Origin of the sequence: Rhodococcoides fascians NBRC 12155 = LMG 3623, from assembly GCF_001894785.1 — a bacterium.
Lineage (GTDB): Bacteria > Actinomycetota > Actinomycetes > Mycobacteriales > Mycobacteriaceae > Rhodococcoides > Rhodococcoides fascians.
In genome coordinates, this window is the sequence record NZ_BCWW01000006.1 from 114,590 (window position 1) to 172,260 (window position 57,671).

At 65.5% G+C, this 57,671-nt stretch carries 55 protein-coding genes and 1 riboswitch (2 of these 56 running past the window's edge); of the genes, 20 read left to right on the forward strand and 35 right to left on the reverse strand.

Annotated features, from left to right (window positions below):
* The 3 genes in view from modA to RFA01S_RS13830 are tightly spaced (each overlapping or abutting the next) and all read left to right on the forward strand, a layout consistent with a single transcriptional unit that may run on beyond the window.
* Positions 1–549 carry the 3' portion of a molybdate ABC transporter substrate-binding protein gene (modA, locus tag RFA01S_RS13820; RefSeq protein ID WP_032366439.1) on the forward strand. It extends 237 nt beyond the left edge of the window, so 549 of the gene's 786 nt are visible here — the last part of the coding sequence; its start codon lies off the left edge, out of view; it ends in the stop codon at positions 547–549.
* Positions 546–1,355 carry an ABC transporter permease gene (locus tag RFA01S_RS13825; protein ID WP_032407066.1) on the forward strand — a complete coding sequence of 270 codons (810 nt, stop codon included), beginning with the start codon at positions 546–548 and terminating at the stop codon, positions 1,353–1,355. The genes modA and RFA01S_RS13825 overlap by 4 nt, the downstream gene beginning before the upstream one ends.
* Positions 1,352–2,446: a sulfate/molybdate ABC transporter ATP-binding protein gene (locus RFA01S_RS13830; RefSeq protein WP_032366437.1), complete on the forward strand. Its 1,095-nt coding sequence runs from the start codon at positions 1,352–1,354 to the stop codon at positions 2,444–2,446. Before RFA01S_RS13825 ends, RFA01S_RS13830 begins: the two co-directional genes overlap by 4 nt.
* A gap of 15 nt (positions 2,447–2,461) precedes the next feature.
* Here RFA01S_RS13830 and RFA01S_RS13835 read toward each other — a convergent pair whose 3' ends face one another.
* The 8 genes from RFA01S_RS13835 to rimP form a co-directional block, all read right to left on the reverse strand.
* Complete coding sequence (locus RFA01S_RS13835) at positions 2,462–3,790, reverse strand: MATE family efflux transporter (protein ID WP_032366436.1); 1,329 nt, start codon at positions 3,788–3,790, stop codon at positions 2,462–2,464.
* Positions 3,787–4,785, reverse strand: a complete 999-nt coding sequence (locus tag RFA01S_RS13840) for a DHH family phosphoesterase (protein ID WP_032366435.1) — start codon at positions 4,783–4,785, stop codon at positions 3,787–3,789. Before RFA01S_RS13840 ends, RFA01S_RS13835 begins: the two co-directional genes overlap by 4 nt.
* A 1-nt stretch (position 4,786) precedes the next feature.
* Entirely contained in the window at positions 4,787–5,275 is a 489-nt protein-coding gene (rbfA, locus tag RFA01S_RS13845; protein WP_027496749.1) for a 30S ribosome-binding factor RbfA, read from the reverse strand.
* Positions 5,276–5,375: 100 nt separating this feature from the next.
* The gene (locus RFA01S_RS13850) at positions 5,376–5,666 is read right to left on the reverse strand and encodes a DUF503 domain-containing protein (protein WP_027496748.1); all 291 of its coding nucleotides are present in this window, start codon (positions 5,664–5,666) and stop codon (positions 5,376–5,378) included.
* A 157-nt stretch (positions 5,667–5,823) separates the two neighbouring features.
* Positions 5,824–8,757: a translation initiation factor IF-2 gene (infB, locus tag RFA01S_RS13855; protein ID WP_032366434.1), complete on the reverse strand. Its 2,934-nt coding sequence runs from the start codon at positions 8,755–8,757 to the stop codon at positions 5,824–5,826.
* A gap of 97 nt (positions 8,758–8,854) precedes the next feature.
* A complete protein-coding gene (locus tag RFA01S_RS13860; protein WP_052053323.1) occupies positions 8,855–9,187 on the reverse strand; it encodes a YlxR family protein in 333 nt (110 codons plus the stop codon).
* Between the two features lie 96 nt (positions 9,188–9,283).
* Entirely contained in the window at positions 9,284–10,291 is a 1,008-nt protein-coding gene (gene nusA, locus RFA01S_RS13865) for a transcription termination factor NusA (RefSeq protein WP_027496745.1), read from the reverse strand.
* Positions 10,288–10,863 (reverse strand): ribosome maturation factor RimP, encoded by a 576-nt coding sequence (gene rimP, locus RFA01S_RS13870; protein ID WP_032370966.1) that lies wholly within the window; start codon positions 10,861–10,863, stop codon positions 10,288–10,290. Before rimP ends, nusA begins: the two co-directional genes overlap by 4 nt.
* A gap of 185 nt (positions 10,864–11,048) precedes the next feature.
* On the opposite strand from rimP, the gene RFA01S_RS13875 reads away from it, so the two are divergent.
* Positions 11,049–11,558 (forward strand): hypothetical protein, encoded by a 510-nt coding sequence (locus RFA01S_RS13875; RefSeq protein WP_032407065.1) that lies wholly within the window; start codon positions 11,049–11,051, stop codon positions 11,556–11,558.
* On the forward strand, positions 11,555–11,995 hold the full coding sequence (locus RFA01S_RS13880) for a ferritin-like domain-containing protein (protein WP_027496742.1): 441 nt from the start codon (positions 11,555–11,557) through the stop codon (positions 11,993–11,995). Before RFA01S_RS13875 ends, RFA01S_RS13880 begins: the two co-directional genes overlap by 4 nt.
* Here the strand turns inward: RFA01S_RS13880 and RFA01S_RS13885 are convergent.
* Entirely contained in the window at positions 11,958–13,415 is a 1,458-nt protein-coding gene (locus tag RFA01S_RS13885; RefSeq protein WP_052060645.1) for an MFS transporter, read from the reverse strand. The two genes, RFA01S_RS13880 and RFA01S_RS13885, sit on opposite strands and share 38 nt — an antisense overlap.
* Before the next feature lie 83 nt (positions 13,416–13,498).
* Between RFA01S_RS13885 and RFA01S_RS13890 the strand changes: the two genes are divergently transcribed.
* On the forward strand, positions 13,499–14,113 hold the full coding sequence (locus RFA01S_RS13890; protein WP_032366433.1) for a TetR/AcrR family transcriptional regulator: 615 nt from the start codon (positions 13,499–13,501) through the stop codon (positions 14,111–14,113).
* A gap of 3 nt (positions 14,114–14,116) precedes the next feature.
* Here the strand turns inward: RFA01S_RS13890 and RFA01S_RS13895 are convergent, their stop codons facing one another.
* Both RFA01S_RS13895 and RFA01S_RS13900 read right to left on the reverse strand, forming a co-directional pair.
* The gene (locus RFA01S_RS13895; protein ID WP_032407064.1) at positions 14,117–15,838 is read right to left on the reverse strand and encodes an acyl-CoA dehydrogenase family protein; all 1,722 of its coding nucleotides are present in this window, start codon (positions 15,836–15,838) and stop codon (positions 14,117–14,119) included.
* Positions 15,839–15,929: 91 nt separating this feature from the next.
* The gene (locus RFA01S_RS13900; protein ID WP_032407063.1) at positions 15,930–17,681 is read right to left on the reverse strand and encodes a proline--tRNA ligase; all 1,752 of its coding nucleotides are present in this window, start codon (positions 17,679–17,681) and stop codon (positions 15,930–15,932) included.
* Positions 17,682–17,751: 70 nt separating this feature from the next.
* Here RFA01S_RS13900 and yaaA point away from each other — a divergent pair, with 70 nt between their 5' ends.
* The 4 genes from yaaA (at position 17,752) to mgtE (ending at position 22,058) form a co-directional block, all read left to right on the forward strand.
* Positions 17,752–18,495 (forward strand): peroxide stress protein YaaA, encoded by a 744-nt coding sequence (gene yaaA / locus RFA01S_RS13905; RefSeq protein WP_027496738.1) that lies wholly within the window; start codon positions 17,752–17,754, stop codon positions 18,493–18,495.
* Positions 18,492–19,703 carry a DUF2786 domain-containing protein gene (locus RFA01S_RS13910; RefSeq protein ID WP_032407062.1) on the forward strand — a complete coding sequence of 404 codons (1,212 nt, stop codon included), beginning with the start codon at positions 18,492–18,494 and terminating at the stop codon, positions 19,701–19,703. Before yaaA ends, RFA01S_RS13910 begins: the two co-directional genes overlap by 4 nt.
* A 64-nt stretch (positions 19,704–19,767) precedes the next feature.
* A complete protein-coding gene (locus RFA01S_RS13915; protein WP_032407061.1) occupies positions 19,768–20,667 on the forward strand; it encodes a nuclear transport factor 2 family protein in 900 nt (299 codons plus the stop codon).
* 44 nt (positions 20,668–20,711) lie between these two features.
* Positions 20,712–22,058, forward strand: coding sequence for a magnesium transporter (gene mgtE, locus RFA01S_RS13920; protein ID WP_052060644.1), 1,347 nt, complete (start codon positions 20,712–20,714; stop codon positions 22,056–22,058).
* Between the two features lie 13 nt (positions 22,059–22,071).
* Here mgtE and RFA01S_RS13925 read toward each other — a convergent pair whose 3' ends face one another.
* The 10 genes from RFA01S_RS13925 to mqo form a co-directional block, all read right to left on the reverse strand.
* The gene (locus RFA01S_RS13925; protein ID WP_032366427.1) at positions 22,072–23,559 is read right to left on the reverse strand and encodes an MFS transporter; all 1,488 of its coding nucleotides are present in this window, start codon (positions 23,557–23,559) and stop codon (positions 22,072–22,074) included.
* A gap of 7 nt (positions 23,560–23,566) precedes the next feature.
* Positions 23,567–24,802 carry a uroporphyrinogen-III C-methyltransferase gene (gene cobA / locus RFA01S_RS13930; protein WP_027496733.1) on the reverse strand — a complete coding sequence of 412 codons (1,236 nt, stop codon included), beginning with the start codon at positions 24,800–24,802 and terminating at the stop codon, positions 23,567–23,569.
* Between the two features lie 11 nt (positions 24,803–24,813).
* Positions 24,814–26,496 carry an ATP-binding cassette domain-containing protein gene (locus tag RFA01S_RS13935; RefSeq protein ID WP_032366426.1) on the reverse strand — a complete coding sequence of 561 codons (1,683 nt, stop codon included), beginning with the start codon at positions 26,494–26,496 and terminating at the stop codon, positions 24,814–24,816.
* 72 nt (positions 26,497–26,568) lie between these two features.
* Positions 26,569–28,236, reverse strand: a complete 1,668-nt coding sequence (locus tag RFA01S_RS13940) for a DUF7800 domain-containing protein (RefSeq protein WP_032407060.1) — start codon at positions 28,234–28,236, stop codon at positions 26,569–26,571.
* Between the two features lie 37 nt (positions 28,237–28,273).
* On the reverse strand, positions 28,274–28,663 hold the full coding sequence (locus RFA01S_RS13945) for a cobalamin biosynthesis protein (protein ID WP_051365125.1): 390 nt from the start codon (positions 28,661–28,663) through the stop codon (positions 28,274–28,276).
* Positions 28,654–30,048, reverse strand: coding sequence for a cobyrinic acid a,c-diamide synthase CobB (locus RFA01S_RS13950; protein WP_027496730.1), 1,395 nt, complete (start codon positions 30,046–30,048; stop codon positions 28,654–28,656). Before RFA01S_RS13950 ends, RFA01S_RS13945 begins: the two co-directional genes overlap by 10 nt.
* On the reverse strand, positions 30,042–30,662 hold the full coding sequence (cobO, locus tag RFA01S_RS13955) for a cob(I)yrinic acid a,c-diamide adenosyltransferase (protein WP_027496729.1): 621 nt from the start codon (positions 30,660–30,662) through the stop codon (positions 30,042–30,044). Before cobO ends, RFA01S_RS13950 begins: the two co-directional genes overlap by 7 nt.
* Before the next feature lie 11 nt (positions 30,663–30,673).
* The gene (locus RFA01S_RS13960; protein ID WP_027496728.1) at positions 30,674–32,611 is read right to left on the reverse strand and encodes a magnesium chelatase subunit D family protein; all 1,938 of its coding nucleotides are present in this window, start codon (positions 32,609–32,611) and stop codon (positions 30,674–30,676) included.
* A 54-nt stretch (positions 32,612–32,665) separates the two neighbouring features.
* Positions 32,666–32,758: riboswitch (adenosylcobalamin-variant (AdoCbl-variant) riboswitch) on the reverse strand.
* An 85-nt stretch (positions 32,759–32,843) separates the two neighbouring features.
* A complete protein-coding gene (locus RFA01S_RS13965; RefSeq protein WP_027496727.1) occupies positions 32,844–33,320 on the reverse strand; it encodes a GNAT family N-acetyltransferase in 477 nt (158 codons plus the stop codon).
* An 11-nt stretch (positions 33,321–33,331) separates the two neighbouring features.
* A complete protein-coding gene (gene mqo / locus RFA01S_RS13970) occupies positions 33,332–34,852 on the reverse strand; it encodes a malate dehydrogenase (quinone) (RefSeq protein WP_027496726.1) in 1,521 nt (506 codons plus the stop codon).
* 191 nt (positions 34,853–35,043) lie between these two features.
* On the opposite strand from mqo, the gene RFA01S_RS13975 reads away from it, so the two are divergent.
* A complete protein-coding gene (locus RFA01S_RS13975) occupies positions 35,044–36,084 on the forward strand; it encodes an alpha/beta hydrolase (protein ID WP_032383400.1) in 1,041 nt (346 codons plus the stop codon).
* Entirely contained in the window at positions 36,081–37,466 is a 1,386-nt protein-coding gene (gene mtr, locus RFA01S_RS13980; RefSeq protein WP_032407059.1) for a mycothione reductase, read from the forward strand. The genes RFA01S_RS13975 and mtr overlap by 4 nt, the downstream gene beginning before the upstream one ends.
* A 7-nt stretch (positions 37,467–37,473) precedes the next feature.
* Here the strand turns inward: mtr and RFA01S_RS13985 are convergent, their stop codons facing one another.
* On the reverse strand, positions 37,474–38,040 hold the full coding sequence (locus RFA01S_RS13985) for an alpha/beta fold hydrolase (protein WP_032407058.1): 567 nt from the start codon (positions 38,038–38,040) through the stop codon (positions 37,474–37,476).
* Between the two features lie 106 nt (positions 38,041–38,146).
* On the opposite strand from RFA01S_RS13985, the gene RFA01S_RS13990 reads away from it, so the two are divergent.
* From RFA01S_RS13990 to RFA01S_RS14000, 3 genes are read left to right on the forward strand one after another with little or no spacing between them, the layout of a single operon-like run.
* On the forward strand, positions 38,147–38,509 hold the full coding sequence (locus RFA01S_RS13990) for a GntR family transcriptional regulator (RefSeq protein ID WP_032407113.1): 363 nt from the start codon (positions 38,147–38,149) through the stop codon (positions 38,507–38,509).
* Positions 38,506–39,456, forward strand: a complete 951-nt coding sequence (locus tag RFA01S_RS13995; protein ID WP_032407057.1) for an ABC transporter ATP-binding protein — start codon at positions 38,506–38,508, stop codon at positions 39,454–39,456. The genes RFA01S_RS13990 and RFA01S_RS13995 overlap by 4 nt, the downstream gene beginning before the upstream one ends.
* Positions 39,453–40,148, forward strand: coding sequence for a hypothetical protein (locus RFA01S_RS14000; protein ID WP_027496720.1), 696 nt, complete (start codon positions 39,453–39,455; stop codon positions 40,146–40,148). The genes RFA01S_RS13995 and RFA01S_RS14000 overlap by 4 nt, the downstream gene beginning before the upstream one ends.
* Here RFA01S_RS14000 and RFA01S_RS14005 read toward each other — a convergent pair.
* Entirely contained in the window at positions 40,132–41,661 is a 1,530-nt protein-coding gene (locus RFA01S_RS14005) for a cobyric acid synthase (protein ID WP_032407056.1), read from the reverse strand. The two genes, RFA01S_RS14000 and RFA01S_RS14005, sit on opposite strands and share 17 nt — an antisense overlap.
* A 37-nt stretch (positions 41,662–41,698) precedes the next feature.
* Complete coding sequence (gene map, locus RFA01S_RS14010; RefSeq protein WP_052060642.1) at positions 41,699–42,574, reverse strand: type I methionyl aminopeptidase; 876 nt, start codon at positions 42,572–42,574, stop codon at positions 41,699–41,701.
* Positions 42,575–42,713: 139 nt separating this feature from the next.
* On the opposite strand from map, the gene RFA01S_RS14015 reads away from it, so the two are divergent.
* Entirely contained in the window at positions 42,714–43,583 is an 870-nt protein-coding gene (locus tag RFA01S_RS14015) for a helix-turn-helix transcriptional regulator (RefSeq protein WP_032407055.1), read from the forward strand.
* A 22-nt stretch (positions 43,584–43,605) separates the two neighbouring features.
* Here RFA01S_RS14015 and RFA01S_RS14020 read toward each other — a convergent pair whose 3' ends face one another.
* The 5 genes from RFA01S_RS14020 to dxr form a co-directional block, all read right to left on the reverse strand.
* Entirely contained in the window at positions 43,606–45,396 is a 1,791-nt protein-coding gene (locus tag RFA01S_RS14020; RefSeq protein WP_094643009.1) for a penicillin-binding transpeptidase domain-containing protein, read from the reverse strand.
* Positions 45,397–45,500: 104 nt separating this feature from the next.
* A complete protein-coding gene (locus RFA01S_RS14025) occupies positions 45,501–46,337 on the reverse strand; it encodes a GNAT family N-acetyltransferase (RefSeq protein WP_032366413.1) in 837 nt (278 codons plus the stop codon).
* A 116-nt stretch (positions 46,338–46,453) separates the two neighbouring features.
* Entirely contained in the window at positions 46,454–47,593 is a 1,140-nt protein-coding gene (gene ispG / locus RFA01S_RS14030; RefSeq protein ID WP_032370959.1) for a flavodoxin-dependent (E)-4-hydroxy-3-methylbut-2-enyl-diphosphate synthase, read from the reverse strand.
* Between the two features lie 61 nt (positions 47,594–47,654).
* Positions 47,655–48,866, reverse strand: coding sequence for a M50 family metallopeptidase (locus RFA01S_RS14035; RefSeq protein ID WP_032407054.1), 1,212 nt, complete (start codon positions 48,864–48,866; stop codon positions 47,655–47,657).
* A 3-nt stretch (positions 48,867–48,869) separates the two neighbouring features.
* Entirely contained in the window at positions 48,870–50,009 is a 1,140-nt protein-coding gene (gene dxr, locus RFA01S_RS14040) for a 1-deoxy-D-xylulose-5-phosphate reductoisomerase (protein WP_032407111.1), read from the reverse strand.
* Positions 50,010–50,131: 122 nt separating this feature from the next.
* On the opposite strand from dxr, the gene RFA01S_RS14045 reads away from it, so the two are divergent.
* Positions 50,132–50,653 carry a DUF1990 domain-containing protein gene (locus tag RFA01S_RS14045; protein WP_032407053.1) on the forward strand — a complete coding sequence of 174 codons (522 nt, stop codon included), beginning with the start codon at positions 50,132–50,134 and terminating at the stop codon, positions 50,651–50,653.
* A 1-nt stretch (position 50,654) separates the two neighbouring features.
* Here the strand turns inward: RFA01S_RS14045 and puuE are convergent, their stop codons facing one another.
* Entirely contained in the window at positions 50,655–51,554 is a 900-nt protein-coding gene (gene puuE, locus RFA01S_RS14050; RefSeq protein ID WP_032366410.1) for an allantoinase PuuE, read from the reverse strand.
* A gap of 217 nt (positions 51,555–51,771) precedes the next feature.
* On the opposite strand from puuE, the gene RFA01S_RS14055 reads away from it, so the two are divergent.
* A complete protein-coding gene (locus RFA01S_RS14055) occupies positions 51,772–52,041 on the forward strand; it encodes a DUF2631 domain-containing protein (protein ID WP_027496710.1) in 270 nt (89 codons plus the stop codon).
* 4 nt (positions 52,042–52,045) lie between these two features.
* Here the strand turns inward: RFA01S_RS14055 and rlmN are convergent, their stop codons facing one another.
* The gene (gene rlmN / locus RFA01S_RS14060) at positions 52,046–53,197 is read right to left on the reverse strand and encodes a dual-specificity RNA methyltransferase RlmN (RefSeq protein WP_045841851.1); all 1,152 of its coding nucleotides are present in this window, start codon (positions 53,195–53,197) and stop codon (positions 52,046–52,048) included.
* Positions 53,198–53,363: 166 nt separating this feature from the next.
* Here rlmN and RFA01S_RS14065 point away from each other — a divergent pair, with 166 nt between their 5' ends.
* Both RFA01S_RS14065 and RFA01S_RS14070 read left to right on the forward strand, forming a co-directional pair.
* Positions 53,364–53,804 carry a LapA family protein gene (locus tag RFA01S_RS14065; protein WP_032366595.1) on the forward strand — a complete coding sequence of 147 codons (441 nt, stop codon included), beginning with the start codon at positions 53,364–53,366 and terminating at the stop codon, positions 53,802–53,804.
* 90 nt (positions 53,805–53,894) lie between these two features.
* Positions 53,895–54,737, forward strand: a complete 843-nt coding sequence (locus RFA01S_RS14070; RefSeq protein ID WP_032366409.1) for an HpcH/HpaI aldolase/citrate lyase family protein — start codon at positions 53,895–53,897, stop codon at positions 54,735–54,737.
* A gap of 21 nt (positions 54,738–54,758) precedes the next feature.
* Here RFA01S_RS14070 and RFA01S_RS14075 read toward each other — a convergent pair whose 3' ends face one another.
* The 4 genes in view from RFA01S_RS14075 to pyrH are tightly spaced (at most 55 nt apart) and all read right to left on the reverse strand, a layout consistent with a single transcriptional unit that may run on beyond the window.
* Entirely contained in the window at positions 54,759–55,478 is a 720-nt protein-coding gene (locus RFA01S_RS14075; protein WP_174557256.1) for a class I SAM-dependent methyltransferase, read from the reverse strand.
* Positions 55,479–55,494: 16 nt separating this feature from the next.
* Positions 55,495–56,409: a phosphatidate cytidylyltransferase gene (locus RFA01S_RS14080; protein WP_027496706.1), complete on the reverse strand. Its 915-nt coding sequence runs from the start codon at positions 56,407–56,409 to the stop codon at positions 55,495–55,497.
* 36 nt (positions 56,410–56,445) lie between these two features.
* The gene (gene frr / locus RFA01S_RS14085; RefSeq protein ID WP_027496705.1) at positions 56,446–57,003 is read right to left on the reverse strand and encodes a ribosome recycling factor; all 558 of its coding nucleotides are present in this window, start codon (positions 57,001–57,003) and stop codon (positions 56,446–56,448) included.
* A 55-nt stretch (positions 57,004–57,058) separates the two neighbouring features.
* On the reverse strand, positions 57,059–57,671 hold the 3' portion of the coding sequence (gene pyrH / locus RFA01S_RS14090) for a UMP kinase (RefSeq protein WP_027496704.1). Its footprint extends 116 nt past the window's final position; 613 of the gene's 729 nt are visible here — the last part of the coding sequence; its start codon lies off the right edge, out of view; it ends in the stop codon at positions 57,059–57,061.

Genomic DNA, 57,671 nt, shown 5'->3' on the forward strand with positions numbered 1-57,671 from the left:
GCCGCGCAACTGGTCAACGGTGCACCTGCCGACGTGTTCGCCTCTGCCGATACCAAGAACATGAGCACGATCGTCGATGCCGGCCTCGTCGCCGGCGACCCGGTCGATTTCGCCTCCAACACCCTCACCATCGTCACTGCCCCGGGTAACCCCAAGGCCGTCCGGTCGTTCGCCGATCTGGCGAAACCCGATGTGCTGACGGTGATCTGCGCGCCGCAGGTGCCGTGCGGCGCGGCCACGGCAGCCGTCGAGAACGCCACCGGAACCGACATCCCGGCCGTCAGCGAGGAGTCGTCCGTCACCGACGTTCTGGGCAAGGTCACCTCCGGTCAGGCCGACGCCGGACTGGTGTACGTCACCGATGCAACGGGGGCCGCAGACGCCGTCACCGCCGTGCCTTTCCCGGAATCGAGCGGGGCGGTCAACACCTATCCGATCGCAGCATTGAGCGGATCCGACAACGTGGACACGGCCCGCGCCTTCACCGACTTCGTCGCCGGACCGGTCGGCCGTGAAGTGCTGACGCAGGCCGGTTTCGCGGCACCGTGACCGGGCACGCCGCGGGCACAGGTCCGACCGTCGGTGTACCCGGATGGATATTCGTCCCTGCCGCTGCCGGAGCGCTTCTCGTCGTCGCGCCGTTGGCCGCGATGTTCACCCGAATCGACTGGACGAACTTCTTCGGGCTCATCACGTCCGAGTCCGCAGTAGCCGCACTGCTGTTGAGTCTGAAGACGGCCTCGGCGAGCACGGTGTTGTGTGTGCTCCTGGGTGTGCCGATGGCAACGGTCCTCGCCCGCAGTTCGTTTCGCGGTCTGTCGACGATGCGTTCCCTCGTCGTCCTCCCACTGGTGCTCCCCCCGGTGGTCGGCGGTATCGCCTTGCTCTACACGTTCGGTCGCCAGGGGCTACTGGGCGAACATCTCGATGCCTTCGGAATCCGGATCGCGTTCACCTCGACGGCCGTGGTGCTCGCCCAGGCCTTCGTGTCGTTGCCCTTCCTGGTGGTCAGCGTCGAGGGCGCGCTGCGCACTGCCGGTGACCGATACGAAGTGGTGGCCGCAACCTTGGGCGCTCCCCCTACGACGGTCCTGCGCCGCGTCACCCTCCCCTTGATCCTGCCCGGGTTGACGTCCGGAATCGTTCTCGCGTTCGCGCGCGCACTGGGAGAGTTCGGCGCGACCCTGACGTTCGCCGGTTCTCTCGAGGGAGTGACCAGAACCCTGCCCCTCGAAATCTATCTGCAACGCGAGTCCGACCCCGACGCAGCGATAGCCCTGTCGCTCGTCCTCGTCGTCGTCGCGGCAGTGGTGGTCCTGGCCGCTCGCGGTACTCGAACGACGGGAACACCATGAGTTCGCTACACCTGCGCGCCACCGTCGCGGCCCGGGGCGTCGATCTCGAGCTGGATGTCGCCGAGGGTGAAACAACGGCGATCCTGGGACCGAACGGCGCAGGTAAATCCACACTGCTGCAGCTCGTCGCGGGCCTGGTGCCACCCGACGACGGCATCGTCCGCCTGGGCGAGGACGTTCTGACCGACACGACCGCAAGGACGGCCGTTCCGGTGCACGCCCGCGGCATCGCGACTCTGGCACAGGAGACACTGCTGTTTCCCCACATGACCGCACGGACGAACGTCGCATTCGCACCACGTAGTTCCGGCGCCGACCGGAGGACGGCCGGGGCAGTGGCCGATCGATGGCTCGACGCAGTCGGAGCCTCTCACCTGGCCGAGCGCCGCCCGGCACAGCTGTCCGGGGGCCAAGCTCAGCGGGTTGCCATCGCCCGCGCACTCGCCGCCGATCCCCGACTCCTCCTGCTCGACGAACCGCTCGCCGCGCTCGACGTCGACACGGCCCCGGCCATCCGAAGACTGCTGCGCACCGTACTCCGAGAGAACGGTCGTACGGCACTGATCGTCACCCACGATCTGCTCGACGTCGTCGCACTCGCAGACACCGTTGCCGTCGTCGACGGTGGACGCGTCGTCGAACGCGGTTCGGTCGCCGACGTTCTCACCGCCCCGCGAAGCGAGTTCGGTGCTCGCATGGCCGGGGTCAATCTGATCTCGGGCCACGCACTCACCGTCGGCGACACCACCGCGCTGCGCACGCCGTGGGACACCGTCGTGCACGGCTCGGGGCAACACGGTTCCGGGACGCCGGTGGTCGCAGTCTTCTCCCCCGCTGCGGTTTCGGTACACCTCACCGCGCCGCACGCCAGCCCGCGCAACGTCTTCGAAGTAGTCATAGAGGAGATGGAAGTGCAGGGCTCGGGCATCCGCGTCCGAGCTCGTCCGCACCCCGACGGCACACCGGGTATCGCGGCTGACATCACCGCCGCCGCAGTATCGGAGCTGGGCCTCGAACCCGGCCGACGGGTGTTCTTCGTCGTCAAGAGCCGCGAGGTGGTGCTGCATCCGGCCCTGGTGTCACGGCGGTGATGCATGCGAACGCGATCAGTCTCGCAGTTGCCGATCGCTACCGGTCACGAGCCATTTACCCGATAGCACTCGACCGGCGACCGCGACCATGCGCAGGCAGACGAAAACACCCAGACCCAGCCAGATGCCCACGACACCCCAGTCGAACACCAGGGCAGACCAAATGAACGGCAGGAACCCGACGACCGCACACGCCATCGTGGCGTTACGCAAGAACGCGGCATCGCCGCTGCCCAACAGCACCCCGTCCAACGCGAACACCACACCGGCGACCGGAATGATCGCCACGAAGATCCACCAGATCGCCTGCATCTGATCGATCACCGAGACGTCGGTGGTGAACAATCCCGGGACGACCGGCTGCCCGGCGGCGAACACCGCCGCCAGGACCACCGCGAAGACCGTCGACCATGCCGTCAACCGGCGAGCGAGCGCACGCGCGTCCTCGGTCCTGCCCGCGCCCAGAGCCGCTCCCACGAGTGTCTGCGCGGCGATGGCCAACGAGTCGAGCATCAACGACACCAGGTTCCACAGATGCAGCACCACCTGATTTGCCGCCACCGACGCGGCACCGAATCGCGACGCGACCGCTGCGGCAGACAGGAAGCACGCCTGGAACGCGAGACTGCGCACGATCAGATCGCGGCCGAGTACCAGCTGCGCCCGCATGACCGACCAGCGCGGGCGCAACGGCACACCCGACCGCCCGAGGGCACCGACGAACAGAGCGCCTGCGACGCCTTGGCCGATGACGTTCGCAACGGCCGAGCCCACCAATTCGAGCCGGGGAAATCCGAGCAGGCCGTGGACGAGGAGTGGACACAGCACCGCCGACACGCCGAAACCGAGCACGACGAACCGCAATGGTGTCGTCGTGTTCTGCACGCCGCGCATCCAGCCGTTCCCGGCCAGCGATATCAGAATGAACGGCACCCCCACCAGCGCCACGCGCAGCCACAGCAGTGCCTCCGCGGCAATGTCACCGCCACCGGCCAGTAGCGACACGACGGGGGCGGCGAACAACTGGACCACGAGGACGATCGCGAGACCGATCGCCACCGCCAGCCACGTCGCCTGCACCCCTTCCCCGACGGCGTCGCGCTCACGACCGGCACCGTGCATGCGCGCCGCACGCGCAGTGGTTCCGTAGGACAGGAAGGTCAGCTGCGTGCTGACCTGAGCGAGGACGAGCCCCCCGATCGCCAGGCCGGCCAGAGCCAACGCGCCGAGCCGGCCGACGACCGCCGCGTCGAAGAGGAGGTAGAGGGGTTCGGCGGCCAGAACTCCGAGCGATGGAAGCGACAGCCCGAGAATTCTGCGAGCCGTGACAGGGGTGGAACTCACGACGCCGACAAGGCCTCACGGAGCGCATCGATCACGTCGGGGAGCTCACCGGTCGCGGTGTAGCCCGCGGCGTTGTGATGCCCACCGCCGCCGAGCCCGGTCGCCACTGCAGATACGTCCACCTGCGTCTTGGATCTGAGCGACACCACCCAGACCGACCCGAAATCCTGCTGCTTCAACACCGCGGCCACCTCCGCCTCGGAGGTGGTCCGCACGATGTCGATGACACTCTCGATCTCCTCCGACCTCAGACCGGCCGAATCCTCGCTCCGGATGACGGCGTACACGAGCCCCCGTCCGCCCGCCGCGTCGGGCAGCAACTCGGCCGAACCCAGTACCGCCCCGAGCATCGGCAGCCAGTCGAAGGGGTGCGTATCGAGGAGGCGACGGGCGATACGTGCACCGTCGATGCCGGTCGCGAGCAACCTCTCCGCGAGCAGATGCGAACCCGGCCGCACCCACCGGAACGACCCGGTATCGGTGACCAGACCCGCGAACAGCAGATGCGCCAGGTCCGCATCGATGTCGACACCCCACCGATCCAGCAGGCGGACGATCACGGCCGTGGTGGACTCGGCGGACGCGTGGACGACGTTCAGTGTTCCGAACCGCGTATTACTCCGGTGATGGTCGATGACCAGGGACTCCGATGCGGAGTCGAGTCGCTCGCCGAGCGAACCGAGTCGACCTCGGCTTCCGGCGTCCACGGTGACCACCAGATCGACCGATTCGGCCACCTTCTCCGGCTCCACCAGCAGATGCCGGTTCGGTAGCTCTTCCATCGATTGCGGCAGAAACGCGGGCGCGGCGAACGCCACCTGCACCTGCGCGCCGCGACGTTCGAGTACCGAACCGATTGCCAATCCGCTGCCGATCGTGTCGGCATCCGGCTGGACATGGCAGAGCACGGTCACCGAGGAAGCGCGCTCGAGCATCTCGATCGCACGCGCCAGATCCTCGTCCAGCTCGAACTCCGAACCAGAGCCATCGGACATCTCAGTCGGCTTCGGCTGGCTCGACGGCTTCTGCATCGCCGCGATCCGCGGGGGACTCCTCGCGGGGAGCCTTGTACGGGTCCGGGTCTCCGGCAGGCTTCGCGTTCGCCCGGGCGCGAGCCAGCTCCTCGTCGGCTGCGCGAGCGCGTTCGAGCAGCTCTTCCATGTGCCGGGCGGTGTCGGGGACGGTATCCGTCACGAACGTCAGCGTCGGAGTGAACCGCACACCGGTACCGGCTCCGACCTTCGAGCGGAGAACGCCCTTGGCCTTCTCCAGACCCGCCGCAGCTCCCTGCAGATCGGGCGGGGTATCGAGATCCTCGCCCATCACGGTGTAGTACACCGTGGCGTCGTGCAGGTCGGCCGTCACCTTCGTGTCGGTGATGGTCACGAACGCCAACCGTGGATCTTTGATCTCGTGGTCGATCGCCGTCGCAACGATAGCGGCGATTCGCTTGGACAACTTACGAGCCCTGGCCTGATCCACCACGACAATCACACTCCTCTTTCATGGCCGGACGTCACTGCAGTGCGACGTCTCGGCGATTACGCTCCAACATTCGCCGAACACGTTCGACGAACTCCCCGATCTAATCCTCGGGGCCGAAAATTCTTCGGCGTACTGCCAACAGTTCCAGATCCTGACGCTCGGCGACGTGCCGCTCGCACTCGTCGAGCTTGTCGTGCAACAGGTCGACGTTCGTGCCCGCCGCTGCCACGCCCAACATCGAACGCCGAATACGTTCTCGCTCACCGGTTTCGGCGGCAGACACTCCCAGCCTCTGCAGATCGCCGAGAACCGGTTCCACCATCGACCGTTTCTCGGCGAGCGAACGCACGTCCCCCAACAACACGTCCAACTCCAAAGCACCCAGATACACGCTGACGACGCCCCTTCGATCAGCTCCGACGACAAAGCCGGTGGCGGTACATATGTCGTACCACCACCGGCTCGTCCCCGGAGTGCAGTGTCACTCCCCTGGCTTCACCACCGAGCCGACGCGACCGGGAACGGAGCTGTTCAGCTCCGGACCTGTTCTAGTCGCGCGGCTTTTCACGGAGCTCGTACGCCTCGATGACATCGCCCACCTTGATGTCGGAGTACGTCACCGTCAAACCACACTCGTATCCCTCACGAACCTCGACTGCGTCGTCCTTCTCCCGGCGAAGCGAGGAGATCGTCACGGTCTCGGCCACGACCGCATTGTCACGGAGCAGGCGCGCCTTGGCGTTGCGACGGATCGTACCGGAGGTGACGAGGCAACCGGCGATGTTTCCGACCTTCGAGGAACGGAACAGCGCGCGGATCTCGGCCTGGCCCAGAGCGACCTCTTCGTAGATCGGCTTGAGCATGCCCTTGAGGGCCTTCTCGATCTCGTCGATGGCCTGGTAGATCACCGAGTAGTACCGAATGTCGACGCCCTCGCGGTTGGCGAGTTCGGTTGCCTTGCCCTCGGCCCGCACGTTGAAGCCGATGATGATCGCGTTGGATGCCGACGCCAGGTTGACGTTGGTTTCCGTGACGCCACCGACACCGCGGTCGATGACGCGCAACTCGACTTCGTCGTCGATCTGGATACCGAGCAAGGCCTCTTCGAGCGCCTCGACGGTTCCCGAGTTGTCACCCTTGAGGATCAGGTTGAGCTGCGAAGTCTCCTTCAGAGCTGCATCGAGATCGTCGAGGCTGATGCGCTTGCGACTCTTGGCCGCCAGAGCATTGCGCTTCCGGGCATTACGGCGATCGGCGATCTGACGGGCGATCCGGTCCTCGTCGACGACCAGAAGGTTGTCGCCTGCACCGGGCACCGACGTGAAGCCGATGACCTGAACGGGCCGGGACGGCATCGCTTCGGTGACGTCCTCGCCGTGCTCGTCGACCATGCGACGCACGCGTCCGTAGGCATCGCCGGCGACGATCGAGTCACCGACGCGCAGCGTTCCGCGGGCGATGAGCACGGTGGCCACCGGACCGCGACCGCGGTCGAGGTGTGCCTCGATGGCGACACCCTGGGCATCCATGTCCGGGTTGGCACGCAGATCGAGTGACGCATCGGCCGTCAGCAGCACCGCTTCGAGGAGGGCATCGATGTTGGTGCCCTGCTTGGCGGAGATGTCGACGAACATCGTCTCGCCGCCGTATTCCTCGGCGACCAGACCGTATTCGGTCAGCTGCTGCCGGATCTTGTCCGGGTTCGCGCCTTCCTTGTCGATCTTGTTGACCGCGACCACGATCGGCACGTCGGCCGCCTGGGCGTGGTTGATGGCTTCGACCGTCTGCGGCATGACACCGTCGTCGGCCGCGACCACGAGGATCGCAAGGTCGGTGGCCTTGGCACCACGAGCACGCATGGCCGTGAAGGCCTCGTGACCGGGGGTGTCGATGAAGGTCACGAGACGCTCGTTGCCTTCGAGCTCGGTCAACACCTGGTACGCACCGATATGCTGCGTGATTCCGCCTGCCTCGCCTTCGCGCACCGTGGTGTTACGAATCGAGTCGAGCAGTCGAGTCTTACCATGATCGACGTGGCCCATGACGGTGACCACCGGGGGACGCTGCTCGAGATCTTCCTCGCCGCCGGCATCTTCGCCGTAGGTGAGGTCGAACGAATCGAGCAGTTCGCGATCCTCGTCCTCGGGACTGACGACCTGCACGACGTAGTTCATCTCGCCGCCGAGAAGCTCCAGCGTCTCGTCGTTGACCGACTGCGTCGCGGTGACCATCTCACCGAGGTTGAACAGTGCCTGCACGAGTGCAGCGGGGTTGGCGTCGATCTTGTCTGCGAAGTCCGACAGCGATGCTCCGCGGGCGAGACGAATGGTCTCGCCGTTGCCGCGGGGCAGCCTGACGCCGCCGACTGCGGGAGCCTGCATGCTCTCGTACTCGGCGCGTTTCGCCCGCTTCGACTTGCGACCGCGGCGGACTGCTCCGCCGGGCCGACCGAACGCACCTGCGGCTGCGCCACGCTGACCGGGACGGCCACCGCCGCCGGGACGGCCACGGAAGCCACCTGCGGGAGCGCCGCCTGCCGGTGCACCACCGGGCGCGCCGGGAGCGCCACCGCCGCGGTAGCCACCGCCACCGCCGCCGCCCGGACGTCCACCCGGTGCGCCGCCGGGGCGACCGGGACGTCCTGCTGCGGGGCCGGGACGTGCCGAACGAGTCGGCATCGCACCCGGATTGGGGCGAGGAGGCATGGAGCCCGGGCTGGGCCGAGGTCCGGCCTGACCCGGTGCGGGACGGGGGCCGCCCTGTCCGGGAGCCGGACGAGCGCCGCCTGCCGGTGCGGCCGGACGGGGTCCACCCTGTCCGGGAGCCGGTCGTCCGCCGCCGGGGCGGGGAGCACCGGCACCGGGAGCGGGTCGCGGAGCCGGTCGTTCCACCGGAGCCGACGAGTACGGATTGTTTCCGACGCGCGGAGCCTTCGGGCCGGGCTTGGGGCCAGGACCAGCGGGCTTGGGGGCGGCCGGAGCCGACGCTGTTGCCTCGGCCGACGCGGCAGGTGCCTGCTCGACCGGAGCAGCGGGTGCTGCCGGACGAGGGGTGGGCGCAGCCGGTGCCGGCGTGGGCGCAGCGGCCGGTGCCGACGGGGCAGCGGGAGCTACCTCAGCGGGCGACTGTGCTGCCGGAGCTTGCGCTGCGGGTGCCTGTGCAGCGGGGGCCTCGGGCTCGGCCGGGCGGGATGCCGGCTTGGGTCCGGGACGAGGTCCACTCGGCTTTGCTGCGCCGGGCTTCGCGGCGGAATCCGACGCACGATCTGCTGCTGCGCGACCGTTGGGTGCTGCTGCACCGGACGCCGGCGCGTCCGCGTTTGCGGACGGGAAGGATTCACGAAGTCGACGAGCCACGGGGGCTTCGACTGTGGATGATGCGGACTTGACGAACTCGCCTTGCTCTTTGAGCCGTGCGAGTAGTTCCTTACTGGTGACACCGAGTTCTTTTGCCAACTCGTGCACGCGGGCCTTGCCTGCCACTGCTCTCCTCACTGAGAGGCCGAGCGAGGCTTGGTGCCCGCACGACCTCGGGTTATCTCCGATGGACGTTCATCGTTGGTGCTTCACGGTGTGCTCATCAGTGCTGTTGCCTGTTCTTGTCGACGGGTGTTGCTCTTGTCGTGTTCTCGCCGTGCAGCCGTTCGTGCTCGTCGAGCACGTCCGATACTGCGGACGATTCCACATTTCCCGATATCCGAAACGCGCGGCCGAAGACTCGGCGACGTTCCGCATTGTGCAGGCATTCTCGGTTGTAGTGCAACCAAGCACCACGACCGGACATCGAATGCCGGATGTCGGGGACGAGAGCGAATTCGTACGAACCAGCTTCTCGAACCACGATCCTCAACAGATCGGCGGCCGGCACCCGCTCCCTGCACCCGACACATGTACGAATCGGCCGGCTTGTCACAACCGGATTCTCGCGTTCACGTCTCCGAGCGGAGAGGTCGTTACCGAACCATCGACCACTCTACCGCTGTATTGCCTCGATCTCCGCATTCCGGCCCTAGGCGCTGGTCGTCTCGGGTGCCGCCGCGTCACTGCGGATGTCGATACGCCAACCGGTCAATCGAGCGGCAAGTCGAGCGTTCTGCCCTTCCTTGCCGATCGCCAGCGACAACTGGTACTCCGGGACCACCACGCGCGCCGCGCGAGCGGCTGCGTCCACCACGGTCACAGACACAACCTTCGACGGCGACAGTGCATTCCCGACGAACGTCGCCGGGTCCTCGTCGAAGTCGATGATGTCGATCTTCTCGCCGGCCAGTTCGCTCATCACATTCCGCACGCGCTGCCCCATCGGCCCGATACATGCACCCTTGGCGTTCAGGCCCGAGACCGTCGACGCGACCGCGATCTTCGAGCGGTGCCCCGATTCACGCGCTACCGCCACGATGTCGACCGAACCGTCGGCGATCTCGGGCACCTCGAGCGCGAACAACTTGCGCACCAGATTGGGGTGTGTGCGCGAGAGCGTGATCTGCGGGCCGCGGTTGCCCCGCGCGACTCCGACGACGTAGCACTTGATGCGCTCACCGTGCTCGTACGTCTCCCCCGGAACCTGCTCGGCGGGCGGAAGCAGGCCGTCGGCCCCGTTCGCCTCGCTGCCGATCCGGACGATGACGGTGCCCTTGGCGTTGGCGCGCGTATCGCGCTGAATGACGCCGTTGACGATTTCACCCTCGTGGGTCGAGTACTCCCCGAAGGAGCGCTCGTGCTCCGCATCGCGCAAACGCTGCAGAATCACCTGACGAGCGGTGGTGGCAGCGATCCGGCCGAAGCCTTCCGGCGTGTCGTCCCACTCGGAGATCAGATTGCCCTCGGCGTCGAACTCTTTGGCCATCACCCGGACGGAACCGGTCTTGCGATCGACGTCGATTCGCGCGTTGGACTGGTGCCCCTCGGTGTGCCGGTAGGCGGTCAACAGCGCGGTCTGGATCGTCGAGATCACCATCTCGATCGGAACGCCCTTGTCCGCCTCGATGGCGCGCAGAGCTGCAATATCGATATTCACTTGTCCGACCCTTCTTCCGGTGCTTCCACATTCACGATTTCGTCGGTGTTCGCGGGTGACGGCCTACCGCCCACCACGCCGCCCGCAAGATCCATCTCTTCTGCGGTCGGCCGCGAAAATTCTACCTGCACAACAGCTTTCACAACATCGGCCAGCGCGATCGATCGTGTCGAGAGAACTCCCTTGTCCTTGATCACGAGGGCAACCGAGTCACCGTCGAGAAGTCCGACGCGGCCCTCGACCTTGCCGTCGGCGAGTTCGATCCGCACCTTGCGACCACGCGCGCGACGCCAATGCCGTGGTTGTGTCAACGGGCGATCGATTCCGGGAGTGGTGACCTCGAGGGTGTACGGCGCTTCGCCGAAATCGGTCACGCCGTCGAACACATCGGAGATCACCCGGCTCAACTCCGGCAGCGCGTCGAGGTCGACGCCGTCTTCACGGTCGACCATGATGCGCACGGCACTGTGCTTACCGGCAGCGACCACGTTCACGTCCTCGAGGTCGTAGCCCCGATCTCGAACCAGGTCGCCGAGCAGTTCGACAACCCTTTCCTGGGACGGAACAGGCATGTCGCGAACTCCTCGTGTGTAGTTGTCGGCAATGCGGCACAGGTGCGCCGGACCGCGTTTGGTGAACCAACAGACTACCGCCCCGCAGGTGGTGCTCGCGACCACGCACGGCCGAGGCGACACACGGGCACGGCGCGTGTCGCCTCGAGGGTCCGACACGGTCGAGGGTCTGGCACGATATCGGGGTGCCCACGCCGACCGCCCCTCTCTCGTTGAACAGACGTGGGTTGTTCCGGCTCGCCGGTGCCGCCGTACTCACAGCGGCCACGGCGTCGACCGTCACGGCTTGCGGCGCGGAGGAAATCTCCGGTCCCGCACTCGATTCTCTGACGGCACAGTTGCGCTCCGCTCGCTCCGACGCCGCGGCTGCGTCTTCGGCGGCAACGGTCGCTCCCGATTACGCAGGAGCTCTCGGCGTGGTCGCGGCCCAGCGGACCGAACAGGCGGATGCACTCGAGACCGAGATCGCCCGGGCTACCGGAGCGACCACCGACACCTCGTCGGCGACTGCCACGACGACCACGAGCGCGGCCCAGTCCGCGCCGCCACCCGATCTCGGCGCGGTGCGCGATGCGCTGACCGCCTCGGCACGCAGTGCGGCGACCGCCGCCCGCGACGAAAGCGGTTATCGCGCCGGCCTTCTCGGGTCGATCAGTGCCTCGTGCACGGTGTTCGCTCAGGTGGTACTCGCATGAGCGATCTCGGACCCGAACAACAGGGGCTCGTCGATGCACTCGTCGCCGAGTACGCAGCCGTCTTCGCGTACGGGATCGTCGCGGCGTTCTCCAACCCGACCCGAGCAGACATGGTGGCCGCGTGCACCGCGGCACACCGAGCGCGTCGAGACTCGACCATCGACGCACTCCGCGCGGCCAGCGTCACAGCGCCCCTGCCCGATCCGGCATACGCGTCTCCGTTTCCGGTGACCGATGCGATCTCGGCTGTGCAGCTCGCTGTTCAGGCAGAGATCGACACGAGCGTGGCGTGGCGCTCGGCCGTCGAGCGCAGTCGATCCGGCGGCACTCGCGAGATGGGCGTCCAGGCACTGACCGAGGCCGCGATCAGACTGGCCACATGGCAGCAGATCCTCGGCGTCACACCGTCGTCGACGGCTTTTCCCGGTCAGCCGTGACCACGTCGTCCGCCGGACCGGCGGAACGACCCGGCATGAACAGTGCCGCAACCAATCCGATCGCCACCGCCCCTGCGCCTACGAGTAGAGCGGGTGCCAGCGCGTCGGTGTATCCAGCGGGGGTGAGTGATCCTCCGTTTCCGATGAACACCGCCGTCAGGACGGCGATTCCGAGCGCAATTCCCACCTCCCGCACAGTGGAGTTCGCACTGCTCGCCGTGGCGTGATCGTCGTCGTCCATGTCTCGCAACACTGCGGTCGCCGAGGGCGCGAAGGTCAACCCCATGCCGACTCCGGCCATCAACAGCGCGGGCACCATCGACAGGTAGGCGGTGTCGGGTCCGAGGATCAGTGCCATCCACACCAGTGACAGCGACTGCAACGCCAGTCCGGACACCAACAAGCCGCGCAGGCCGACTCGATCGGCCACGAGACCCGCAATGGGTGCGACCACCATAGGCGCGGCGGTCCAGGGCAATGTGCGAAGGCCCGCCTCGAACGGGCTGTAGTGCATCACTATCTGCAGGTACTGAGCAAGCAGGAACACGGCCCCGAACATGCCGAGCGAGAACGTGATTCCGATGATGTTCGCCAGCGTGAAACTGCGTGATCGGAAGAGCGTCAACGGCAGTACCGAGAACGGGGTTCGCCATGCTCGGGAGACGAACGCGAGGAGAAGCACCGCAGAGCCGACGAAGCTCGCGAGCACGGTGGACGATGCCCATCCGTCGTCGTTGCCGTGGACCACCGCCCACACGAGCAAGAACACCCCGCCGCCCGCGAGCACCACACCCAGTAGATCGAGCGGTTGCCTGCGTCCGGTCGACTCGGTCAGGGCGATGTACGCCAGCGGTACCGCGACGAGCGCCACCGGGACGTTGATCCAGAAGATCGCCTGCCAGGAAATACCGTCGACGACCGCACCACCGACGACAGGCCCGAGTGCGACACCGAGGCCCGAGACACCGCCCCAGATTCCGATTGCCATGGCGCGCTTGGCAATCGGGACGACAGCTGCGAGCAGAGTCAGTGACAGCGGCATGATCGCCGCGGCACCGAGGCCCTGTATCGCCCGCGCGGCGATGAGCATTGCCGGACTCGTGGCGAGCGCGCTGGCCACGGAGGCCGCGGTGAACAGCGCTATCCCGCCGAGGAACACCGCGCGCCTGCCCCAGCGATCGCCCAAGGTTGCTGCAGTGAGCATGAATGTCGCGAAGCTCAGTGTGTAGGCGTTGAGGAACCACTGCAGCTGTCCGACCGACGCATTCAGATCCTGCTGAACCACCGGCAGCGCGCTGGTCATCACCAGATTGTCGAGGGTCGCCATGAACATGGGCAGGGATGCGGCGACGATTCCCAGCCACACCGGAATAGACCGAGCGGCGGGGTGCACTGCAGGCGGAGAGGCTGTAGCGGTCATGGCGAACGTCCCGTCTCGAGTTTGTAAGCATCGAATGATTACTTATGATGCGACCGTAAGTTATCGACTGATAACCTGTCAACATGTCCGACACTCCCACGCCCAAGCCCCGAGCAACCCGAATGGACGCGGCCGACCGTCGAGAACTCGTCCTCGACGCCGCGACACGAGCGTTCGCACGCGGGGGCTTTGCCGGAACGAGCACCGATGCGGTGGCGAAGGAAGCGGGCGTCTCGCAGCCGTATGTGGTTCGGATGTTCGGAACCAAAGTCGAATTGTTTCGGCTGGTCTTCCAACGCTCCATCGACGGGATCATGACGGCGTTCGACGCAGTGCTCGCTTCGGGGCCTCTGGACCCAGCGGACGACGAGACCTGGGCCGACCTGGGCGGTGCCTACGCCGATCTGGTGGCCGATCGCGACCTCTTGATGGTCATGATGCACGGGTTCGGTGCAGGGTCGGTACCCGAGATCGGCCGCCAGGCACGAGAAGGAATGGGCGCGATCTACAACCAGATCCGCAGCGGTACCGGGTGTTCGGAAGATCAGGCTCGGCAGTTCATCGCGCACGGAATGCTGCTCAACGTCTTGTTGTCGATGCAGGCACCGGAGCATCCGGAGGACAGCGACGGACTGCACGAGATGACGATGTGCGCGTTCGGAACCAAGCTCGTCCCAGCCGATTCCGGACAGCTGTGACGCCTAGGGGCGCATCTCGTACCGACCGTCGTACGTGACGACGTCGTTCCAGACCGTCTCGAATCGTGCTGCGTCCACCACCGGCTTGCGTACGGCGTCCAGCGCCCATTTCTGCTGCGCATCGGTCGACGACGGCTTTCCGTACAGCGCGACGGCGTAGCCGGAGAAGTCCCTGATCTGGAAGTCGAAGATCTGGTCCAGCATGTCGGTGGAGATCTCGTCGGCCTGTTCGAGGATCAGGTGGCCGTAGACGACGAGTGAGAACAGATGCCCCACCACGAGCAGGAAGTCGAGGTCCTGTTGCTGCGACTCGTCGGGGGCGCACTCGGCGAGGAACGACGCGAACGCCTGGGCCTGCTCGTAGAAACGACCCACGTTGGGAACACCGGAATGCTTGCGATACACCGGGTTCCAATCGTGGAACCGAACCGAACTCGCGCCGCGAGCGGGGCCTTGGGCGAAGAAGAATCCGTCGTCGACGGCGTCGGTGAACCTGGTGACCTCCGCCTGATCGGTGGGCAAGAACATGTATGCCGGCATGAACTTGAGCATCAGGGCGACGTTGACATGCACCGTTCCCTCGAGTTTCGGCAGTGTTCCGATCAGTTGCGCGGCTTCACGGAAGTAGGTGTTCTTCTCGTACCCCTTGGCGGCGATCACGTCGTGCAGCAAGCGGACCACCGTCTCGCCCTCGGACGTCACCTTGGCCTTGGTCATAGGGTTGAACAACAGGTAGCGCCGGTCGCCGGGACCCGCAGCGCGGAAGTAGTCCAGCGCACGCGCACTGAACAGCTTCATGGCGGTCAGCCGCGAGTAGGCATCGACGAATGCACTGCGCACATGGGGGAATTCGGTGACACGGTTGCCGTACAGAATCCGATTGTTGGCGTGTGTGATCGCCTCGTAGAACGCGTGCTCGCAGATGCCGATCGAGCCGGTGCAGAGGTTGAACTTGCCGACGTTGACGGTGTTCAGTGCAGCCGAGAACGCGTCGGGTCCGGTATGCAGAATGTCCTCGCGGCGAACGGGATAATTCTCGAGCGAGAAGGTGCTGACGTACATCTGGCCGTGAACGACGCTCTCACGCAACCGATACGCGGGATGCGAGCTGTCGGCGACGAAGAAGACGTACGACTCCGGCCCGTCGATGTCGGTGCGTCTACCGAACACCGACACCATGCCCGCCACGTTGCCGTTACCGATGTAGTACTTCTCCCCTGACGCGGTGAACTCGAGGTCGTCGTCGACGGAGGGCGTCAACAGCATGTCGGTGGAGTAGACGTCGGCACCGTGTGCGCGCTCGGACAATCCGAATGCCATGACGCCGCCGCGGTCGAGCTCTCGCGCTGCGCGGCGCTTGGCGTCGTCGTTGTCGCTCATCCAGATCGGGCCGAGGCCGAGCACCGTGACCTGCCAGGTGTACCAGTAGGCCAAGCCGTAGAACCCGAGAATTTCGCTCAGAGCAGCGTTGCGGGCAGCGTCCCAACGAGCGTTGGGCAACCCGTTGGCATACTCGGCCGGCGTCGAGAACGTGGCGAACAGTTTCTGGGCTGCGACGAACTCGAGGAAGTCGGCGGGCCAGACTCCCTCGAGATCGTCGGCGAGCAGCCTGGCCTTACCTCGATCCTCGAACCAATCGATCAGTGCGCGGAGCTGACGACGAGACTCCTCGTCGAGCTCGGCGGGATCGAAAGTTGTCGGATCGAACAGCGCAAACTGAGCCACGGTGTGACCTCTCCTAGTCGTGTGACCCGAAGCTACCAGCGAGTAGACCGGCGCGTGGGGAGATCGAGCGTGGAGAGATCGGGACGGGCTGTTACGTGGTGGCGCGCACCGCGGCGACGATCTCGTCGACCGCGGAATCGATGTCGAGTTCACGGCTCTCACCCGAGAATCGATCCCGGATTTCGACCTTGCCATCGGCCCAACCGCGGCCGAGGACGACGACGAGCGGAACGCCGATCAGTTCGGAGTCCTTGAACTTCACGCCGGGCGAGGCCTTACGGTCGTCGAATAGAACCTCGATGCCCTGCGAATCGAGTTGCGTCGCAATGGATTCTGCGCCGGCGCGCGCGGCCTCGTCCTTGTTCGCGATCACCAGATGTACGTCGGCGGGTGCTACTTCCGACGGCCACCGAAGGCCCTTGTCGTCGTGCATCTGCTCGGCGATGACGGCCACCAGACGGGAGACACCGACGCCGTAGGAACCCTGTACGAGTCGCACGGGCTTGCCGGTCTCGCCAAGTACGTCGACCGAGAATGCATCGGTGTACTTGTAGCCCAACTGGAAGATGTGCCCGATCTCGATTCCGCGAGCGCTGACCAGCGGCCCCTGTCCGTCGGGTGACATGTCCCCGTCACGCACCTCGGCGGCCTCGATGGTGCCGTCGGGAACGAAGTCGCGGCCGGCCACGAGGTTCACCACGTGCTTGCCCTGCACATCGGCACCGGTGATCCACGATGTTCCGTTCACCACCCGGGGGTCGACGAGGTAGCGAACTCCGTTGGCCTGCAGCGCACGTGGCCCGATGTATCCCTTGATCAGGAACGGGTGAGCAGCAAAGTCCGCGTCGGTCAGCAATGCGAATTCGGCAGGCTCGAGCGATGCTTCGAGACGCTTCTCGTCCACCTCACGGTCACCGGGCAGGCCGATGGCCAGCAGCTCCCACTCGCCACCGGCGGACCGCACCTTGAGCAGGATGTTCTTGAGCGTGTCGGCACCGGTGACGGCACGACCCAGATCTGCGCCGTTCGCCCACTCGACCAGCGTCGCGATGGTGGGAGTGTTGCCCGTCTCGTAGTCGACCGCGGCAGGCTGCCCCTCGATGGCGATGGGGTCCGGTGCCGGGGTAGTGACGGCCTCGACGTTGGCCGCGTATCCCGATTCGATGCACCGAACGTAGGTGTCCTCGCCGATGTCGCTCTCGGCCAGGAATTCCTCGGACGCACTTCCGCCCATCGCGCCGGACGTCGCGGCGACGATGACGTAGCTGACCCCGAGCCTGGCGAAGATGCGCTGGTAGGCGTCGCGGTGTGCGGCGTAGGACCGCTTCAGTCCGTCCTCGTCCATGTCGAAGGAGTAGGAATCCTTCATGACGAACTCGCGTCCGCGCAGAATGCCGGCGCGAGGACGCTCTTCGTCGCGATACTTGGTCTGAATCTGGTACAGCGTGACCGGCAGGTCCTTGTAGGAGTTGTATTCGGCCTTGACCGTCAACGCGAACAACTCTTCGTGGGTCGGACCGAGCAGCATGTCGTTGCCCTTGCGATCCTGCAACCGGAACAATGCGTCCCCGTATTCGGTCCACCGGTTCGTCGTCTCGTACGGCTCACGCGGCAGCAGGGCGGGCAGCGAAATTTCCTGCGCCCCGATGGCGTTCATTTCCTCGCGCACGACGCGTTCGACCTGTCGCAGCACTCGGAGACCCAGCGGCAGCCACGAATAGACGCCCGGCGCGATACGACGAACGTAGCCGGCGCGAACCAACAGCTTGTGGCTGTCGACCTCGGCGTCGGCCGGGTCGTCACGAAGGGTACGAAGGAACAGCTGCGAAAGACGGGTGATCACGGGTTGTCAGACTAGTCGGTGGTGCAGCGCCTGCGGATAGGCGGCCGCGAAGTGAGTAGCCTTGACCCCCGTGCTGATTCTGCTGCCTCCCTCCGAGACGAAGTCCGACGGCGGTTCCGGAGCACCTCTCGATCTGGACCGGTTGTCGTTGCCGTCCCTGCTTCCGCTCCGCCGAACGCTTGCCGACGCCCTGGTCCGGCTCTCCGACGACGTCGACGCGTCCATCACCGCTCTCGGTCTCGGTCCGACCCAGGTGGACGAGATCGAACGGAACGCTCGCCTGTTCGCCTCGCCCACCACTCCCGCCCTGCGCCGGTACACAGGAGTGTTGTACGACGCTCTCGGGGCGTCGACCTTCACCCGTGCCGGACGCGCGCGTGCGGATGCCAGGCTGTGGATCGGGTCGGCACTGTTCGGGGCCGTTCGCGCGTCCGACCCGATTCCGTCCTATCGACTCTCCGGCGGGTCGTCCATTCCGAACTTCGGGACGTTGCGAGCGCACTGGAAGCCTCGACTGTCCGAGGCCCTTCTCACCGAGGCCGAGGGAATCGTCGTCGACCTCCGGTCCGGCACCTATCAACAGCTCGGGCCCATCCCCGGGGCGATCACGGCAACGGTGCTCACCGAGAAGCCCGACGGCAGTCGGTCGGTGGTGAGCCACTTCAACAAGCATCACAAGGGATTGCTCGCCCGCGCGCTGACCCTGACCACGGCCGAGCCCAAAGATGTGAAAGCTGTTGCGCGCGTGGCGTCGAAGGCGGGTCTTCGAGTCGAAGTGGCGTCGGACACCGAACTGATCGTGCTCACCGAATGAGCGCCGTTCCGGAACTGCTCAGACAGGGAGCCGAGGCGTCGGTCGGCAAGAACAAGAGTCAACGCATCGCCGACGACATCGCCGACCGTCTGGTCTCGATGCACGCGAACGAACTCGGCACGCTGGCACTGACCAACATGATCGGCACACTGTACGAAAACGGCTGGCAACCACTGGATCTGATGCATGTGGTCCGGCGTCAGCACACGGTGGCCGTGACGAATCTCGCTGCCGCGGCACTGCTGCACCATGCCGATCTCATCGAAGCGGACTCCCGCGCCCCGCACGATTGGGTCGATCAGATGTCGGCGATCTGCGAACAGTTCCCGACGGTCGCAGCCCGAGTCGACGCCACTCCCGACTTCCTCACGGCGTACCTCGTGGCGTCCGGCAAGTCCGACTACATCGCCGCCAGCGATCAGTGGCTCGACGTGCTCACTCTGCTCGGCCAGTGGCAAACCCTCCCCCGTTGGCCGCAACTGGGTGCCAAGCCCTCGCAATGGCCCCGCACACGCTCGTCGGTGCCGACGACCACCGGCTCGGATTCACCGAACAGCAAGATGCTGGCCAAGATTCGCGGTCTGCTGGCCAAGGCCGATGCCACCGATTTCGCGGAGGAAGCCGAGACGCTGACCGCCAAGGCGCAGGAGTTGATGACGCGATACTCGATCGACACGCTGCTGTTGGCCGAGGGTCATCTCGACGTTCGCGGTCGACGGGTGCACATCGACGGTCCGCACGCACCCGCCAAAGCCCAGCTCTTGCACGTCGCCGGTACTGCCAACCGGGTCAAGACGATCTGGGACGCGGAGTACGCCGTTGCGACGCTGGTGGGCGCGCCGGTGGACGTGGAACAGGCCGAGCTCGTCTTCACCTCACTGCTGGTGCAGGCAACCCGAGCTCTCGGCCACTCCCCGGAAGCCAAGAAGCGAAAGAAGGCCGGCTCGGCCGCATTCGGCAAGGCGTTCCTCTACGCATACGCCATCCGCATCGGAGATCGTCTCACCGATGCCGACGCGCATGCCCTCGACGAGGCGAGACAGGAATCGGGCGACCTGCTGCCGATTCTCGCGGCACAGACCGTTGCCGTGGAAGCGGAGTTCGACCGCCTCTTTCCCACCGCCAAGCCGATGCGCGGCCCGCGCCTCGATGCCGAAGGATGGGACTCGGGACGAGCCGCGGCCGACCGAGCCGATCTGTCCCGCTGAAACAGTCCACGAGGTTCGTCGTCCGATTCGGGAACTGTTGTAGCTTCAAGTCAGTTGAGCAGACATGAACCGAACACGCGCAGCTGCTCGACTCACCGTGCCCGTTCTGGTCGCACTGTCCGCCATCACGGCGTGCGGTACGTCGCCCTCCACCCCGGAGCCGAACGACGTCTCCGTCGCCGCGCAGTCGCCCGACGACCGCTCCGACAGCGTCACCGAATCACGCAACGAAGAAGCAGCGCTGACGCTCTTCGAATCTGCGTTCACGGCCGAAGAACCCGCCGCCGCCGCGTCGGTCGTGGCGGAGAACGCCGTCGATCCATCTGGACCAGTGGTGGGGCCCGACGCGATCGTCGCCCGATTCGAGGCCACCCGGACACGGATTCCCGGTGCACGAGCCGTCGTCAAGCGTGTCGCGGCCGATGGCAGATGGGTGGCAGTGCACTGGCAGGCCACCGCTGATCCGGCATCCGAGACCACCGGTGAGGCGAACATCGACCTCTTCGCCTTCGACGGCGGCAAGGTCACCGAGCACTGGGCCATGACGCAATCCGTGCCGGCCACGTCGATGAGCGGCAACACCATGTTCAGTGACCTCTACCGCTACCCGACCGCGCCCACCGAGCCGACCGAGGACGAGGAAGAGCGCCGACGCATGTCGGTGACGGCTACCTACGACGCGCTCTTCCGCGAACACGACGCGTCCGTGCTCGGGACCGACTTCGCCCCGTCCTACCTGCAACACAATCCGATTGCGGGCAACGGCACCGCGGCACTGCAACAGTTCTTCGCCGGCGGCGCGCAGTTCCCTGCCTCGGAATCGGTCGTCTCGCTGGCCGACGGCGATCTGGTGTGGACGTTCGCGAAAGCGCCGGGCGCAGCAGAATCCGACCCCTTCGTCGCGGGAGACATCTTCCGGTTCGACGGCGCCATCGTCGAGCACTGGGACGTCGTTCCGGAGTAGCGACCGCTGTCGGTCGATGACCGCCGGCAAGGCAAAATGGACCGGTGCCCGAGACTCTCGACGACATCGTGACCAGGACATCGGAACTACTGGCCGAGCGCGACGTGGCCGCGTTGTCGACCCTGGTGGCGGGTCTGTCCACGACGAACGCGGTCAGAATGCTCGAACGGGTCGACTCGGCGCAGCGGGCGGTTCTCTTTCGGCTGTTGCCCAAGGACGAGGCCGTCGTCGTGTTCGAGCGCTTCGACGCGACCATTCGCAGCGAGCTGTTCGAGAGTTTGCGTAGCGACGACGTCATCGCCCTGTTCGAGAACCTCGATCCCGACGACCGAGTGGAACTGCTCGACGAGCTGCCCTCCAACATCGCGCATCGCATGATGCTCGGCCTGTCGCCCGCCCAGCGGGCGCTCACCGCACCGATGCTGGGCTACGACCGCGGTTCGGTAGGCCGTCGGATGAGCCCGGAGTACGTGCGCCTACGCAGCGACACCACGGCAGCCGAGGCTCTCGACGCGGTGCGACGGACCGGTCCCGACGCAGAATCGGTGTACCTGCTGCCCATCACCGACGACCATCGCACGTTGCTCGGTGTGGTGACGCTCGCCGATCTGGCGACGGCGGAATCGACCACGCCGGTCGGAGAGCTCCATTCGTCGCATCCGGTGGTGCGGGCGGACTCGTCGGCGGAGGTCGCGGCACGTCTGTGTTTCGAGCATCGCAGTCCGGCGGTGGTGGTGGTCGATTCCGAACAGCGCCTGATCGGCATCCTCACCCTCGAGCAGTCCTCTCGCATTCTCGAGGAGGCCGAGGACGAGGACGCCGCCAGGGCGGGCGGTGCAGAACCGCTGCGTCGGCCGTACCTGTCGACGCCGGTCCTGTCCATCGTTCGTTCGCGCGTGGTCTGGCTGCTCGTGTTGGCGTTGTCGGCCATCCTCACCGTGCAGGTGCTCGAGATCTTCGAGCATGCACTGGCCGCGGTGGTGACCCTCGCGCTGTTCATTCCGCTGCTCACCGGCACGGGCGGGAACACCGGTTCGCAGGCCGCGACCACGGTGACCCGCGCGCTCGCCCTGGGTGACGTCCGCCCGCGCGACATCGCCGCTGTGCTGTTTCGCGAGGTCCGCGTCGGCGCGACGATGGGAGCGATGCTCGGAACGTTGGGGTTCGTCATTGCCGGACTCGTCTACGACTGGCACCTGGGCCTGGTCATCGGCACGACGCTGCTGTCGATATGCACGCTCGCCGCGACGGTCGGCGGTGCGATGCCGCTGATCGCCAAGAAGATCGGCGTCGACCCCGCGGTGTTCTCGACGCCCTTCATCTCGACCTTCTGCGATGCGACCGGCCTGATCGTCTACTTCCTCATCGCCAAGGCCGTACTGGGAGTCTGATCGGCCCCGCTCGTCAGCCCTTCTGGGCGTCTTCCTGCGCGGCCTGCGCCTGGGCCACCTGCTGCGGGGTGAATCGGATGAACAGTGCGGCGATGCCGGCGATCACGGCGCAGACCGCGCAACAGAACAGCGCGAACATGTACCCGGAGCTCAGTGCGTCGAGCTGACTGTCGTTCATCAGAGTCGCCGGCCCGGATATGCCGCCGAGGGACAGTGTTCGCGACGTGACCAGTGCCCCGATGACGGCCAGCGCCAGAGGACCGCCGAGGGTCTGGGCGACCAGCGAGATTGCCGTCAGCGGACCGATTTCGGTGGGGCTCACGCCCGCGATGGCGCACAGAGGCAGCGGAACGACCGTCAGACCGACGCCGAAGCCGATCCCGATCACCGGGAAGAACAACCCTGGGAAGTACGCCGAATCCGCGTCCATCGTCGTCACGGACACCAGCAGCCAGCCGACCATGATGACCGCACCACAGAGAATGAGCCAGCGCGGAGCGATCCGAGTCACCAGTTGCGACGCGAGGAACGCCGCGGCACCGAGACCGAAGGCGAACGGCACGAAAGCCAGGCCGGCATGCAGCGGGCTGTAGCCCAGAATGTCCTGCACGAACAACGCCACATATGCAGCGAGACAGAACATGACCCCGCCGGCGAAGAAGATTGCGACGAAAGTCGCCACTCGATCGCGACTGACGAACAACGAGAACGGCAGCAGCGGGTTCTCGGCCCGTCGCTCGACCAACAGGAACAATCCGAGGAACAGCAGTCCGGCGATCAACGACACGATGACGATCGGGCTAGACCAGCCCAGCTCGGTACCCTCGCTCAGCGCGAGGACCACACCCGTGCAGCCCAGGGTCGCCAGGATCGCACCCGGCACGTCCAGGGCGAGCTTCGCCCCGACGGTCTCCTGCAGCGACACGACGGCGAGCACGACGATGACGATGCCGATCGGTACGTTGATCAGGAAGATCCAACGCCACGACACCTCGGTCAGAGCGCCGCCGATGATGAGCCCGGCAATGGACCCGACACCGGTCATGGCGGCGTAGATGGCGATGGCCTGATTACGCACCGGGCCAGGAGCGAATGTCGTGGCCACCAGCGCGAATGCCGTGGGCGACGCCACCGCGGCACCGACCCCCTGCAGTGCCCTCGCCGCAACGAGCGTGGCTTCGTTGACTGCCAGACCGCACAGCAACGAGGCGATCGTGAACAGGACGACGCCGGCGAGGAACATCTTCTTTCGCCCGAAGGCGTCGCCGAGCCTGCCGCCGAGCAACATCAGCCCACCGAATGCCAGCGCGTAGGAGGTCAACACCCAGTTGCGCCCGGCGTCGGACAGACCCAGATCGGCCTGCAGCGGAGCCAAGGCCAGGTTGGCGACGGTGCCGTCGAGAACCACCATCAGTTGCAGCCCGCTCAGGACGATGATTGCCATCCCGAACGCTCGAGTCGTCACCGGGTACTTGATCTCGGTGGCGGAGGTGTTGGACATCGATGACTCAGGCACGAGCGTTCACGTTACCGGCGTGTACAGAGAACCCGGCCACAGTGCCGATGACGACGATCGCCGGCGGCCTGATTTCGGCCTCGCGGACCGCGTCGGCGACGGTGCTCAGCGTGGCCCGAACTTCACGTTGGGTGCGCATGGTGCCCTCCTGAACGACGATGACGGGGGTGTCCGACGGGCGGCCGCCCGCCACGAGTACATCGGCGAACAGCCCGATGCGCTCGACGGCCATCAGCAACACGATTGTGCCCTTGAGCTTGGCCAACGCGTCCCAGTCGACCAGAGAATCGGGGTGATCGGGGGCCACGTGACCGCTCACGACGACGAATTCGTGGGTGACGGCGCGATGCGTCACCGGGATTCCGGCCGAGGACGGAACCGAGATCGCGCTGGTGATGCCCGGTACCACCGTAACCGGAATGCCCTCGGCGGCCAGCGCTTCGAGTTCCTCGTAACCGCGACCGAAGACGTACGGGTCACCGCCCTTGAGCCGAACCACGAACTTGCCGGCCTTGGCACCGTCGATCAGCGCCTGGTTGATGGCTTCCTGCGCCATTGCCCGGCCGTACGGAATCTTCGAAGCGTCGATGACCTCGACGTGTGGTCCGAGTTCGGCGAGCAACTCCGGTGGAGCCAGCCGATCGGCCACCACGACGTCCGCGTATGCCAGCAGTCTGCGGCCCCGGACGGTGATCAGATCCGGGTCGCCCGGCCCGCCGCCCACGAGCGCGACACCGGTCAGCGGCGCGTGCGCCGAGTCGGCCACGACGCCGGACTGCAGCGCTTCGACGACGGCATTGCGCACGGCGGCCGATCGGCGATGTTCGCCGCCTGCCAGCACTCCCAGCGTGAGGCCGTCCCATTCGGCCGACGCCGGAGTGACGGCTGTGCCGTCCTTGGCGATGTCGGCACGGACACAGAAGATCTTGGACGCGGTCGCTTCCGCAACAATGGCGATATTGGTCTCGGCCTCGTCGGTGCAGGCGATGGCGTACCAGGCGTCGGCCAGATCGCCGTGGCGGTAATCGCGCAGTTCGAGCGTCACCTGCCCTGCTGTCGCCATTGCCTCCACGGCCGGAGTGGCCTCGCGGGTGACCACGTGGACCACTGCTCCGGACGAGATCAACAGCGGTAGTCGACGCTGTGCGACGGTGCCGCCACCGACCACGACGACGCGCCGCCCTTCGAGATTCAGGCCGACCAGATAGGGAGAGTCAGTCGCGTTCACGAGAGGAAACGCTACCGCGCGCGCTGGACTCGCTTCTCGTCCCATACGGGCTCGGCTGCTTCGTAAACCTGCCCGGTGGCACCGAACACCAGGAATCGATCGAAACTGCGGGCGAACCACCGGTCGTGTGTCACCGCGATCACGGTGCCCTCGAATGCCGCGATGGCGTCTTCGAGCGCATCGGCCGACATCAGGTCGAGGTTGTCGGTCGGCTCGTCGAGCAGCAGCAGCGTGGCGCCGGAGAGCTCGAGCAGAAGAATCTGCACACGTGCCTGCTGCCCGCCCGACAGGTTGTCGTAGGACTGTTCGGCCGCGCGGGCCAGACCGTATCGGTCCAACGCTCGGCCGGCGGCCTCACGGCCCATGCCGTCCCGGTGCTCGTTGCCCATGTGAAGGATCTCGAGCAGCGTGTTGCCGGCAAGATCCGGACGCGTGTGCGTCTGCGCGAACAGACCGGGCCGTACCCGGGCCCCGAGTACCGCTGTCCCGGTGTGCGGAACGGGCGCGAGTGCGAGTTCCTGGACCGGCTCGTGCTCCTTCTCGGGATCGGTGCCGCCGTTGGCGAGCAGACGCAGGAAGTGCGATTTGCCCGAGCCGTTGGAACCCAATACCGCCACGCGATCGCCGTACCAGATCTCGGTGTCGAACGGTTTCATCAGTCCGGTCAGTTCCAGGGCCGTGCACACGAGCGCACGCTTGGCCGTTCGACCACCGCGCAACCGGACGGTGACGTGCTGCTTGAGCGGCACGGCCTCGGGCGGTCCGGCCTCCTCGAATTTGGCCAGTCGCGTCTGCGATGCGTGGTAGCGGGCGGCGACGCCGTCGTTGAACTTCGCCTTCTCGCGCAGACGCAACACCAGCGCGCGCAGTTTGACCAATTCCTCGTCCCACCGCCTGCGCAGTTCGTCGAGTCGCGCGTTCCGGTCTTCCCGCGCTGCGTGATACGTCGCGAACCCACCGCCGTGCACCCACGCGGTGGCCCCGCTCACCCCCGGCTCCAGGGTCACGATCCGGTTGGCAGCGTTGGCGATGAGCTCCCGGTCGTGGCTGATGAACAGGACGGATTTGTCGGAGTCGCGAATGGTCGCTTCGAGCCAACGTTTGCCGGGCACGTCGAGGTAGTTGTCCGGCTCGTCGAGCAGCAGCAGATCGTCGGTGCCGGCGAACAACGACTCGAGCACGAGCCGCTTCTGCTCACCGCCACTGAGCGTCGAGGCGGCGCGCCACTTCGCGCGATCGAACGGCATACCGAGCGCAGCCGTGGTCACCTTGTCCCAGAACGGTTCCAGGTCGTAGCCGCCCACGTCGCCCCAATCGGACAGGGCCTGCGCGTACTTCATCTGGGTCTTCTCGTCGTCGACCTCGATCATCGTGTTCTCGGCGGCGTCGAGCGCAGCAGCTGCGGACCGCACGGCTGGGGACGCGACCGACAGCAACAGGTCACGCACCGTCGAGTCGTCTCGCAGTTGCCCGACGAACTGCCGCATCACCCCGAGCGAACCGGAGCTCGACACCGCGCCCTCGTCGGGAGCCTCGTCGCCCGCCACGATGCGCGTCAACGTCGTCTTACCGGTTCCGTTGGGCCCGATCAGTGCGGTCTTGGCACCGTCGCCCACCCGGAAGCCGACGCCGTTGAGCAGCTGCCGTCCGTCGGGCAGGAAGTACACGATGTCGTTGAGTTCGAGATGGGCCACAACGAACCAGCCAACCCCATTAGCCCCTCGATGGCCAATCGTTTTCACCCGAGCATGGCGGGGATGCCTGCTCTAGGCGAGCGCCAGGCTGGACGTTCGTGTCAGGACCTGCTTCCCGGCGTCGTCGACGTGGGCATGGTGGACCTGCAGTCGCGCCGAGTCGCCGTGCAGGGTCAGCAGCATGACCCCGTTGTCGAACCACGGGCCCGCCTCGGCCTGCCACTCGACACCCGACGGGCCCACGTGGGCGGCCCGCGCGAGCTTCGACAGGATCCTCGCCGCCGGGCGTTTGACGGCAAGTTTGTTGACCGCGCGGATCGGCAGATTCAGCGGATTGCGGAACGGAGACATCGTCAGCTGATACGTCGCAGGCACGTCGCGCCCGCCGACACCGAAGTCGGCGTTCGCGACGTACGAGCAGTGCACGTCTCCCGAGAGCCACATGATCGACGCGGGCTTGTCGTCACCGCGCGAGAGCTCACGCGTCAGGGCTGCCATGTCGTTGAACGAGTTGGTGAATGCGGCCCAGTGCTCGAGGTCGAGTCCGATTCGCATCTTTTCGGCCACCTTGGCCGACCTCGGCCCCCAACTCCCCTGTGCCACAGCCTCGTTCCACTGTTCTAGATGATGCAGTGCCGGCAGCATCAGGTACGGCAGTGACGATCCGAACAGCATGTGTCGGGGCGTCGTCTCGAGTGCGCGCTCGCGGACCCACGCCCATTCCTTCTCGTCGACCATTTCGCGGTTGTCGGGGTCGAGATTTCGTGAGCAGCGTGAGTCGATCATGATCAGACGGGTGTCGCCGAAATCTCGATAGAAGCTCCACCGGCCGGTCTCGGGGGCTCGATCGACACGTAACGCGAAGTCGGCCAACAGTTTCTCGCGATCCGCATCGGTCTCGGCGGAGCGAACGGCGGCGTACATCTCGTCCCCCGCCAGTTCTTTCGGCGAGAGATTGCCCAGATGTTGATACACCCAGTACGACGAGTACGCCCCGATCACGCGGTCGTTCCACCACGGCCGGGTCTCGATGTCACGACGCCAGGAGGCCGACGAATTCCAGTCGTCGCGCAGATCGTGATCGTCGAGAATCATGCACGACGGGATGCTCGCCAACAGCGTCCGCACCGGCTCGAGTCCCCACGATTCCCGGTACAGCCACGAGTACTCCTCGAAGTCGCAGATCTCGTTCTCCGCGTCGGTGCCGATGGCACTGGTCGGTCCCTCTCCCGACTCCCGTCGCGCCTGCAGTCGTTCGACTATCTCGGGCGACGGGTCGTCGGCGTACACCTGGTCACCCAGAAGCAACAGGGCCTGGGGCCACTGGCCCGGATCCTGCTCGATGAGGGCAGATCCGAGCCCGGCGAGTGCATCGGCACCGATCGTCTTCAGAGACTTCGCGCTGTAATCGTCGCCGCGCCGACACGACCCGAACGCAAGCGTGACCGGCCCCGCTGCGTCCACGGTGTGGATGCTGGCTCGCTTGCCGTCCTCCGGCCACACCCTGTGCTCGTCGACGAACACCTCGTAGCTCACCGGCGCGTTGGCGGGCAGGCCCTCGAGTGGAACGAGCGCGAAGTGGTGACCGTGCACTCCCCACGTTCGTTCCGATGCTCGGACGCCGACATCGGTGACGACGGTGACGGTGGACGGGTGCGCCATCTCGAACCACAGGGTCGCGGTCTCGGTGCCGACATAACGAACGATCGGGCCGAGTAGAACCAGACTGTCGGAACTCATTCGACCCACAGTGCCCTCGTCGGCTCGCTTTCGCCAGTCAGTGCGGCGGATCCGCCGGTTCTTCGTCCGTCGCGGCCACCGCGACGACCACGGTGGCCCCGACTGCCTTCGAAACCAGCAGCCGCCGCGCCGAGCCGGCCAACAGAGCCGACGCTTCCGCGACGCTGGCAGTACCGACTGCGTCTCGCACCCGGTCCGACCCGGATTCGGTGACGACTGCAGACAGGTCCGACGCCGAGAACGTCGCTCCTCGAACACCCATTCTCGACGCGATCGCTGCCACCAGTTCTGCTTTTCGGTCGATCGATGCGATGCTCACCACCGACCAGTTCTCGTGCATCACCTCGGTGATCGCCCGCAGTACCTCGTCGGGTCCGACCCCGGCTCTGGCGCCGATTCCGATGACGACGCCGCGCCTCACACGCACGCGTAATCGTGTGCGGCAGCGACGAATCGAGTGATCGACTCGGGGTTTCCCGCCGCGTGTGTGTGCAGATACGACGCGTGGACACCACCCTGCACGAAACCCTCGCGGGCGGCGGTTCTGCCGTCGACCCCATGCTTGTGCCAACCCCACGCCGCCGGTGCGCTCTCTCGGACGTCCACCAGTTTCGTTCGGTGGAATTCGTGGCCGGTGACGCGACTACCCGCGTCGAACAGCGTCGACGATTCGAGGGCGACGGCATCGCGGTATCCGAGGGTGAGCGTGTTCCCGAATTCCGCGTCGACGTCGACCACTCCGGCCATGGCGTGGCCGTCCAATCTCCTTGCGAGATAGAGCAACCCGGCGCATTCGGCATGTATCGGCAATCCGCGGGCCGCCGCTGTCCTGATATCGGCGAGGAGCACTTCGTTCGCCGCGAGGGCGGCGGCATGCTCTTCCGGGAAGCCGCCGGGGAGCACCACTCCTGCTGTGCCCGAGGGTAATCCGTCGCGCAGCGGATCGAAGACCGCAACATCTGCGCCGGCGGCCCGAAGCAGTTCGACGTGCTCGGTGTAGCCGAAGGTGAACGCCGGGCCGCCGGCGACAGCGATCACCGGTGCGCCGCCGGACGGTCTGACCTCGAGCGCAGGGTTCCAGGCCGGGACGGGCACCGACGAACGCGCCAGAGCCTCGACCGCCTCGATGTCCACGAACTGTGCGACCAATGCACTCATCGCGTCGACCGCATCGGTAGCGGCACCGCCGTGCTCCACCGCGGTGATCAGCCCCAGATGCCGTGACGGAACGACCAATTCACTCATCCTCGGCAGGGAGCCCAGAACCGGAACACCCACTCGTTCGCAGGCCTGACGGAGCACCTGTTCGTGCCGATCACTGCCGACGCGGTTGAGAATCACACCGCCGATCCGCACACTCGAGTCGTAGGTGGAGAATCCGTGCAGCACGGCGGCGAGGGATTGACTGTGCCCGCGTGCGTCGACCACGAGCACCACCGGCGCGCCGAGCATGGCCGCCACTCGCGCGGTCGAGCCCTCGGCGGACGCCTCCCCCGGACCGGTCATGTCGATCTTGCCGTCGAACAGGCCCATGACGCCTTCGACCACCGCGATGTCGCAGCCGCTGCTGCCGTGCAGAAACAGTGGGCCGATGCGGTCGGCACCGACCATGACCGCGTCGAGATTTCGACCGGGCAGGCCCGCGGCGAGCGAGTGGTAACCGGGATCGATGTAGTCCGGGCCGACCTTGAACGGAGCGACCCGACGGCCGGCACCGCGCAGGGCACCCATCAGTCCGGTGGCGACCGTCGTCTTTCCGCTGCCCGACGCGGGTGCCGCGATCACCACGGCCGGACACGACCGGTTCACCATTCGATGCCCCGCTGCCCTTTGCGACCCGCATCCATCGGGTGCTTGACCTTGGTCATCTCGGTGACGAGGTCGGCGGCCGCGATCAACTCCGGCGGAGCGTCGCGGCCGGTGATGACGACATGTTGGTTGCCCGGCCGATGTGTCAGCACCTCGACCACCTCCGCGACGTCGACCCAGCCCCACTTGAGTGGATAGGTGAATTCGTCCAACACGTAGAAGCGATGGGATTGCTGCTCGATGCGCCGTGCGATCTCACGCCAGCCTTCGGCCGCGGCGTCGGCGTGGTCGACCTCGCTGCCCTTCTTGCGAGTCCACGACCACCCCTCCCCCATCTTGTGCCATTCGACAGCGCCTCCGATTCCGGTGCTCTCGTGCGCGTCGCCCAGAGCACGAAACGCCGCTTCCTCGCCCACCTTCCACTTCGCACTCTTGACGAACTGGAACACGCCGACGTCGAAACCCTGGTTCCAGGCCCGCAACGCCATTCCGAACGCAGCGGTCGATTTCCCTTTACCGGGACCGGTGTGGACGGCGAGCACCGGCAGATTGCGGCGCTGACGAGTCGTGAGGCCGTCCTCCGGAACGGTTCCCGGAGCAGGTACTCCCTGTGGCATCGCGTGTCCCCCTACGCCGCTGCGCGAACGACGGCGGTGACCTGCTCGGCCGACAGGTCCGCGAGCGCCACGTATCCGCCTCCGAGACAGCCGGCGAAGTCCGCGGCCAATCCCAGGCGCACCATGCCCGACTCGCAGTCGACGACGACCGACGCGATCTTGTCCGCCGCGATGCGGCCGGCGGCGATTCGCGCCCGACCGACGGGATCGGTGCCGCCCGTGGCACGCCCATCCGTCAGAGCGACCACCAACGCGCGCCGCAGCGGGTCTCGAACCTTCTCGCGCAGCACCAACTCTCGCGCGGTCAGGAATCCCTGCGCCAACGGAGACTTGCCCCCGGTCTTCATCTTTCGCAGCCGCGTCACAGCGACATCGACCGAGGACGTCGGCGGCAGTACTGTCTCGGCCTCGGTGCCGCGCACGGTGATGACCGCGACCTTGTCGCGCCGTTGATAGGCGTCACGGAGCAGTGAGAGCACCGCACCCGTCACCGCCGACAGTCGGTCTCGCGCAGCCATGGATCCCGACGCGTCGACGACGAAGACGATGAGGTTGCCCTCGCGCCCCTCCTTGACGGCTCCGCGCAGGTCCTCGGGCGCCAGTCGCAGCCGCCCGGACGTGCGCCCACGCACCACCTGCTGCTCGGCTGCCGCGAACAACGTACCGATCAGATGCAGACCCCGGCCCGGTTCGACGGTGGGACGAACCGACCGTCCGTACGAGGACCTCGACCGCGAGCGCCTACCCGGAGCACCTTCACCGACCCCGGGAAGCTCGATGAGCCGCGCCTTGAACTGCGCGCCCGGTGTTCCCGCCTGCCGATCGCTGCCCGCACCGGTCGGGGCCTTTTCCTGGCTGTCGGCCGGTTCCTGCGGCGTGTCGGATTCCGTACTCGACGGCGCGTCGGGAGTTTCGGCCGCGTCGGGCTTCGGTGCTCCTCCATCACCGTCGGGATCCGGCTCCGGCTCGGGATCGGGTTGCTGCTCGGCCTGTTCGGCGGCGTCGCGCATGGCGTCGTCGAGCTGCTTGTCGTCTATACCCGGCTCGTCGAAGGGGTCGCGTCGACGCCTGTGCGGTAGCGCCAATTCGGCCGCGACGCGCACGTCCTCCTCGGTCACCTCGCTCGCGCCTCGCCACGCGGCGTGGGCCGAGGCCGTACGCGCGACCACCAGGTCTGCGCGCATACCGTCGACGTCGAACGATGCGCACAGCGCGGCGATGCGCCGAAGTTCCTTGTCGCTCAACACCACATCATCGAGGATCGTGCGTGCAGCCACGATCTGCGCTGCAACGGCGGCGTCCTCGTCGACGTACGCTGCCGCGAACGCGTGGGGATCACGCTCGTAGTTCATACGCCTGCGCACGACATTCATGCGCACGTCCACATCACGCGACGCGGTGACCTCGACCGCCAGACCGAATCGGTCGAGCAACTGTGGCCGGAGCTCACCCTCCTCGGGATTCATCGTGCCCACGAGGACGAATTGTGCTGGGTGAGAATGCGATACGCCGTCTCGTTCGACGTGTACGCGACCCATCGCCGCCGCGTCGAGCAGGACGTCCACGAGGTGGTCGTGCAACAGGTTCACTTCGTCGACGTAGAGAACGCCGCGGTGTGCCGCTGCGAGCAGGCCGGGTTGGAATGCTCGTTCCCCGTCACGCAGTACCTTCTCGAGGTCGATGGACCCCACCACGCGGTCCTCGGTCGCTCCCACCGGAAGCTCGACCAGCTTGGCCGGGCGGGCACCATCCTCGTCCTCGACGGCAGGCAGCAGAGTTGCGAGCGCCCGAACCACCGTCGATTTCGCGGTCCCCTTCTCGCCGCGCACCAGCACACCGCCGATACCGGGGTGCACCGCGCACAGAATCAACGACAACCGCAGCTGATCCTGACCGACGATCGCACTGAACGGATACCCCGGTTCGGGGACACTGCTCTCTCGCTGCACAACCAATTCCCTTCGTGCTCGGAGTTCCGCGCCGAGCGTTCGGTGGACTACACGAAGCCGGGCGGCGATCTGGCTGACAGGAGAACACTCCTGATCACAGTGGCGGGACCGCGCCTGATTCTCACAGGACTTCTCCGCACTCGACTTCGAACGGAACACTACCGCCGAACGAACGAATGCCACACACGCCTGGACGTGTGTGGCATTCGTAGCTTCGGATCCGAACGGGCTGTTACGCCTCGCTCCAAGCGGTGCCGCCACCGCGACGCATCGGAGTGTGCGGAATACCGTCCTCGAGTACTTCCTCGCCGTCGGGCAGGAAGCCGTGCTTGGCGTACATGTCGACGAGGTAGCTCTGCGCGTTGATCCGGCACGGTGCCGAACCGACCTCGGCCAGGGCGGCCCGCAGAATTCGCGTGGTGTGTCCCTGTCCCCTGGCCGAACGCTGGGTGCACAGGCGGCCGATACGGAACGCCTTCTCGCCGTCGTCGTGCTCTTCGAGCAGACGCAGAGTGCACACCACTTCACCGTCTCGTTCGAGCCAGAAGTGCCGCGTCTCGGTCAGCAGGTCGCGTCCGTCCAACTCCGGATAGGCGCAGGCCTGCTCGACCACGAACACCTCGACACGCAGCTTCAACAGGTCGTACAACGTGCTGTTGGACAGGTCTAGTGCCCACGATCGTTTGAGAGCTGCTGCTTGCGTATTCATACCTTTTGCTATCACACACCCGTGTGCTGTGCGAGCTCACGCGAACTTTCCAGCTCCAGCGTCTTCGAGGTCCAGGCCCAGACCTCGTCGAACAGCGAGCTGTTCTGAGCCAGTTTGACCCCCAGGGACGGGACCATTTCCTTGAGCTTGGGCTGCCACGCGTCGTACTTGTCTCCGAAGCACCGCTGCAGCACGTCCAGCATGGCCGGTACGGCTGTCGATGCGCCGGGAGAGGCACCGAGCAGGCCCGCGATGCTGCCGTCGGCAGCGTTGACCACAGCGGTACCGAACTCGAGAACGCCACCGCGTCCCTTCTTCCGGATCACCTGCACACGCTGACCGGCCGTGACCAGCTCCCAGTCCTTGGCGACGACGGTCGGCGCGAACTCCCGCAGAGTCTCGACCCGATCGGCCTGCGACTGAGCCAACTCGCTCACCAGGTACTTCACGAGCCCGAGCTCGGTCACGCCGACGCCGAGCATCGACATCAGGTTGCCCGGCTTGACCGAGCCGGGCAGATCGGTGATCTTGCCCTGCTTGAGGAACTTCGGTGACCATCCCGCGTACGGTCCGAACAACAATCCCTGCTGGCCGTTGATGACGCGCGTGTCGAGGTGCGGCACCGACATCGGCGGTGCTCCCACCGAGGCCTTTCCGTACACCTTGGCCGAGTGCTGCTCGATCAGTTCGGGGTTGGTGCACCGCAGCCATTCGCCGCTGACGGGGAATCCGCCGAAGCCCTTGATCTCGGCGATGCCCGACTTCTGCAGCAGGTGCAGCGCGCCGCCGCCCGCCCCGACGAACACGAACTTGGCGTTGACGGTCTTCTTGGCACCGGTGCGCTGGTTCGCCACCTTGACGTCCCACGTGCCGTCGGACTGCTTGGTGATGTTGCGCACATCGTGCCCGAAGTGCACGGTGCCACCCGCCGCGGACAGGTAGTTCAGCAGCTGCTTGGTGAGTGCACCGAAGTCGACATCGGTGCCTTCCTGACTCCAGTTGAGCGCAACGGGATCGGAGAAGTCACGGCCACGAGCCATCAGCGGCAGTCGCGCGGTGAACTCGTCCTTGGAATCGATGTACTCCATGCCGGCGAACAGGGGGTTGCCGACGAGCGCCTCGTAGCGCGCCCGCAGGTACTTCACGTTGTCCTCGCCGTGCACGAAGCTCACGTGCGGGATCGGGTTGATGAAGTTCTTGGCGTCGGAGAGGACGCCGGTTTCGATGCCGTGGGCCCAGAACTGCCGCGAGACCTGGAACTGCTCGTTGACGTTGAGCGCCTTGGCGATATCGACGCTGCCGTCCTTGTTCTGCGGCGTGTAGTTGAGCTCGCAGAGCGCCGAATGCCCGGTGCCTGCGTTGTTCCACGCGTCGCTGCTCTCGGCCGCTGCGGCGTCGAGACGTTCGTAGACGTCGATCGACCAGTTCGGCTCGAGCTGACGGAGCAGCGCACCGAGGGTGGCGCTCATGATTCCGGCACCGACCAGAACGACGTCGGTCTTGATCCGCTTACCCTGCTCATCTGTGGACACTGGAGAATCGACTTCCTTGTCTGTAAAGGTCTCGGCCGGTGGCGGTATCGGTCCGAGAACTCTTCTGTAGAGGGTTACTCACCCGATGCGGTCAGGTTACTAGCTGGGCCTACCCCATCGGACACCACGTCAACCTGCTCTCGATTGTGCTCCTCGGACGCTGTCGGCGGCGCCCACTACAGTTGTGATCTGTGACTACCTGGGTTCCCGATGTCCTCGGCGACGGCTACGAACAGACGACCATCCCACTCGGAGACGATCCGGACGGCGAGGGCCAGGTCGAGGCCACTCTGGTGCGGTATCAACCGCCGGGTGTCGCCAACTTCGACCGCGCGGTGATCTATGTCCACGGATTCACCGACTACTTCTTCCAGCGACACATCGCCGAGCATTTCGCCGCCAAGGGATACGCGTTCTACGCGCTCGACCTGCGCAAATGTGGACGATCGCGCCGTGAGGGCCAGACTGCACACTTCGTGACCGATCTGGCGATGTACGACGCCGAGCTGAACGAGGCGCTGAGCCTGGTGCGCGCCGAGCGCGCGGACGCGCCGGTGCTGCTGATGGCGCACTCCACCGGTGGCCTCGTGTTGCCGCTGTGGCTCAACCGTCTCAACCGTCAGGAAGGCGGCTCGTCCGGGTTGGGCCTGGCAGGCGTCGTCCTCAACAGCCCCTGGTTCGACCTGCAGGGCCCGCCTGCGATACGTAGCGTCGGTACCGCGGCGATCGACGTCATCGGCAGATTCCGGGCCAAGACCCCGGTTCCCGGGGGCGGCTTGGACACCTACGGCCTTTCCCTCGCGGCATCGGAGCAGGGCGAGTGGGATTACGACCTGGACTGGAAACCCCTCGCCGGCTTCCCCATCACCTTCGGCTGGATCCGTGCGGTCCGGCACGGGCATGCCGAGCTGCACCGCGGCCTCGATATCGGAATTCCCTCGCTGATCCTTCGCTCGAAAGTGACGCATTTCTCTCGCCGCTACAGCTCGGCCGTCGACGCGGCCGATGCCGTTCTCGACGTCCGGCAGATCGCCCGTTGGGCCGGCTGCCTGGGTGATCGAACCTCCATCGTCCCCATCGAGGGCGCACGCCACGACGTCTTCCTGTCCACCGAGGGCCCTCGCGCCCAGGCCTTCGAGGAAATGGACGAATGGCTCGAGTGGTTGCACCGAGGAGAGAAGACCGACCACGCGTCGGGCAAGGACCACACCGAGATCGGACACATTTCATGACTGAGCACTTCGACGTCGTCATCATCGGCTCCGGCTCGGGAAACTCGATCGTCGATCAGAGGTTCGACGACAAGAAGGTCGCCCTGATCGAGGAGAATTCGACGTTCGGCGGAACCTGCCTCAACGTCGGCTGTATCCCCACCAAGATGTATGTCTACGCGGCCGAGGTCGCCCGTACCGTGCGAGATTCCGCCAAGTACGGCATCGATGCACACGTCGACGCGGTCCGCTGGCCGGACATCGTCGAGCGGGTCTTCGGACGCATCGACCCCATCTCCGAGGGCGGTAAGCGATACCGGGCCGAGGGCAGCCCCAACGTGACGCTGTTCCAAGGTCACGCGAGCTTTGTCGGGCCGCGCACCATCGACACCGGAACCGGCACGACCATCACGGCCGACCGGATCGTCATCGCGGCCGGCTCGCGTCCCATCGTGCCGCAATCGATCGAAGATTCCGGTGTCGACTACCACACCAACAACGACGTCATGCGTTTACCGGCACTGCCCGAACACCTCGTGATCCTCGGATCCGGTTACATCGCAGCCGAATTCGCGCACGTCTTCTCCGCACTCGGGTCGAAGGTGTCGATCGTCGCCCGCAAGGAGTCGCTGCTGCGCGCGTTGGATGCCGATATCGCGAAGCGATTCACCGAGCTCGCCCGGGCCAAGTGGGGCGTTCACCTCGACTCCGGTGACACGCGCGGGATTTCCGAGGGCGGACTGCACGGCGTCGAACTCTCGGACGGCACCAAGGTCCTCGGAGACGCGTTTCTCGTGGCCGTCGGCCGCCAGCCCAACGGCGACCGACTGAATCTCGGTGCTGCCGGGATCGAGCTGGACGACGAGGGCCGCATCGTGGTCGACGAATTCGGCCGCACCACCGCCGAGGGCGTCTTCGCACTCGGCGATGTGTCCTCGCCGTATCAGCTCAAGCATGTGGCCAATCAGGAAGCGCGCGTCGTCCAGCACAACCTGTTGCAGGACGCCTGGCACGGCGACACGTCCGCGTTGCGTACCTACGATCACCGATTCGTTCCCGCTGCCGTGTTCACCGACCCGCAGATCGCGGAGGTGGGTATGACCGAGGAACAGGCCCGAGACGCAGGGCTCGACATCACGGTGAAGGTCCAGAACTACGGCGACGTCGCCTTCGGCTGGGCGATGGAGGACAGCGAAGGGCTGTGCAAGATCATCGCCGAGAAGGGCACCGGCAAGATACTCGGGGCTCACATCATCGGAGCTCAGGCCCCGACTCTCATCCAGCCGCTCATCCAGGCGATGAGCTTCGGACTGTCCGCCCAAGACATGGCCCGCGGTCAGTACTGGATCCACCCAGGACTGCCCGAGGTGGTCGAGAACGCGCTACTCGGCCTCGAACTGTAGTTCTCGGTCACCAAGGGCTGGTGCGGAGCACTATCTCCGTGGCCAGCGCAGCCGGGGCGTCGGCCGCGACGCGCTCGACACCGTCGAGCGCGACGACCCGAAAGTCCGAGTAGACGAAGCGACCGCTGTTGTCGGCGGACGGACGCATCGCGGAGCTGCCGATGACCAGCGTCGTCGGCAACTCGATTGCGGGGCATTCGGCGTCACGCACGGTTCCCCGATCGTCGGCGATGGCAGGGTGGCAACGATCCACGGCAATGAGGCTGGCAAACCGGCCGAAGGTCGTTGCCGCCAGCCTCCAGGCCGATTCCGCACCGGCACCGCTCCCGACGAGGTGGACCCACGACAGCTTCAGCTCGTCCAGCAAGGCGAGAACAGCGTCGTCCCCCACTCCATCGATGTCTTCCACCGCAACGGTTTTCAGATCCGAGTTGTGCAACCGCTCGCTGACCGAGTCGTAGACATCGACCGAATCGCCGATGTCGGGCAACAGGAGCACGGCGTGCCGACTGTCCGGTCCCGCTACTCGTAAAGAAACAGACCCGCCCGCAGCACTCACATGCGTGAACTCCATGGGGACGACGGTACTGCCTCTTGCCAGAACCACGCATCGGTTCTATGGTTAGTTACATGAGTAATGAACCAGTGAGGTGCCCAACCTCGACGCACCGGCGGCGGTTCTGATGGATGAGGGCAGACCGATCTTCTTGCAGATCGCCGAGCTCGTCGAGAACTCGATCATCGACGGCTCCCTGGCCGAGGAGGAACAGGTTCCCTCCACCAACGAGCTCGCCGCGTTCCACCGCATCAATCCAGCCACAGCGGGCAAAGGGCTAGCCAAGCTCGTCGCCGACGGCGTCGTCTACAAGAAGCGAGGGATCGGAATGTTCGTCACTACAGGCGCACGGGACGCACTCCGGTTCCGTCGACGCGATCTGTTCGCCCGTCAGTACATCGACCCGCTGGTCACCGAGGCACGCAAGCTCGGAATGACCGCGGACGAACTCAAGACCATGCTCGACAACTGGGAGGCATCGCGATGAGCATCCACGATATCGGTACGCCCGACGAACTCCGCCGCGTCGTTGCGTCGGCCACACACCTGACCAAGAAGTTCGGCTCGTTCACCGCCGTCGACGACGTGAGCTTCGAGATCGAACGCAACAAGATCTACGGCTTCCTCGGCCGCAACGGAGCAGGCAAGACCACCGTCATGCAGATGATGACCGCCCAGATGCGCGAAAGTGATGGTGAGATCTCGGTATTCGGCGAACGCCCGTGGGAAAACCCACAGGCTCTGAGTCACGTGTGCTTCGTCAAGGAAAGCCAGAAGTATCCCGACGATTTGAAGGTCAAGAACGCCATTGCTCAGGCCTCCCACATTCTTCCGCACTGGGACAACGACTTCGCCGCCGAATTGCTGCGCGATTTCGACCTCCCGTTGGGTCGCAAGATCAAGAAGCTCTCTCGCGGAATGACGTCGGCACTCGGAATCGTCATCGGTCTCGCGTCCCGAGCGCCACTCACCTTCTTCGACGAGCCCTACCTGGGGCTGGACGCAGTCTCACGACACATGTTCTACGACCGGCTGCTGGCCGACTACGCGGAGAACCCCCGAACGGTCGTTCTGTCGACGCACCTCATAGACGAGGTCAGCACTCTGATCGAGCACGTGATTCTCATCGACAAGGGAAGAATTCTGCTCGACGCCGAGTCGGACGATCTGCGCGAGAGAGCATTCGAGATCACCGGTCCGACCGAGGCTGTCGACCGGTTCGCTGCAGAGCATCGAATCTTGCACAGAACTGCTCTCGGCTCGACAGCCCGAGCGACGATCGACGGGCGACTGAACGATCACCAGCAATCCCTCGGCGTGGCGTCCGGTCTCAGCATCGAACCGATTCCGTTGCAGCAGTTGATCATCGATCGAACCACGTCGCATTCCGGCGCTATCCACGAGTCGACCACCGCCGAGGAGGCCTTGTCATGAAGCGAATATTGAACGTAGCTCGGGTCCACAACACCTCCTGGGCAACCACATTCGCGTGGCCCCTGGGAATTCTCGTCGCAGTGTTCGTGATCACCTACGGCATCTTCTCCGTCGTTCCGGAAAGCGATTCGGATTTCAGCTTCAGCGGCGGCGTGTTCTCGGTCTATGGGTTCGCTATTGCCTTCTACGTCACGGCTATCACCCAGTGCTTCCCGTACGCGCTGAGCCTGAGCATCACGCGTCGCGAATTCCTCACTGCGACAGCACTGGTGGGGGTAGCACAATCGGTCGCCCTCGGCACGATCGTCTACCTGTTGTCGGTCGTCGAAGCCGCGACCGGCGGCTTCGGGCTGAAGATCCGCATGTTCGGTCTGGCCCGCTACGCCACCGACAACCCGCTCCTGCAGTGGCTGACTCTGGTGATCGGGCTACTGCTGATCGGGTCCATCGGGGCGTTCGTCGGAGTCGTCTACCGGCGCTTCCGCACGAACGGTCTGTTCACGCTCGGACTCGCCGGCCTCGTCGTCTTCGGAGGCGGCGCGATCGTGATCACGTGGCAGAACTGGTGGCCCGACGTCGGGACTTTCTTCACCGACACCCCACGCGTGCTTCTGCTGGTGGTCGTTCCGCTCGTGATCACCGGGATCTTCTCGACCGTCAGTTGGATGGGCTTGCTCAAAGCATCTGCGTAACGATCTTTTTCGTCGAGCCGTCGACGCCGTTCTCTATCAGATCGAGAACGGCGTCGATATCGATGTTGCTGTCCACCAGATCCGCCAGCAGATCCAACTGCTGTTCTCGAAGGGCCGCAACCGACGTGTCGGACGCAACCTCGAATCCTGCGCGACCCGCCTTCCCTGCCACCCAGGCGAGAAAGGATCGACGGAAATCATCGGATTCGAGGAGTCCGTGCCAGTGAGTTCCCACGACACCGCCACGCACACTGCCCTCGCCGACGCCCCCCGCGGTCGTCAGCAGGGCATCGTCGTCGTTCCGGACCACTCGTCCATGGTGAATTTCGTACCCCCGCACGGGATCCGAGCCGAATGTGACGGAACGACCACTCACCTGCACGAGTACCTTCTCGGCCGCGAATTCGATGTCGAGATCGAGCAATCCCAGTCCCTCGACCGTTCCGACGCCTGACTCCACGGAATCAGAAATGGTTCGGCCCAACATCTGGTAACCGCCGCAGATGCCGAGAACCGGCCTCCCCGCAGCGGCGCGCTCGGAAAGGGCACGAGCAAGACCGGTGCGCCGCAACCATTCCAGATCCGACACCGTGGACTTGCTGCCGGGGACGACCACCAAATCCGCATCCTCGAGCCGAGAAGGCTCGGTGACCCAGTGCACCGACACTCCGGGCTCGCACGCCAGCGCCTCGACATCGGTCGTGTTGGAGATCCTCGGCAATCGCACCGCCGCCACCCGCAGCCACTGCGAGCCGAGCGGAGGACGGGGCCTGCCCACGGGCGCATCGGGAACGGTGCCGAGCGAATCCTCCGCGTCCATCCACAACCCGTCGGCGAACGGAACGACTCCGTACGTCGGCCGCCCGGTCAACGTCCGCAACTGGTCGAGCCCCGGTGCCAACAGAGCCGGATCACCCCGAAACTTGTTGATCACGAACCCTGCCACGAGAGCCTGATCCTCGGGTGACAACACCGCCACCGTCCCGAACAGGTGTGCCAGCACTCCCCCGCGGTCGATGTCGCCCACCACGATCACCGGCAGCGACGCCGCCCTCGCCAATCCCATGTTGGCCAGATCGGTGGCGCGTAGATTGATCTCGGCCGGTGAACCGGCACCCTCGCAGATCACCACGTCGAATTCGGCACGTAGCGAGGCCAGCTCGTCGGCGACCACATGCCGGAGCGCCTGCCGATGTTCGATGTAGTTGCTCGCACTCACCTGGGCCACCGCACGCCCGCGCACCACCAACTGCGACGTCCGATCACTGCCGGGCTTGAGCAACACCGGATTGAACCGCACGCTGGGCTCGAGGCCACAAGCGGCCGCCTGCATCGCCTGAGCCCGGCCGATCTCGCCGCCGTCCAACGTGACGACCGAGTTGTTCGACATGTTCTGCGCCTTGAACGGGGCCACCCGAACACCCCGCCGCGCCAGCATCCGACACAGGCCGGCGACCAACACACTCTTGCCTGCATCGGAGGTAGTGCCGGCAACCAGCAGAGCGCCTTTCACGGCAGTATCAGATTTCTATTTACTCCGCAGGCTCCGCTCACGGCAGCGTCAGGATCTCGCAACCCGTCTCGGTCACCACGAGCGTGTGCTCGAACTGGGCCGTCCACTTACGGTCGTGTGTGACCACGGTCCAGCCGTCGTCCCACATCTCGGCGTTGATCGTGCCCAGGTTGATCATCGGTTCGATGGTGAACGTCATGCCCGGCTCGATGATGGTCTCCACGGACGGCTGGTCGTAGTGCAGCACGACGAGGCCGTTATGGAACGTCGTGCCGATGCCGTGGCCGGTGAAGTCCTCCACCACGCCGTAGCCGAACCGGTGCGCATAGGACTCGATCACTCGCCCGACCACGTTCAGGGCGCGCCCCGGCTTGACCGCCTTGATGGCACGCATCGTCGCTTCGTGGGTCCGCTCGACGAGCAGGCGCGCCTCCTCGGACACGTCACCCGCCAGGAACGTCGCGTTGGTGTCGCCGTGCACACCGTCGATGTACGCGGTGACGTCGATGTTGACGATGTCTCCGTCCTCGATCACCGTCGAATCGGGGATGCCGTGGCAGATGACCTCGTTCAGCGAGGTGCAGCACGATTTCGGAAAACCCTTGTAGCCCAACGTGGACGGGTAAGCGCCGTGGTCGACCATGTACTCGTGTGCAATACGGTCGAGCTCGTCGGTGGTCACTCCCGGTGCCACGGCCCGGCCCGCTTCCTGCAGAGCGCGAGCCGCGATCTTCGACGCCACGCGCATCTTGTCGATGACCTCGGGGGTCTGCACCCACGGCTCGCTGCCTTCGTTCACGGTCGACTTCCACGCGTATTCGGGTCGCTCGATCGACTTCGGCACGGAGAGGACGGGCGAGACGACGCCTGGCACGAGTGGCTGACGGGGCTTGCTCTCGGCAGTGACAGACATGCCGTCCAGAGTAGTCGCCGCAACCGTGTCCAGAAGAACCAGCGCTGCTGGTCGAGGCCACCGAATCCGCAACCGCGCGACGGGATATGATCTGGGTCACGTTCGCCGTCGACGTACCCGAACCGAGGAAGGAAGCGTCGTGGTCCATTCCAGTCTGTTGCGCCCCCGGGACGGCGATGCCCTTCGCGCCGAACTACGCCAGGTCGCCGCGACGTCCGCCGTGCCCGTCGTGTTCGGCGGGGAAGTGTCCTCGGAAACGCTGCACCTGAGCGAATTTCACGGCACCCGCACGCGTGGGCTGGACGGGCTCGCCATCCCGCCCAGGTCCGGTCTCGGTGGCCGGGTCATGGACCAACGTCGGCCCGCGGCCGTCAGTGATTACGGCGCGTCGATGTCGATCACCCACCACTTCGACCGGCCGGTCCTCGGCGAGGGCCTCAAGTCGATCCTGGCGGTGCCGGTTGTCGTCGCCGGAGCAGCCCGCATGGTGATGTACGCGGCGGTGCGAGAACGCGGCCCCCTCGGTGATCGAGTCGGCGACATCATGACCGCCGCAGCCCGGCGCCTCGGTCAGGAGATCGCCATCCGCGACGAGGTCGACCGCAGGGTGCGCCTCATGGAGAGTGCGCGGGCCACGTCGGACGGGCACCTCTCGCGAACGGCCGAGTTGCGCGGTGTGCACGACGAGCTCGCCGAGCTCGCTCGGTCGATCGGAGACGCGGCGGTCAAACACAGACTGGACGCGGTCACCGCGCGACTGGCAGCAACGCTCAGTCGGACGGCGAACCAGGACAGCGACTCCGGCGACTCGCAGGCATTGACGCCACGCGAGATCGACGTCATCTCGCAGGTCGCGCTCGGTTGCACCAACGTCGAAGTCGCGGCACGGCTGTCGATCGGTGCCGAGACGGTCAAGTCCTATCTCCGCAGCGTGATGCGAAAAACCGACTCGCACACTCGATACGAAGCGGTTCTCGCGTGTCGTCGACTCGGGCTGTTGTCGGGCTGAATCCGGCCCACCGGCGTAGCGCTCAGTACCCCGGCGGAAGCTGCTCGAACATCTCTCGGGTGACGGCGACCGCATTGTCCGAGCTGCCGCCGCGTACCACCAAAGTCGCGAAGGCGATGTCGCCTCGGTAACCGACGAACCACGAGTGCGATCCGCCCTCGACCTCTGCTTCTCCGGTCTTGCCGTACACCTCGCCCTGGTCGGCGATCCGCTCTGCGGTGCCGCTGGTGACCACCGAGCGCATCATGCCGCGTAACCCGTCGACCATGGCAGGTTCTATCGGTGGATGATCGCCGGTGATGGCGGTTTCCCGTCCGACCAGAAGATTTGGAACCGGTGTGGAGCCGTGGGCAACCGTCGCGGCGGCCAGTGCCATCCCGAAGGTCGAGACGACCACCTTGCCCTGGCCGAATCCGTCCTCGGTGCGCTGGACGAGTTCGTCCGCGGGCGGGACCGAACCGGAGTCGGTCGGCAACCCCACGACGTCGTAGTCCGGACCGACGCCGAACTGGGACGCGGCCACGGTCAACGCGTCGGGCGACATCTCGCTCGCCAGCTTCGCGAAGGAGGTGTTGCACGATCGGGTGAACGCGGTGCTCATGGTCACGTCACCGAGAGCGAACTCGTTGTAGTTGGGGACGCTTCGTTCGCCGATCTCGATACGACCGGGGCACGGAACGGTGCTCCCCGGGGTCGCGAGTCCGCTGGAGATCGCCGCCCCGGCGGTGATGATCTTGAACGTCGAACCCGGTGGGTAGAGACCGGCCGACGCGACCGGTCCGTCCCGATCGGCGGCCGGATTCTGCGCCACAGCGAGGATGGCCCCGGTGGACGGCTGAATGACCACCGTCATGGCCTGCTCGGCCCTGGCGTTCACTGCTCGTTGGGCCGCGACCTGAATATTCCGATCGAGGCTGATCGAGAAGGACGGTGCCGGCTCGGGCGGGGTGTCGGTGAGGACGTCGATGTCGACGCCGTTGCGGTTGCTGGTCACCACGCTCCAGCCGGCCTTGCCGTCGACGTCGTCGATGACGGCCTTCTTCACCTGGCCCACCAGGTCCGGCGCGAAGGTGGGGTCGGTGGACACGAGATCCGATTCGTCGGACGCCGTGACACCGGGGATCTCGGTCAGCGCCGCCGAGATGGGTTCGAAGTCGCTGTCTCGCAGCAGCGCCACCGGGTAGTCGCCGTCGACGGAAGTCGCCGACTCCACGATCGACTGGGCCGTGATCGACGCGTCGAACGGTGTCAGCAGTGTCGACAACGCCGTCGCCGAGGCCACGACGTTGTTCGCGGCCGACGCGTCGAACTTGATTCGATGTACGACCCCGGGCACCAGGACGTCGGTGCCGGAGCGCTCGTTGACCCGAGCGCGTGGTGCAGCCGTCGAGCGCAAGGCCATGGTCTGCGTGTCACCGAGCTTCGGGTGGATGTCCGAGGCGGTCCACCGCACCACCCACTCTCCCGCACTCCGACCCATGTTCAGTTGGCCGTCGTACGTCCACACCCGATCCTTGGGCAGCTGCCAACGGTAGGTGTAGCCGACCGTGGCGGTGTCGCCGTCGACTCGAACCGACGTCGTCTCGGCGTCGAGGGCCTCTGCTTGCAGATTGGTCCACGCCTCGCGCAGCGCAGTGGCTGCGGCGTCCGGCTTGTCGGTATCGGCGGCGGCCGTGGGGATGTCGTTGGCCTCGAAGGCCGCGAGGAATGCCTGAGCTGCGGGCTCCGGACCGTCGGGCTTGGGTGTACACCCAGTGAGGCAGGCACCGACGACGGCACCGATCACGGTCACCACGCCCAGCCGTCCGCGCATCCAGGTCGCGTCACGTGATCTCATTGCGCCCCATCGTAATACGGCCGGTGCGTCGACCACGGCAACGAATCGCGTTTCGGGACAGGCCGATCGAGCGACCGTTCTCAGTCCAGCAGCACCGTGGTGAACGTCGCCACTTGCGTCAGACCGATTTTCGCGTAGGCCCGGCGCGCGACGTAGTTGAAGCTGTTGACGTACAGGCTCGCAGTACGCCCCTGGCGGACGACCGAGTTCACCACGGTCGCCGTTCCGGATGCACCCAGGCCGTGCCCGCGTCGGTCCGGGTGCACCCATACCCCCTGGATTTGCCCGACCGTCCCGGACTGCGAGCCGATCTCGGCCTTGAACACCACGCGGCCGTCCTCGAATCTGGCCCAGGCACGTTGCGCTGCAATGAGACTGGCGATCCGACGCCGGTATCCCCTACCGCCGTCGTTCAGTCGCGGGTCGACGCCGACCTCTTCGATGAACATGGCAACGGCCGCGGTCAGATACACGTCCAGCTCGTCGGGTCGAACGAGCCGAACGAGAGGATCAGGCGAGATGGACGACGGTACCGACGTGGCCAACAACGGTTGCTCACCGCGCACTTCTCGCGCCGGACCCCAATCCGTCTCGAGCATTTCCCACAACGGAAGCGTCAACTCCGCTCTGCCGACCAACGACGAGCACAGACGCGGCCCACGGCACGCGCGGTCCGCGAAGGAACGAAGATCGTCGCTGGAACCGAGCAACGGAACCAGATTCGCACCGTAGAAGCACAGCGACTCGTCCGGACCGCCTCTGCTCCACATCTCGCCGTGGAACGACCTCGGATCGAGGCCCGATTCCTGCACGCGCGCGGCAACCATGCAGGTTGCAACGGGGTCGGCGTCGAGCACCCGGAGCACGTGCGCGACGTCCCGATTACCGAGAGGCTTCGCGCCGAGGAGCTTGAGCACCTACCGACCTCCTGACCCACCTACCGCGTACGCACCGATTCTGAAGCGAATCATTCCAGACAATGTGTTCCCCCGGTGGCAGAGCGGCAAACCGGACGCCGAACAGGTGTACCCGCTCAGCTGACGGTGACCACCGGCGCGCCACCGCTGGCGATCTCGTCCTTCTCGAACTCCTCGGCGATGCGCATCGCTTCCTCGATCAACGTCTCCACGATCTGCGCTTCGGGGACCGTTTTGATGACCTTGCCCTTGACGAAGATCTGGCCCTTGCCGTTGCCCGACGCGACACCGAGGTCGGCGTCGCGGGCCTCGCCCGGCCCGTTCACGACGCAGCCCATGACCGCGACGCGTAGCGGGATCTCCATGCCTTCGAGTCCCGCAGTCACCTCGTCGGCGAGGGTGTAGACGTCGACCTGTGCGCGCCCACACGAGGGGCAGGACACGATCTCTAGTTTGCGCGGGCGCAGATTGAACGATTGCAGGATCTGGTTTCCCACCTTGATCTCCTCCGCCGGCGGTGCCGACAGGGAAACTCGGATGGTGTCGCCGATGCCCTTGGACAGCAAGGCCCCGAAGGCCACAGCGGACTTGATGGTCCCCTGGAAAGCCGGTCCCGCTTCGGTGACACCGAGGTGCAGTGGGTAGTCGCACTGTGCCGCCAACTGCTCGTACGCAGCGACCATGATGACGGGGTCGTTGTGCTTGACGGAGATCTTGATGTTGCCGAAACCGTGCTCCTCGAACAGGCCTGCTTCCCACAGCGCGGATTCGACGAGCGCCTCGGGTGTCGCCTTGCCGTACTTCTTCATCAGCCTCGGGTCGAGAGAGCCGGCGTTCACACCGATGCGGATCGGAATGTTCGCGTCACCGGCCGCCTTGGCGACCTCCTTGACACGGCCGTCGAACTCCTTGATGTTGCCCGGGTTGACGCGCACCGCTGCACATCCGGCGTCGATGGCCGCGAAGATGTACTTCGGTTGGAAGTGGATGTCGGCGATCACCGGAATCTGGCTCTTCTTGGCGATGATCGACAGCGCGTCGGCGTCGTCCTGTGTGGGGCACGCAACACGAACGATGTCGCAACCCGACGCCGTCAGCTCTGCAATCTGCTGCAGGGTGGCGTTGATGTCGTGGGTCTTGGTGGTGCACATCGATTGCACCGAGATGGGGCTTTCGCTTCCGACACCCACCGACCCGACCTGGAGCTGCCTGGTCTTTCGACGTGGCGCGAGTACGGGCACCGGCGGTGCGGGCATTCCCAATCCGACTGACACGGACACAGTGGCCTTCTTTCCTAGCTACGACTGTCGAGTCTACTTAGAACAATTGAATCGGGTTGACGATGTCCGCCGTGAGCGTCAAGAGAGAGAACCCGATGAAAACAATGATGACCACGTAGGTGACGGGCATCAGTTTCATGTAGTCCACCGGCGCACCGTCGGGCAGGCCGCGACGATTGCGGAAAATGTTGCGTATGCGCTCGTAGATGGTCACGGCGATATGGCCACCATCGAGTGGCAACAGCGGCACGATGTTGAACACACCGAGGAAGAAGTTGAGCGACGCCAGCAGCCCGACGAACGTCTGCCAGTTGTCGTTTTCCACGGCCTGGCCACCGATGACACTTGCTCCGACGACACTCATCGGCGTGTCGAGCCCTCGTTCACCACCGAAGATCGAATCCCACAGCGCCTCCACCTTGCTCGGCAACTGCACCAACGCTTTCCCGGTCTGCACGAAGATGTCCCCGGTGAAAACAAAGGTCTCGGGCACTGCTTCGATCGGGTTGTATCGAATGTTCGGCGGTGGACCGCCGGTGACGCCGATCGCTCCCACGGTTGTCGAGTTCTTCGCATCGGTCTCAGGATCGACGACGTAGCGCTGAACCTGAAGGATCGGAACGCTCAGAGTCTGCGAAGCACCGTCGCGATCGACTGTCAGATCGGCCGACCCGGTCGAGTCCCGAATGGCGAGAACGACGTCGGACCAAGTCTCTGTCGGCTGACCGTTCACCGCAGTGATGATGTCGCCCGTGCGCAGTCCGGCTTCGGCAGCCGGACCGTCTCCCGAACACGGCGCAAGTTCACCGTCCTCGGTCTGGGACGTGCTGACACAACCGATGCCCTGGACCGTCGTTGTCGGCGTCACCCGATCCGGCGTGCCCCAGCCGAGCACCAACACGTAGACCAGAACGATTCCCAGCACGAAGTTCATCGCGATGCCGCCGACCATGACGACGATGCGCTTCCATGTCTTCTGGCGGTACATCGCACGCTCGACCTCGTCGGGCGCGAGTTCGTCGATGGCGGTCATGCCGGCGATGTCGCAGAACCCGCCTGCCGGAATGGCTTTGAGGCCGTATTCGGTCTCGCCGCGTCGGAAGGAGAAGATCTTCGGGCCGAACCCGATGTAGTAGCGGCGAACCTTCATGCCGAGCGCTTTCGCGGTCCACATGTGTCCCGCTTCGTGCAGCGCGATCGACACCCCGATTCCGACGGCGAACAGCACGACACCCAGAGCGAACACCATGTGTCAGAGGCCTTTCGGTTTCAGTAGTTCACGGGCGTGGGCCCGGGCCCAGGAGTCCGCCGCGAGTACGTCGTCGACGTCCCTGGGAGCCGTCGACCAGTCCTGCCCGCCGTCGCCCAGTACCGCGCGCACCGTCTCGACGATCTGCGGAAATTCGATCCTGTCATTCAGGAACGCTTCTGCAGCGATTTCGTTGGACGCGTTGTACACCGCAGTCATGCACCCACCCATGATCCCGGCCTCACGCGCCAGCTGCACCGCCGGAAACACTCGGTCGTCGAGTGGCTCGAAGTCCCAGGAGAATGCGGTCGTGAAGTCGAGTGCACGGGCGACGTCCGGCACTCGATCGGGCCAGCCGAGGGCCAGCCCGATCGGCAACTTCATGTCCGGTGGACTGGCCTGAGCGATGGTCGAACCGTCGACGAACGTCACCATCGAGTGCACGATGGACTGCCGGTGCACGGTGACGTCGATCTTCTCGTAGGGCACACCGAACAGCAGGTGCGCCTCGATCAGTTCCAGACCCTTGTTGACCAGTGTCGCCGAGTTCAGCGTGTTCATCGGTCCCATCGACCAGGTGGGATGTGCGGCGGCCTGCTCCGGCGTGACCGACTTCAGTTCGGTCTCGCTCCACCCTCGAAACGGACCTCCCGATGCAGTGAGAACCAGTCGATCCACTTCGCCGCGCGAACCGCTGCGCAGGCACTGGGCAAGCGCGGAGTGCTCGGAGTCGACTGGCACGATCTGACCGGGGGCTGCGGCGGCGAGAACCAGCTCGCCTCCGGCGACCAGGGATTCCTTGTTGGCCAACGCCAGGCGCGCACCGCTGTTCAGCGCGGCCAGGGTCGGTTCGAGGCCGAGAGAACCCACGAGGGCATTGAGCACGACGTCCGCCGGGGTCGACTCGACCAGCTCGGTCACTGCTCGCGGACCACTCAGCACTCCGGGGAAGTCGAGCTCGGCGGCGGCCTCGGGCTGGGCGACGGCTACCCGTCGGACACCGGTCTCCGCAATCTGGCGACGGAGCAGTTCGATGTTTCCACCGCCCGCAGCCAGCCCGACCACGACGAAGCGGTCCGGGTTGGCGGCGATGACGTCGAGCGCTTGGGTTCCGATCGACCCGGTACTTCCCAGCAACAGCACACGTATCGGCTCGGGGCGATCCGAGTTGGTCGTTCGCTCACGATGGTCTGGCACCGGTCCATTGTTGCCTACCGAGGCTGAGAAACCCCTATGTGCCGACGCAGGCTGGCACGCTGGGGTGCATGGACTTCTCGAAGTACCGCTCGGCACCGTTCAATTACGACGATGCGGGGGCCACCGCCGGCCCACTGCCCACCGGATACCACCACGTCACGATGTCGAGGGTCGTGGGATCGGGGCTGGACGACTTCGTGGCGGCGGCCGATGCGTTGATGCGATGGGACATGCACCGAGGAGCAGGACTGAAGGTCCGTTCCGAGGCCGAGACCGCTGTGCCCGACTCGGTGGTCGTTCTCACACTCGGACCGGTGCGCATTCCGTGTCGTGTGGTCTACGTCATCGACGAGGCGAACCGTCAGGGTTTCGCCTACGGAACACTCGACGGGCATCCCGAGTCCGGCGAAGAACTCTTCTACGTCGACTACACCCCCGCGGACGGTGCCGTCACCGCCCACATATCGGCGTTCTCGCGTCCCGGTCGCTGGTACACCAAGCTCGGCGGCCCGGTGGGCAGACGCGTCCAGGCAGCATTCACCGACCGCTATCTGAGCGCGCTGGCATCCGCGTGCCGACAGGCCGACTGACTCAGGCCTCTGGCGGGTGCACAGCTCGCCAGTGTTCGGCGATGTCGATTCTCTTCGCGACCCAGACCTTGTCGTGCGACTGCACGTGATCGAGGAAACGTTCCAGTGCAGCCATGCGGGCCGGCCTGCCCACCAGCCGGCAGTGAAGTCCGACCGAGAGCATCTTGGGACTCCCACTCGCGCCCTCGGCATAGAGAACGTCGAAGGCGTCACGTAGATGCGCGTAGAACTCGTCGCCCGTCGAGAATCCTCCCGGCGATGCGAAACGCATGTCGTTGGTGTCCAGGGTGTACGGCACCACCAGGTGATCGACGACCCCGCCGTCTCGGGGCACCTTCTCCCAGTACGGCAGATCGTCTGCATAGGAGTCGGAGTCGTACACGAATCCGCCGTGCTCCACCACGAGCGATCGGGTGTTCGGAGAGTCGCGCCCGGTGTACCACCCCAGTGGCGCAGACCCCGTCAGCTCGCGCAGGATGGTCACGGCCTCCGCCATGTGCTCGCGCTCGACGTTCGCGTCGATCTGCTGATACGACAACCACCGCAAGCCGTGACATGCGATCTCGTGGTCCAATTCCAGCAGTGCCGCAACCACTTCCGGGTTCCGCTCCATTGCCTTGGCGACCGCGAACACGGTCAGCGGTAACCCACGCTTCTCGAATGCGCGCAGCACGCGCCACACTCCGGCTCTGGATCCGTACTCGTACAGCGATTCCATGCTCATGTGTCGATTCGGAAACGCCTGTGCGCCGATCATTTCCGACAGAAACGTCTCGGACTTCGTGTCGCCGTCGAGCACGTTGTTCTCGGCACCCTCCTCGTAATTGAGGACGAACTGGACGGCGATGTTCGCCTCATCCGGCCACTGCGCGAGCGGCGGCGTGCGGCCGTAACCGACCATGTCGCGGGGATAGCTCAGCGGGGACCGACTCGGACGATGGGGAAGGCGCTCGGAGGTCACCGCCGCAGTCTCTCATTCGAGCCCGCACACGCGCTGGGTGAGCGATGCAACCCTGATCACTACGACGGGCGGTCGTATGCCAATATTGTTCCGACAACGCGTCTCGCACCGTTCGTGCCGGGACCCACGTGAACGCATCACCCGAGAGGATCGACCGGTGGCAAATACCGAACTGGAATCCGCTTCGTACGACCCGGTCGTCGATACCCGCAACGAGGTGCCCGAGGTGCCGTCCGCCGCATGGGGTTGGAGCGGCGAGTCGAACAAGGCGATGCGCGTCGCAGCCATCGTCGTTGCCGCGTTCCTGCTGTTCATGATCATCGGAAATCACACCGGCAAGGTCGAGGACCTGTGGTTGGTCGGCTTCGCGGTGGCACTGGTCGGACTCGTCGTGCGCGACGTCATCGTCCGCCGCAAGCCCCGCTAGCGGTTCAGTTCTCGGCGGCGAGCTGACCGCACGCCGCCGCGATCTCCTGCCCTCGGGTATCGCGGACGGTGCACGAGACGCCCTGCGCGATGACCCGGCGGACGAATTCCCGCTCCACCGGCTTCGGGCTGGCATCCCACTCGCTACCCGGAGTCGGATTGAGGGGAATCAGGTTGACGTGTACCCGGGATCCGAGCGCCTTGTGCAGCTTCTTGCCCAGCATGTCCGCTCGCCACGGCTGATCGTTGACGTCCCGGATCATCGCGTACTCGATCGAGACGCGTCGACCGGTCTGATCGGCGTAGTACCGGGCAGCGGAGAGAACCTCCGCCACCGACCAACGATTGTTGACCGGGACCAACGTGTCTCGGAGCTCATCGTCCGGCGTGTGCAGAGACACGGCCAAGGTCACCGACAGACCCTCGTCGGCCAGCTTTCGAATGGCCGGAGCAAGGCCGACCGTCGACACGGTGACCGAACGCTGTGACAGTCCCAGCCCGTCGGGGGCTGGTGAGACGATCTTGCGCACTGCCGCGACGACGCGCTTGTAGTTGGCCAGCGGCTCGCCCATGCCCATGAACACGACGTTCGACAGACGACCCTCACCGCCGGGGACGACGCCGTCGCGCATGTCTGCGGCCGCCGAACGGACCTGATCGACGATCTCCGCCGTCGACAGGTTCCGCGTCAGGCCGGCCTGACCGGTCGCGCAGAACGGACATGCCATTCCGCAACCGGCCTGACTCGAGATGCACAGCGTCGCGCGATCCGGATACCGCATCAGAACACTCTCGAGAAGAGTCCCGTCGTTGGCCTTCCACAGCGTCTTTCGAGTGTCACCGTCGTCACACGCCAAGTGCTTGATCGGCGTCAGCAAGGTGGGAAAGAGATCGGCACCGACCTTCTCCCGAGCCTCGGCCGGAAGATCGGTCATCTTGGTGGTGTCGGCCTCGAGCCGCGCGTAGTAGTGCCGCGCAAGTTGGTCGGCCCGGAATGCCGGTAGACCGAGTGCCTTCACTGCCTCACGCAGGCCCTCTTTGTCCAGGTCGGCGAGGTGACGCGACGGCATTCCCCGACGCGGAGCTGTGAAGACCAGCGGAAGATTCGGTCTCTTCTGCTCGGTCGTGCTGTCCGTTGCGGCTGCGGAATCACTCATGCTCGACCCCCGCGTCGTTCCTGCTGGCTCAACTCCATACCCACCATTGTCCACCCGTTCTGCTCACAGTCCTATTCGCGACGGTTTTCGACGGTGCCCTGACGGGTATCGACGCCGGGACCGATTGCGCGTGCATTCGGACCACGCGTGCGAAAGGATCATCGACATGGCCACCAGAGCAGACGACAACAACGAGGCACCGTTCGACACATCGGCCTCGGTCACGCCCGGATTCGACCGGCCGACGAGTGCCGCCGGCGACCTCACCCCCATCACCACGCCGGATTCGGACGGCCATTCCGCGCCCGACCCCGAGTTCGTTCCGGAACAGCAGCACACCCCCACCGATGTGGCGCACACCCGCACCGCCGCCCTCTGGACCGGCCTGGTGGTCGGGGCCGTCGTCCTTGTCGTTCTCCTGGTGTTCATCGTGCAGAACCTCGACTCGGTCACCGTGCAGATCTTCGCCTGGCAGCTCGACCTACCCCTCGGAATCAGCATGCTGCTGGCCGCGATCGCGGGTGCGCTGGTGATGGCCATGGCCGGCGGTGCCCGAATCCTGCAGGTCCGGCGCGCAGCGAAGAAGAACCAGCGTCACGGTTCGTGAACACTATGTACAGAAGCTGGCACCGATGCTCTGAATCGATAAGGTTGGCGGTGCCCGACTTCACTCGAGGAGCATGACGTGACTACTTTCATGGAGACACCGGTGGCATCCGGCGTTGCACCCGACCGCGCACGATCGTGGCTGTTGGTTCCGGCCACCAAGCCCGATACCTTCGACGCTGCTGTCGCGTCCGGTGTCGACGCCGTCATCCTCGACATCGAGGACGCAGTCGCTCCAGCGAAGAAGCCTGCCGCTCGCGAGACCGTCGTGCGCTGGCTCAGCGAGGGCAACTCGGCCTGGGTGCGCGTCAACGACGCGACGACCCCGTACTGGGCCGACGATCTCGCCGCGTTGTCCGGGCTGCCCGGCCTGGTGGGGGTCATGCTCGCGAAGACCGAGAGCGGCGGTCAGGTCGAGGCGACAGCCGCCCGCCTCGCCGACGGCACCCCGATCCTCGCGCTGGTCGAATCAGCAGCAGGACTCGAGGCCGCCACCGAAATCGCGCGCGCGGACTCGACATTCCGTCTCGCCTTCGGCAGCGGCGACTTCCGACGCGACACGGGCATGAGCGACGACCCGCTCGCCATGGCCTACCCGCGCTCGCGACTGGTCGTCTCCTCGCGCGTCGCACGACTGCCCGGACCCATCGACGGTCCGACACTGACCGCGAACGACAGCATCCTCGGGCGCGATGCAGCCCTGACGCTCTCGATGGGCATGGCAGGCAAACTCTGTATGCACACCGATCAGGTGGCCATCGTCAACCGCGAACTGGCCCCCTCCCCGACCGACGTGTCCTGGGCTCACGATGTCATCGACGCTCTCGGTGCCGACGGTGCTCACGTCAAGGACGGCAGCGATCTGCCGCGTCTGGCAAAGGCTCTCAAGATCAACGAACTGGCTCGAATCTTCGGAATCTCTGCCGCGTCCTGATCGCTCGCTGCCGAGCCAGGCTCAGATCGACTCGACGCCGGTCGGCTTGTATCGAACGTGGATGCGATAGCGCACATTCAGGGTGAGGCCGTCGACCTGCCGTGCCGCAGCGCGCGCTACCCGCGGTGAAAACTCGATTCCCAGCACATCCCGCAAAACCCGGCGGTCGGGAAACGCCCACCTCGTGTCGACGCGTCGCATCTCGGATCCCTGGGCATCGAAGAACGCCTCGACGGCCGCCGGATCGTAGTGCGGGAGATCCGCACGCATCCAGTCCCCGTACGGAGACGACGTGGCGTCGAGGTCCACGACCACCAACGCCCCTCCGGGCCGCAGAACTCGCATCGCTTCGCTGATACCCGGGCCGCAGCCGGGGCCGAAGAAATACGCGGTTCGCGCGTGGACGAGATCGACCGAACCTGTGTCGACGGGCAGCGCGTCCGCTCTACCCGCACGCACGGCGACGTTCGCAAGTGACTCGACGCGCGTGCGGGCTGCGGCCACCAATGGGGCGTGCGGTTCCACACCGATGACGTACCGGGCGTCCGCAGCGAACATCGGAAGATGGAAACCGCTGCCGCAGCCCACGTCCACGACGTTCTCGGCCGTCCAATCGACGGTCGATCGAATGGTCGCGAACACAGCGCCGTCGACGTCCTGAGCCCTGTTCTCCGCCTCGTACAGATGCGGCCAGTGCCAGATGTTGGGACTGGGAATCACCCCGCCGCGATCACCGCTCATCGTCCGGCGGAGTCGGTCAGAGCAACACGGTGAAGACGAGCCACGCAACGAACGCAGAGGGCAGCAACGAGTCGAGTCTGTCCATGATGCCTCCGTGGCCGGGCAGTAACGAGCCCATGTCCTTGATTCGTAGGTCGCGCTTGACCTGCGATTCGATGAGGTCGCCCAGAGTTCCCGTCACGACCAGCACGACTCCCAGCAGGACACCGATCATCGAGTTGGCCTCGAGAATCAGGGTCACCGTCAGCAGGCAACCGATGACGCAGAAGATGAGCGATCCGACCAGCCCTTCCCAGGACTTCTTCGGGCTGATGGCCGGTGCCATCGGGTGCTTGCCGAACAGCACACCGGCGATGTAACCACCGACATCCGAGCACACGACGCCGATGACGAAGACCAGGATGCGACCGGCACCGTTGTCCTGCAGGACCATCAGAACGGCGAACGAGGCCAACAGCGGTAGCCAACACGCCACCAGAACGGTGACGGAGAGTTCTTCGAGATAGTTCTTGGGAGCAGTACCGAAGCCTTGTCTCAGCAACAGCCACACCATGCAGACCACGACGGTGCCCACAGCCGCACTGAGCACTCCGACGGCACCGAACGGCCAGCCCAGCCAGATCATGGCCTGACCACCGAGGATCAGCGGGATGCGCGGAACGAGAACACCGCCCTCGCGGAGCCGCTTGGACACCTCGTACGTCGCGACGGCCAACGCCACGGCCACGACACCGATCCATACCAACGGCACGAACACGAGCACGAGGATCAACCCGATACCCAAACTGCCGCCGACGCCGATCGCGGCAGGCAGATTTCGACCCGCCTTGCCGGCGGACTTCGTGGCGGCGACCCCGGACGAGCCAGCGGGCGTGCCGCTGCCCTCCTGCCGATCCGGTCCCACCACTGTCGTCAACTCCTCGATATTCATCGTCGTTCCACCGTGTTGCGCAACTATCGAAGGAGGTCAGACCTCCATCAATTCACCCTCTTTGCGCTTGACCAGTTCGTCGACCGAGGCGGTGTACTTCGCGGTGGTCTTGTCGAGCTCGTTCTCGGCACGTACGACGTCGTCCTCGCCGGCCTCGCCGTCCTTCTGGATGCGCTTGAGCTCTTCCATCGTCTTGCGGCGCACGTTGCGAATGGACACCTTGGCGTCCTCGCCCTTGCCCTTGGCCTGCTTGACGAACTCACGGCGTCGTTCCTCGGTCAGCTGCGGCACGCCGATACGAATCAGGTTGCCGTCGTTGGTGGGGTTGACGCCGAGATCGGAATTGCGGATAGCGGTTTCGATCGGCCCGAGCTGATTCGACTCGTACGGCTTGATCACCACCAATCGCGCCTCCGGCACGCTGATGCTGGCCAGCTGGGTGATCGGCGTCGGGGCACCGTAGTACTCGATGACGATGCGCGAGAACATTCCCGGGTTGGCCCGCCCGGTGCGGATCGAGGACAGATCGTCACGGGCAACCGATACGGCCTTTTCCATCTTCTCTTCGGCGTCGAAGAGAGCTTCGTCAATCACGATCTGTCCTCCATCGTCTTCGTTCTCGGTTCGTTCGCGGTCGTGTCGGCGGCATTCACGACGTGACCAGCGTGCCGATGTTCTCGCCCGACACGGCGCGAGCAATGTTTCCCTGAATCAGCAAATTGAACACCAACATCGGCATCTGATTGTCCATGCAGAGGCTGAAGGCAGTCGCGTCGGCAACTTTGAGGCCTCGCTCGAGGGCTTCGCGGTGGGTGATCGTGTCGAACATCGTCGCGTCGGGATCGAGCCGTGGATCGGCCGAGTAGACACCGTCGACGGCCTTGGCCATCAACAGCACCTCGGCACCGATCTCGAGCGCCCGCTGCGCCGCCGTCGTATCCGTCGAGAAATAGGGCATGCCCATACCTGCGCCGAAGATGACGACACGCCCCTTCTCGAGGTGCCGTCGCGCGCGCAGCGGGAGGTACGGCTCGGCCACCTGGCCCATCGTGATCGCGGTCTGGACTCTGGTGGCAACACCCTGCTTTTCCAGAAAATCCTGCAGCGCAAGACAATTCATGACCGTGCCTAGCATGCCCATGTAGTCCGAGCGAGATCGGTCCATCCCCCGCTGCTGCAATTCGGCACCGCGGAAGAAGTTTCCGCCACCGATCACCACGGCGACCTGAACTCCGGTGGCCACCACCTCGGCGATCTGCTCG

What these genes read in the sequence shown, in the direction of transcription:
- RFA01S_RS14035 (WP_032407054.1), bottom strand. Translation starts at nt 48,866, where the DNA reads ATGGTGTTCGCTCTGGGTGTCGTGCTGTTCGCCGTCGGAATCGGGGTG.
- rlmN (WP_045841851.1), bottom strand. Translation starts at nt 53,197, where the DNA reads ATGAGTGATTCCGCAGCCGCAACGGACAGCACGACCGAGCAGAAGAGA.
- mtr (WP_032407059.1), top strand. Translation starts at nt 36,081, where the DNA reads ATGACTGAGCACTTCGACGTCGTCATCATCGGCTCCGGCTCGGGAAAC.
- RFA01S_RS13890 (WP_032366433.1), top strand. Translation starts at nt 13,499, where the DNA reads ATGTCCGACACTCCCACGCCCAAGCCCCGAGCAACCCGAATGGACGCG.
- RFA01S_RS14020 (WP_094643009.1), bottom strand. Translation starts at nt 45,396, where the DNA reads ATGCGCGGACGGCTGGGCGTGGTGACCGTGATCGGTGCCGTCGTCGGT.
- RFA01S_RS14075 (WP_174557256.1), bottom strand. Translation starts at nt 55,478, where the DNA reads ATGAGCGGTGATCGCGGCGGGGTGATTCCCAGTCCCAACATCTGGCAC.
- RFA01S_RS13830 (WP_032366437.1), top strand. Translation starts at nt 1,352, where the DNA reads ATGAGTTCGCTACACCTGCGCGCCACCGTCGCGGCCCGGGGCGTCGAT.
- rimP (WP_032370966.1), bottom strand. Translation starts at nt 10,863, where the DNA reads ATGCCTGTTCCGTCCCAGGAAAGGGTTGTCGAACTGCTCGGCGACCTG.
- RFA01S_RS13950 (WP_027496730.1), bottom strand. Translation starts at nt 30,048, where the DNA reads ATGGTGAACCGGTCGTGTCCGGCCGTGGTGATCGCGGCACCCGCGTCG.
- RFA01S_RS13995 (WP_032407057.1), top strand. Translation starts at nt 38,506, where the DNA reads ATGAGCATCCACGATATCGGTACGCCCGACGAACTCCGCCGCGTCGTT.
- RFA01S_RS14070 (WP_032366409.1), top strand. Translation starts at nt 53,895, where the DNA reads ATGGAGACACCGGTGGCATCCGGCGTTGCACCCGACCGCGCACGATCG.
- map (WP_052060642.1), bottom strand. Translation starts at nt 42,574, where the DNA reads ATGTCTGTCACTGCCGAGAGCAAGCCCCGTCAGCCACTCGTGCCAGGC.
- RFA01S_RS13915 (WP_032407061.1), top strand. Translation starts at nt 19,768, where the DNA reads ATGAACCGAACACGCGCAGCTGCTCGACTCACCGTGCCCGTTCTGGTC.
- RFA01S_RS13925 (WP_032366427.1), bottom strand. Translation starts at nt 23,559, where the DNA reads ATGTCCAACACCTCCGCCACCGAGATCAAGTACCCGGTGACGACTCGA.
- cobO (WP_027496729.1), bottom strand. Translation starts at nt 30,662, where the DNA reads ATGCCACAGGGAGTACCTGCTCCGGGAACCGTTCCGGAGGACGGCCTC.
- RFA01S_RS13885 (WP_052060645.1), bottom strand. Translation starts at nt 13,415, where the DNA reads ATGACCGCTACAGCCTCTCCGCCTGCAGTGCACCCCGCCGCTCGGTCT.
- puuE (WP_032366410.1), bottom strand. Translation starts at nt 51,554, where the DNA reads ATGGTCGGTTACGGCCGCACGCCGCCGCTCGCGCAGTGGCCGGATGAG.
- RFA01S_RS13940 (WP_032407060.1), bottom strand. Translation starts at nt 28,236, where the DNA reads ATGAGTTCCGACAGTCTGGTTCTACTCGGCCCGATCGTTCGTTATGTC.
- RFA01S_RS13910 (WP_032407062.1), top strand. Translation starts at nt 18,492, where the DNA reads ATGAGCGCCGTTCCGGAACTGCTCAGACAGGGAGCCGAGGCGTCGGTC.
- RFA01S_RS13880 (WP_027496742.1), top strand. Translation starts at nt 11,555, where the DNA reads ATGAGCGATCTCGGACCCGAACAACAGGGGCTCGTCGATGCACTCGTC.
- RFA01S_RS14080 (WP_027496706.1), bottom strand. Translation starts at nt 56,409, where the DNA reads ATGAATATCGAGGAGTTGACGACAGTGGTGGGACCGGATCGGCAGGAG.
- ispG (WP_032370959.1), bottom strand. Translation starts at nt 47,593, where the DNA reads ATGCCCGCACCGCCGGTGCCCGTACTCGCGCCACGTCGAAAGACCAGG.
- RFA01S_RS14000 (WP_027496720.1), top strand. Translation starts at nt 39,453, where the DNA reads ATGAAGCGAATATTGAACGTAGCTCGGGTCCACAACACCTCCTGGGCA.
- RFA01S_RS13985 (WP_032407058.1), bottom strand. Translation starts at nt 38,040, where the DNA reads ATGGAGTTCACGCATGTGAGTGCTGCGGGCGGGTCTGTTTCTTTACGA.
- RFA01S_RS14045 (WP_032407053.1), top strand. Translation starts at nt 50,132, where the DNA reads ATGGACTTCTCGAAGTACCGCTCGGCACCGTTCAATTACGACGATGCG.
- RFA01S_RS13965 (WP_027496727.1), bottom strand. Translation starts at nt 33,320, where the DNA reads ATGAATACGCAAGCAGCAGCTCTCAAACGATCGTGGGCACTAGACCTG.
- RFA01S_RS13840 (WP_032366435.1), bottom strand. Translation starts at nt 4,785, where the DNA reads ATGTCCGATGGCTCTGGTTCGGAGTTCGAGCTGGACGAGGATCTGGCG.
- RFA01S_RS14065 (WP_032366595.1), top strand. Translation starts at nt 53,364, where the DNA reads ATGGCCACCAGAGCAGACGACAACAACGAGGCACCGTTCGACACATCG.